This is a genomic window from Streptomyces wedmorensis (assembly GCF_000716445.1).
GTDB classification, from domain to species: Bacteria; Actinomycetota; Actinomycetes; order Streptomycetales; family Streptomycetaceae; genus Streptomyces; species Streptomyces wedmorensis.
The window spans coordinates 56772-113173 of record NZ_JNWK01000028.1 but is presented as its reverse complement, the minus strand read 5'-3'; the positions used below and the strand labels follow the sequence as shown (position 1 = coordinate 113173).

47 protein-coding genes and 1 pseudogene (2 of these 48 cut by a window edge) are annotated in these 56402 nt (G+C 72.8%); 18 read left to right on the top strand and 30 right to left on the bottom strand.

Annotated elements, in window-relative coordinates; genetic code table 11:
• A protein-coding gene (locus OO54_RS22240) for a DsbA family protein (protein ID WP_033205642.1) crosses the window boundary here: on the top strand, window positions 1–596 show its 3' portion. 22 nt of this gene lie to the left of the window's left edge; only the last 596 of its 618 coding nucleotides appear in the window; its start codon lies beyond the left edge, outside the window; the stop codon is at window positions 594–596.
• Between the two features lie 20 nt (window positions 597–616).
• Here OO54_RS22240 and OO54_RS22235 read toward each other — a convergent pair whose 3' ends face one another.
• The 3 genes from OO54_RS22235 to OO54_RS22225 form a co-directional block, all read right to left on the bottom strand.
• Window positions 617–1495, bottom strand: coding sequence for an NmrA/HSCARG family protein (locus OO54_RS22235; RefSeq protein ID WP_106970072.1), 879 nt, complete (start codon window positions 1493–1495; stop codon window positions 617–619).
• A 90-nt stretch (window positions 1496–1585) separates the two neighbouring features.
• Window positions 1586–1855 carry an acyl carrier protein gene (locus tag OO54_RS22230; protein ID WP_017237251.1) on the bottom strand — a complete coding sequence of 90 codons (270 nt, stop codon included), beginning with the start codon at window positions 1853–1855 and terminating at the stop codon, window positions 1586–1588.
• Window positions 1856–1904: 49 nt separating this feature from the next.
• The gene (locus OO54_RS22225; protein ID WP_017237250.1) at window positions 1905–2633 is read right to left on the bottom strand and encodes an SDR family oxidoreductase; all 729 of its coding nucleotides are present in this window, start codon (window positions 2631–2633) and stop codon (window positions 1905–1907) included.
• Window positions 2634–2896: 263 nt separating this feature from the next.
• Here OO54_RS22225 and OO54_RS22220 point away from each other — a divergent pair, with 263 nt between their 5' ends.
• The 3 genes from OO54_RS22220 (at window position 2897) to hemG (ending at window position 7535) form a co-directional block, all read left to right on the top strand.
• Window positions 2897–4411: an FAD-dependent monooxygenase gene (locus OO54_RS22220; protein ID WP_033205639.1), complete on the top strand. Its 1515-nt coding sequence runs from the start codon at window positions 2897–2899 to the stop codon at window positions 4409–4411.
• A 29-nt stretch (window positions 4412–4440) separates the two neighbouring features.
• Window positions 4441–5925 carry an FAD-dependent monooxygenase gene (locus tag OO54_RS22215; RefSeq protein ID WP_033205637.1) on the top strand — a complete coding sequence of 495 codons (1485 nt, stop codon included), beginning with the start codon at window positions 4441–4443 and terminating at the stop codon, window positions 5923–5925.
• A 128-nt stretch (window positions 5926–6053) separates the two neighbouring features.
• Complete coding sequence (gene hemG, locus OO54_RS22210) at window positions 6054–7535, top strand: protoporphyrinogen oxidase (protein WP_033205634.1); 1482 nt, start codon at window positions 6054–6056, stop codon at window positions 7533–7535.
• An 83-nt stretch (window positions 7536–7618) separates the two neighbouring features.
• On the opposite strand, the gene OO54_RS22205 is transcribed toward hemG, so the two are convergent.
• The 9 genes from OO54_RS22205 to OO54_RS22165 all read right to left on the bottom strand — a co-directional run bounded on the left by OO54_RS22205 (window position 7619) and on the right by OO54_RS22165 (window position 19259).
• Entirely contained in the window at window positions 7619–9370 is a 1752-nt protein-coding gene (locus tag OO54_RS22205; RefSeq protein WP_033205631.1) for an FAD-dependent monooxygenase, read from the bottom strand.
• 158 nt (window positions 9371–9528) lie between these two features.
• Window positions 9529–9984: a pyridoxamine 5'-phosphate oxidase family protein gene (locus tag OO54_RS22200; RefSeq protein ID WP_033205628.1), complete on the bottom strand. Its 456-nt coding sequence runs from the start codon at window positions 9982–9984 to the stop codon at window positions 9529–9531.
• Entirely contained in the window at window positions 9981–11108 is a 1128-nt protein-coding gene (locus OO54_RS22195; protein WP_051787095.1) for a threonine aldolase family protein, read from the bottom strand. Before OO54_RS22195 ends, OO54_RS22200 begins: the two co-directional genes overlap by 4 nt.
• Before the next feature lie 6 nt (window positions 11109–11114).
• Window positions 11115–12518, bottom strand: a complete 1404-nt coding sequence (locus OO54_RS22190) for an aldehyde dehydrogenase family protein (RefSeq protein ID WP_051787094.1) — start codon at window positions 12516–12518, stop codon at window positions 11115–11117.
• Window positions 12515–13615, bottom strand: a complete 1101-nt coding sequence (locus tag OO54_RS22185; protein WP_033205626.1) for a hypothetical protein — start codon at window positions 13613–13615, stop codon at window positions 12515–12517. The genes OO54_RS22190 and OO54_RS22185 overlap by 4 nt, the downstream gene beginning before the upstream one ends.
• Window positions 13554–15401 (bottom strand): asparagine synthetase B family protein, encoded by a 1848-nt coding sequence (locus OO54_RS22180; protein WP_033205623.1) that lies wholly within the window; start codon window positions 15399–15401, stop codon window positions 13554–13556. Before OO54_RS22180 ends, OO54_RS22185 begins: the two co-directional genes overlap by 62 nt.
• Entirely contained in the window at window positions 15389–16471 is a 1083-nt protein-coding gene (locus OO54_RS22175) for an alpha/beta hydrolase-fold protein (protein WP_051787093.1), read from the bottom strand. The genes OO54_RS22180 and OO54_RS22175 overlap by 13 nt, the downstream gene beginning before the upstream one ends.
• Complete coding sequence (locus OO54_RS22170; RefSeq protein ID WP_033205621.1) at window positions 16468–17892, bottom strand: MBL fold metallo-hydrolase; 1425 nt, start codon at window positions 17890–17892, stop codon at window positions 16468–16470. The genes OO54_RS22175 and OO54_RS22170 overlap by 4 nt, the downstream gene beginning before the upstream one ends.
• Window positions 17892–19259, bottom strand: coding sequence for an SUMF1/EgtB/PvdO family nonheme iron enzyme (locus tag OO54_RS22165; RefSeq protein WP_234439378.1), 1368 nt, complete (start codon window positions 19257–19259; stop codon window positions 17892–17894). Before OO54_RS22165 ends, OO54_RS22170 begins: the two co-directional genes overlap by 1 nt.
• 323 nt (window positions 19260–19582) lie before the next feature.
• Between OO54_RS22165 and OO54_RS42475 the strand changes: the two genes are divergently transcribed.
• On the top strand, window positions 19583–20380 hold the full coding sequence (locus OO54_RS42475) for a phytanoyl-CoA dioxygenase family protein (protein ID WP_051787092.1): 798 nt from the start codon (window positions 19583–19585) through the stop codon (window positions 20378–20380).
• Window positions 20381–20453: 73 nt separating this feature from the next.
• On the opposite strand, the gene OO54_RS22155 is transcribed toward OO54_RS42475, so the two are convergent.
• The gene (locus OO54_RS22155; protein WP_106970071.1) at window positions 20454–21686 is read right to left on the bottom strand and encodes an ATP-grasp domain-containing protein; all 1233 of its coding nucleotides are present in this window, start codon (window positions 21684–21686) and stop codon (window positions 20454–20456) included.
• 113 nt (window positions 21687–21799) lie between these two features.
• Here OO54_RS22155 and OO54_RS22150 point away from each other — a divergent pair, with 113 nt between their 5' ends.
• Together OO54_RS22150 and OO54_RS22145 are read left to right on the top strand one after the other, a co-directional pair.
• Window positions 21800–22996, top strand: a complete 1197-nt coding sequence (locus OO54_RS22150) for an MFS transporter (RefSeq protein ID WP_324611670.1) — start codon at window positions 21800–21802, stop codon at window positions 22994–22996.
• A 72-nt stretch (window positions 22997–23068) separates the two neighbouring features.
• Entirely contained in the window at window positions 23069–24406 is a 1338-nt protein-coding gene (locus tag OO54_RS22145; RefSeq protein WP_033205611.1) for a nucleotide disphospho-sugar-binding domain-containing protein, read from the top strand.
• A 144-nt stretch (window positions 24407–24550) separates the two neighbouring features.
• On the opposite strand, the gene OO54_RS22140 is transcribed toward OO54_RS22145, so the two are convergent.
• A complete protein-coding gene (locus tag OO54_RS22140) occupies window positions 24551–26092 on the bottom strand; it encodes an alpha/beta fold hydrolase (RefSeq protein ID WP_033205609.1) in 1542 nt (513 codons plus the stop codon).
• A gap of 162 nt (window positions 26093–26254) precedes the next feature.
• Between OO54_RS22140 and OO54_RS22135 the strand changes: the two genes are divergently transcribed.
• The 4 genes and pseudogenes from OO54_RS22135 to OO54_RS22120 all read left to right on the top strand — a co-directional run bounded on the left by OO54_RS22135 (window position 26255) and on the right by OO54_RS22120 (window position 31564).
• The gene (locus OO54_RS22135; protein ID WP_017237233.1) at window positions 26255–26611 is read left to right on the top strand and encodes a VOC family protein; all 357 of its coding nucleotides are present in this window, start codon (window positions 26255–26257) and stop codon (window positions 26609–26611) included.
• A gap of 202 nt (window positions 26612–26813) precedes the next feature.
• Window positions 26814–28996, top strand: a pseudogene (locus OO54_RS41645) (ATP-binding cassette domain-containing protein).
• Window positions 28997–29198: 202 nt separating this feature from the next.
• Window positions 29199–30179 carry a dTDP-glucose 4,6-dehydratase gene (rfbB, locus tag OO54_RS22125; protein ID WP_033205607.1) on the top strand — a complete coding sequence of 327 codons (981 nt, stop codon included), beginning with the start codon at window positions 29199–29201 and terminating at the stop codon, window positions 30177–30179.
• Window positions 30176–31564, top strand: a complete 1389-nt coding sequence (locus tag OO54_RS22120) for an NDP-hexose 2,3-dehydratase family protein (protein WP_051787091.1) — start codon at window positions 30176–30178, stop codon at window positions 31562–31564. Before rfbB ends, OO54_RS22120 begins: the two co-directional genes overlap by 4 nt.
• Window positions 31565–31668: 104 nt before the next feature.
• Here the strand turns inward: OO54_RS22120 and OO54_RS22115 are convergent, their stop codons facing one another.
• Window positions 31669–32202 carry a carboxymuconolactone decarboxylase family protein gene (locus tag OO54_RS22115; protein ID WP_033205605.1) on the bottom strand — a complete coding sequence of 178 codons (534 nt, stop codon included), beginning with the start codon at window positions 32200–32202 and terminating at the stop codon, window positions 31669–31671.
• Window positions 32203–32283: 81 nt separating this feature from the next.
• Window positions 32284–33027 (bottom strand): gamma-glutamyl-gamma-aminobutyrate hydrolase family protein, encoded by a 744-nt coding sequence (locus tag OO54_RS22110; protein ID WP_033205603.1) that lies wholly within the window; start codon window positions 33025–33027, stop codon window positions 32284–32286.
• Between the two features lie 236 nt (window positions 33028–33263).
• Here OO54_RS22110 and OO54_RS22105 point away from each other — a divergent pair, with 236 nt between their 5' ends.
• The 3 genes from OO54_RS22105 to OO54_RS22095 all read left to right on the top strand — a co-directional run bounded on the left by OO54_RS22105 (window position 33264) and on the right by OO54_RS22095 (window position 36405).
• A complete protein-coding gene (locus tag OO54_RS22105) occupies window positions 33264–34190 on the top strand; it encodes an ABC transporter ATP-binding protein (RefSeq protein ID WP_017237227.1) in 927 nt (308 codons plus the stop codon).
• The gene (locus OO54_RS22100; protein ID WP_033205601.1) at window positions 34187–35026 is read left to right on the top strand and encodes an ABC transporter permease; all 840 of its coding nucleotides are present in this window, start codon (window positions 34187–34189) and stop codon (window positions 35024–35026) included. Before OO54_RS22105 ends, OO54_RS22100 begins: the two co-directional genes overlap by 4 nt.
• 146 nt (window positions 35027–35172) lie before the next feature.
• Window positions 35173–36405, top strand: a complete 1233-nt coding sequence (locus tag OO54_RS22095) for a ParB/RepB/Spo0J family partition protein (RefSeq protein ID WP_026057851.1) — start codon at window positions 35173–35175, stop codon at window positions 36403–36405.
• A 10-nt stretch (window positions 36406–36415) separates the two neighbouring features.
• On the opposite strand, the gene OO54_RS22090 is transcribed toward OO54_RS22095, so the two are convergent.
• The 3 genes from OO54_RS22090 to OO54_RS22080 form a co-directional block, all read right to left on the bottom strand.
• Window positions 36416–37273 (bottom strand): helix-turn-helix domain-containing protein, encoded by an 858-nt coding sequence (locus OO54_RS22090; protein ID WP_033205598.1) that lies wholly within the window; start codon window positions 37271–37273, stop codon window positions 36416–36418.
• A 216-nt stretch (window positions 37274–37489) separates the two neighbouring features.
• Complete coding sequence (locus OO54_RS22085) at window positions 37490–38833, bottom strand: esterase-like activity of phytase family protein (RefSeq protein WP_033205595.1); 1344 nt, start codon at window positions 38831–38833, stop codon at window positions 37490–37492.
• 120 nt (window positions 38834–38953) lie between these two features.
• Window positions 38954–39826 carry a hypothetical protein gene (locus OO54_RS22080; RefSeq protein WP_033205593.1) on the bottom strand — a complete coding sequence of 291 codons (873 nt, stop codon included), beginning with the start codon at window positions 39824–39826 and terminating at the stop codon, window positions 38954–38956.
• A 185-nt stretch (window positions 39827–40011) separates the two neighbouring features.
• On the opposite strand from OO54_RS22080, the gene OO54_RS22075 reads away from it, so the two are divergent.
• Window positions 40012–41160: a winged helix DNA-binding domain-containing protein gene (locus OO54_RS22075; protein ID WP_033205590.1), complete on the top strand. Its 1149-nt coding sequence runs from the start codon at window positions 40012–40014 to the stop codon at window positions 41158–41160.
• Between the two features lie 26 nt (window positions 41161–41186).
• Here OO54_RS22075 and crcB (OO54_RS22070) read toward each other — a convergent pair whose 3' ends face one another.
• Genes crcB (OO54_RS22070) through crcB (OO54_RS22060) form a run of 3 tightly spaced genes read right to left on the bottom strand, consistent with a single transcriptional unit; the run spans window position 41187 to window position 42312 of the window.
• Complete coding sequence (gene crcB, locus OO54_RS22070; RefSeq protein ID WP_033205587.1) at window positions 41187–41543, bottom strand: fluoride efflux transporter CrcB; 357 nt, start codon at window positions 41541–41543, stop codon at window positions 41187–41189.
• Window positions 41540–41887, bottom strand: a complete 348-nt coding sequence (locus tag OO54_RS22065; RefSeq protein ID WP_033205585.1) for a DUF190 domain-containing protein — start codon at window positions 41885–41887, stop codon at window positions 41540–41542. Before OO54_RS22065 ends, crcB (OO54_RS22070) begins: the two co-directional genes overlap by 4 nt.
• Before the next feature lie 2 nt (window positions 41888–41889).
• Window positions 41890–42312 (bottom strand): fluoride efflux transporter CrcB, encoded by a 423-nt coding sequence (gene crcB, locus OO54_RS22060; protein ID WP_033205582.1) that lies wholly within the window; start codon window positions 42310–42312, stop codon window positions 41890–41892.
• 387 nt (window positions 42313–42699) lie between these two features.
• Here crcB (OO54_RS22060) and OO54_RS22055 point away from each other — a divergent pair, with 387 nt between their 5' ends.
• Window positions 42700–43959, top strand: a complete 1260-nt coding sequence (locus OO54_RS22055; RefSeq protein WP_017237218.1) for an IS701 family transposase — start codon at window positions 42700–42702, stop codon at window positions 43957–43959.
• A 189-nt stretch (window positions 43960–44148) separates the two neighbouring features.
• Here OO54_RS22055 and OO54_RS22045 read toward each other — a convergent pair whose 3' ends face one another.
• From OO54_RS22045 to OO54_RS22030, 4 genes are all read right to left on the bottom strand, one after another.
• Window positions 44149–46182 carry a helix-turn-helix domain-containing protein gene (locus OO54_RS22045; protein ID WP_051787090.1) on the bottom strand — a complete coding sequence of 678 codons (2034 nt, stop codon included), beginning with the start codon at window positions 46180–46182 and terminating at the stop codon, window positions 44149–44151.
• Window positions 46183–46361: 179 nt separating this feature from the next.
• Entirely contained in the window at window positions 46362–47243 is an 882-nt protein-coding gene (locus tag OO54_RS22040; RefSeq protein ID WP_033205576.1) for an AfsR/SARP family transcriptional regulator, read from the bottom strand.
• A gap of 319 nt (window positions 47244–47562) precedes the next feature.
• Window positions 47563–48033: an anthrone oxygenase family protein gene (locus OO54_RS22035; RefSeq protein ID WP_033205573.1), complete on the bottom strand. Its 471-nt coding sequence runs from the start codon at window positions 48031–48033 to the stop codon at window positions 47563–47565.
• Window positions 48034–48081: 48 nt separating this feature from the next.
• Window positions 48082–49689: a vWA domain-containing protein gene (locus OO54_RS22030; RefSeq protein WP_033205570.1), complete on the bottom strand. Its 1608-nt coding sequence runs from the start codon at window positions 49687–49689 to the stop codon at window positions 48082–48084.
• A 215-nt stretch (window positions 49690–49904) separates the two neighbouring features.
• Between OO54_RS22030 and OO54_RS22025 the strand changes: the two genes are divergently transcribed.
• Complete coding sequence (locus tag OO54_RS22025) at window positions 49905–50624, top strand: helix-turn-helix domain-containing protein (RefSeq protein WP_033205567.1); 720 nt, start codon at window positions 49905–49907, stop codon at window positions 50622–50624.
• Between the two features lie 17 nt (window positions 50625–50641).
• Here the strand turns inward: OO54_RS22025 and OO54_RS22020 are convergent, their stop codons facing one another.
• A complete protein-coding gene (locus OO54_RS22020; RefSeq protein ID WP_033205564.1) occupies window positions 50642–51517 on the bottom strand; it encodes an ABC transporter permease in 876 nt (291 codons plus the stop codon).
• Window positions 51514–54153 carry an alpha/beta fold hydrolase gene (locus OO54_RS22015; protein WP_033205561.1) on the bottom strand — a complete coding sequence of 880 codons (2640 nt, stop codon included), beginning with the start codon at window positions 54151–54153 and terminating at the stop codon, window positions 51514–51516. The genes OO54_RS22020 and OO54_RS22015 overlap by 4 nt, the downstream gene beginning before the upstream one ends.
• Window positions 54154–54295: 142 nt before the next feature.
• Here OO54_RS22015 and OO54_RS22010 point away from each other — a divergent pair, with 142 nt between their 5' ends.
• Window positions 54296–54715 (top strand): GNAT family N-acetyltransferase, encoded by a 420-nt coding sequence (locus OO54_RS22010; RefSeq protein ID WP_033205559.1) that lies wholly within the window; start codon window positions 54296–54298, stop codon window positions 54713–54715.
• 79 nt (window positions 54716–54794) lie between these two features.
• On the opposite strand, the gene mmsA is transcribed toward OO54_RS22010, so the two are convergent.
• Both mmsA and iolD read right to left on the bottom strand, forming a co-directional pair.
• A complete protein-coding gene (gene mmsA, locus OO54_RS22005; protein ID WP_033205556.1) occupies window positions 54795–56297 on the bottom strand; it encodes a CoA-acylating methylmalonate-semialdehyde dehydrogenase in 1503 nt (500 codons plus the stop codon).
• Between the two features lie 14 nt (window positions 56298–56311).
• On the bottom strand, window positions 56312–56402 hold the 3' portion of the coding sequence (gene iolD / locus OO54_RS22000; protein ID WP_033205553.1) for a 3D-(3,5/4)-trihydroxycyclohexane-1,2-dione acylhydrolase (decyclizing). Its footprint extends 1781 nt past the window's final position; only the last 91 of its 1872 coding nucleotides appear in the window; its start codon lies off the right edge, out of view; its stop codon occupies window positions 56312–56314.

Sequence of the window (56402 nt, the reverse complement as noted above, 5' to 3'; positions counted from 1 at the left end):
CGGTCGACTTCTGGTTCGACCCGACCTGCCCCTGGGCGTGGCTGACCTCCCGCTGGATCCACGAGGTCGCGCGGCACCGGCCCCTCGACGTGCGCTGGCACATCATGAGCCTGACCGTGCTCAACGAGGGCCGCCCCGACCTGCCGGAGCGCTGGCACCGGGACCTGGCGCTGCGCATGGAGCCGGTGCGGGTCCTGGCCGCCGCCGAGAAGGAGTACGGCTCCGAGGTGCTCGGCGCGCTGTACACCGAGCTCGGCACCCGGTTCCACCTCGGGAAGGCGCCCAAGGAGCGGGCCACCTACGCGGCGGCGCTGGCCGCCGCGGGCCTCGACCCGGCCCTCGCGGAGGCGGCCGGGTCCGACGCGTACGACGCCTCGGTGCGGGCCTCGCACCAGGACGGCATCGGCCGCGTCGGCACCGACGTGGGGACCCCCGTCGTCGCGGTGGGGGACGTGGCGTTCTTCGGCCCCGTGGTGACCCCGACTCCGCGCGGCGAGGCCGCCGTACGGCTCTGGGACGGGGTGCTCGCGGTGGCGGGGACCGACGGGTTCTTCGAGCTCAAGCGCACCCGTACCCGCGATCCGATCTTCTCCTGAGAGCTCCGCGAGCCATGTCGTCAGCGTCGGGCCCCCACGAGGGGAGCGGTCCAGTTGTCGCTCAGCCATGCCTCGAGGGAGACGAGGTTCGGCCTGATCCGGCGCAGTTCCGGCAGGTCGGCGTGGTAGCCGTCGCGCTCGAACCAGTCGAACATGTTGGCGAGGTCCTCGCGGTGGGCGCGCAGCGGCTCGATGGGCAGCTGCTGGTAGCGGGTCGGCACCCCGGACGCGGCCTCGAACGCGGCCGCCATCTGCGGTCCGGTCAGGTCCTCGCCGGCGATCTCGACGACCCTGCCGAGCCAGGCCTCCGGGTTCTCGAAGGCCTCCGCGGCGAAGACGCCGATGTCGCTGGTGGCGATGAGCTGCACGGACGTGTCCGGGTCCAGCCACATGGACAGCACGAGCTCGCCCTCCACCGGACGCGGGGCGATGTCGAGGAGGATGTCGTGGAACATGACGGGCCGCAGCACCGTCGTCGGCAGGTCGAGCGTCCGCAGGTACTCCTCGACCTCCAGCTTGCTCTCGAAGTGCGGGACCCGGGTGTCCCGGTCCGCGCCGCCGACCGAGCTGTAGACGAAGTGCCGCACCCCGGCCAGGACCGCCGCGTCCGCGACCGCCCTGCCCTGCCGCACCTCCGCCTCGCACCCGCCGGGGCCGCGGAACGTCTGGACGCTGAACACTCCGTCGACGCCCTCCATCGCCGCCGCCAGCGACGCCGGGTCGTCCAGGTCGCCCCGGACGAGGACGGCACCCGCCTCCGCCAGGGCCCGTGCCTCCTCCTTGCCCGGGTCGCGGACCAGGGCGTGCACGGTGGCGCCGCGCCGCAGCAACTCGCGGGCCACCGCCCCGCCCTGCCGGCCCGTACCGCCGAGCACGAGGATCGTTCCTTCAACCGCCACTGTCTTCCTCCGTGTGTGTCGCCCGCCGGGTCCCCGCCCCGCGTGGCGTTCCGATGTGGTGGCCGCGAGCGGCCGCGATCCCCCGCGGGATCAGGCCGCCGACATGACCTTCAGCTGGAGCAGCGAGTTCACGAACTCGACGAGCTCCCCGGCGGTGTTGATCAGGCCGATCTCGTCCTCGTTGAGCTCGATGCCGAAGTCCCGCTCGATCCGGCTGTACGTCTCCAGGAGCGCGAGGGAGTCGTAACCCAGCTCGTCGAAGGGGCTGTCGGGCGCCTGGTCGAGGGGCAGCGCGTCCTCGGCCTCGCCGGCGCACTGGCGCATGATGGTCTGGAGGTCGCCGATCGTTATCTGCAGCACAGCCGTTCCTCTTTCTCTGTGGGTGACTCTCGGTCGGAGCCGCGCCGCGCTACCACGGCACGGTTCCGTCGTCCGCCAGGCAGGCGCCCGACGGTCCGGTCTCGTCGAGCAGGGCGAGCCGGACCGCGATCCCCGCTCCCTCGGCGGGTGTGCGGTGACCGCGGTGATGGTTGATGTCCGTCGCCACCACTCCGGGAAGGGCGGCGTTGACCTTGATCGGAGTGCCGCGCAGCGCCTTCGCGTAGGCCACCGTCAGCGCGTTCAGCGCGGTCTTCGAGGACTGGTAGGCGATCATGTCGAGACCCGCGAGCGGCGAGCCCGGAGCGGAGTTCAGGGTCAGCGAGCCGACGTGGCTGGACAGGTTGACGACACGGCCGGCCTCGGAGCGGCGCAGCAGCGGCAGCAGCGCGCGGGTCACGGTGACCACCCCGAAGACGTTGGTCTCGTAGACCTCCCGCAGGTCGTCCGCGGTCGCCTCGTCCGCCGTGCCGGTGAAGCCGCCCGCGACACCGGCGTTGTTGACCAGGATGTCGAGGCGTCCGTACCGCCGCTCGATCTCGCCGGCGGCCTCGGCCACGGAGGCCGGGTCCGTCACGTCGAGGCGCAGCGGCACCGCGGTGATCCCGTCGGCGGCGAGCGCGTCGGCGGCCTGCTTGCCCCGCACCTCGTCCCGGGCGCCGACGAGGACGGTGACGCCCTGCTCGCCGAGCTGCCGCGCGACGGCGAACCCGATGCCCTTGTTGGCGCCCGTGATGAGCGCGACCTTCCCGTCCGGCACGTCATTTCCTTTCCTGAGGGGCGTTCCTCACGAGGCGCGCCGAATTGCTGATGACTCGACGTTAGTAAGAGGCAAAAGCCGGGAGCACCTCCGACATTGCCATTCGGCTCCCGCGTTCAAGCGTTCAATAGCGGCGTTCAAGCACGCCTATTCCTCGGTTGAACGCCGCTCCGGCATGCCCGCATTCTTTTCATTGCAGACGAACACGGCGCTGAGTAGCTTCACCATGGCCAACAGTCGCCACAGCGCAGAGGGTCTCAATAATGAAAACAACCGACGTCATCGTGGTGGGTGCCGGGCCCGTCGGCCTGTTCCTCGCCGGAGAACTCCGGCTCGGCGGCGTGGACGTGGTCGTCTACGACAAGCTGCCCGCGCCCAGCGGCGAGTCCCGCGCCCTCGGGTTCAACCGGCGGGCCGCCGAGACCCTGGGGCAGCGCGGGGTGCTCGCCCGGCTCGGCGAGTTCCGGTGGGGCCCGATGGGGCACTTCGGCGGCGTCCGCTTCGACCTCGGCATGCTCGACGAGGACCACAGCGGAGTCCTCGGCCTGTCCCAGGCCAGGACCGAGGAGGCGCTGGGCGGCTGGCTGGCCGACCTCGGCGTCCCGGTCCGCCGCGGCCGCGAGGTGACCGGACTCCGCGAGACTCCCGAGGGCGTCGTGGTGACGTACGACGGTCCCGGGGGTCCCGGCGAGGAGACCGCCGCCTACGTGGTCGGCTGTGACGGCGCGGACAGCACCGTCCGGGCCCTGGCGGGCATCGCCGCCCCCGGTCACGAGGCCACCCGCGGCATGTACACCGCCGAGATCACCGGCGTCGCCCTGCGTCCGCGGCCCATCGGCGAGCGGCTGCCCGGCGGCTGCATGGTGGTGTGCACCCCGGTGGGCCCCGGCCGCCTCCGCATCGTCGTCCACGACCCCTCGCTGCCGGCCCGCCCGACGCCCGGCGCGCTGACCTTCGCCGAGGTCGCCGCCGCATGGAAGCGGCTGACCGGCGAGTCCATCGACGACGCCGAGCCGCAGTGGGTGTGGGCCACCGGCAACTCCACGGCGCACGCGGAGGAGTACCGGCGCGGCCGGGTGCTCCTGGCCGGCGACGCGGCGCACGAGATCCCGCCGCTGGCCGCCTGGGGGCTGAGTGCCGGACTCCAGGACGCCGCGAACCTCGGATGGAAGCTGGCGGCGACGGTCAGGGGCTGGGCGCCCGAGGGGCTGCTCGACACCTACCACGCCGAACGCCACCCGGTAGGAAGCGAGTTGATCCGCAACGCGCGGGCCGCGCAGAAGGTCTACCTCGGCGACGACGCCATGGACCCGATCCGCGAGGTCATGGGCGAGCTGCTCGCCCACAAGGACGCCGCGGAGCAGGCCGCCGGCATCGTGAGCGGCCTCGGCATCCGTTACGCGTTCGGCGCGGGCGACCACCCGCTGCTCGGCCTGCGCCTGCCCCCGCACCGCGAACTCGCCCTGGCGGACGGCACCCGCACCCGCGTCGGCGACCTGCTGCGCACCGGCCGCGGCCTGCTCGTCACCACCGGCGACAGCAAGGCGGGAGAACTCGCGGAGGGCTTCACCGACCGGGTCGACGTCGTCACCGGCACCTGGATCACCACCACGGAAGCCGACACCGGCACCGCCACCGACGCGTCCGCGCCCGACGCGGTCCTCGTCCGCCCCGACGGCTACGTCGCCTGGACCTCCCCCGGCAGCGCCGACGACCTCGCCGAGGTCCTCGGACGCTGGTTCGGCACCGCCCGCGTCCCCCAGCCCGCCGGCCGTTGACCGGCCCCCTCGAACCAAGGAGCTCAGGTATGCCCAGGGACACAGCCCGGGATGTCATCGTCGTCGGCGCCGGCCCGGTGGGACTGATGCTGGCGGGCGAACTCGGCCTGCGCGGCGTGGACGTCGTCGTCTACGAGCGGCTGCTCGCCCCGGCGCGCGAGTCGCGCGGCGCGAGCTTCACCCAGCGCACCGCCGAGTGCTTCGACCAGCGGGGCCTGCTCGGCTCGCTCGGCGCGACCGAGCCGGCCGACAGCCACTTCGGCGGGGTCCCGATCGACCTGTCCGCGCTGGCCGAGGACCACTACGGGCACCGGGGCGTATCCCAGTTCCGCACCGAGCGGATGCTGGAGGAGTGGGTGACCGGGCTCGGCGTGCCGATCCTGCGCGGCCACGAGGTGACCGGTTTCGAGGAGGACGCCGACGGCGTCGTGGTCGCCCTCGACGGGCCCGACGGCGCCACCGGGACCACCGCCCGGTACCTCGTCGGCTGCGACGGCGGACGGAGTTCCGTCCGCAAGCTGGCCGGCATCGACTTCCCCGGCACCCCCGGCGGGCGCGGCTTCCTCACCGCCGACGTCACCGGCATCGAGACCCGCAAGCGGCGCATCGGCGAGAACCTGCCGGGCGGCAGCATGATCATGGCGATGGACCTGGAGAACGGCGTCACCCGCGTGGTCGTCCACGAGGCCGGGACGGCGCCGCGCGACCGCGACTCGCTGACGTTCACCGATCTCGCCGACGCCTGGCAGCGGCTCACCGGCGAGTCCCTCCACCACGGCGAGTGCCGGTGGATCAGCTGCTTCACCGACGCCTCCCGGGCCGCCGCCGCGTACCGCAGCGGCCGGGTGTTCCTGGCGGGCGACTCCGCGCACATCCAGCCCCCGGCCATGGCGCAGGGGCTCAGCGTGGGCGTCCAGGACGCGGTGAACCTGGGCTGGAAGCTGGCGGCGGCGGTCAAGGGCACGGCCCCCGAGGGCCTGCTCGACACCTACCACGCCGAACGCCACCCGGTCGGAGAGCAGTTGGCCCGCAACGCCCGCGCCGCCATCGAACTGCGGCTCACCGGCGAGGACATGGACCCGGTCCGCTCCCTCATGACGGAACTCGTCGCCCACCGGGACGCCGCCGAGCACCTCGCCGGCATGCTGAGCAACCTCGGCGTCCGCTACGACCTGGGCAAGGGAGACCACCCGCTGCTCGGCCTGCGCATGCCGCCCGGCCGGGAGCTCGACCTGCCCGACGGCACCCGCGCCCGGGTCGCCGAGCTGCTGCGCACCGGGCGCGGCCTGCTCGTCACCACGGACGGCGCCCCGGTTCCGGCCGCGGCCGGCCTGACCGACCGGGTCGACGTCGTCACCGGCACCTGGGTCACCGCCCCGGAGCCCGCGCTCGACGCGGTCCTGGTCCGCCCCGACGGCTACGTCGCCTGGACCTCCCCCGGCAGCGTCGACGAACTGACGGAGGCCCTCGCGCGCTGGTTCGGCACCGGAGAGCAGCCCGCGCAGCAGCCCTAGTCAAGCCGCACTCGACCGGGGTTCTTGGAGCCCCGGTCAGACTGCCGAAGTCCGTCCCGGCGCCGACCCGTCGGCGCCGGGACGGGCCCTACGACACCGTATGCATCATTCATCAAGGAGCTGGTGGAATGGCCGGGAGCGAACGGGATCAGGCGAGCGGAAAGCCCCACGTGGTCATCGTCGGGGGTGGTATCGCGGGCCTTGCGGCAGCGTTCTACCTGCGGAACGAACCGGTCCGGGTGACGCTCCTGGAGGGATCGGACCGGATCGGCGGCAAGCTGAAGGTCTCCGAGGTGGCGGGCGTGCCGGTCGACGAGGCCGCCGAGTCGCTGTACGCCAACCGCCGCAAGACGACCGGCCTGATCAAGGACGCCGGGCTCGGCGAGCGGATCATGTCGGCGGGCGTCACCGCCTCGGCGATCCTCACCAAGAACGGCATACGCCACCAGCCGGACCGTCAGTTCATGGGCGTGCCCTGCGACATGGACGACCTGGCCCGGTCCGGCGTGCTGTCCGCCGCCGGTCTCGACCGGGCGCGCCAGGACCTGGCGCTGCCCTCGTTCGACCGGGAGGGAGACGTCTCGGTCGCGTCGTTCGTCGGCGGACGCCTCGGCCAGGAGGTCGTGGACAAGCTCGTCGACCCGTTCCTCGCCGGCGTGTTCTCCGGCCGCGCCGAGGACCTGTCGTTCGAGGCGACGCTGACGCCGCTGGCGATGGCCTCCCGCAACCACGTGTCCCTCGCGGACGCGGCGGGCTCGCTGACGCCCGTCCTCGCGGAGGGCGAGAAGCCGCCGCCGGTGAGCGTCGCCACCCTGGAGGGCGGCTTCGGTTCGCTGCCGCCCACGCTGGTGCGGGAGGTGCTGGCCGCCGCGCCGGACGCCTCGCTGCGCACCGGGGCGTCCGTGCGGGAGCTCACCCGGACCGCCGACGGCTGGCGGCTGGCCGTGGGCCCGGTCACCGCCCCGGAGTACCTCGACGCCGACGCCGTCGTCGTCGCCGTGCCGGCCGGCCCCGCGGGCCGTCTGCTGGCCGGGGTCCCCGGCGCCTCCGCGGCGGCCTCGGCGCTCACCGAGGTCCCGTACTCGAGCGTGGCGACGGTGACGCTCGCCTACCCGCACGCCGCGTTCGCCAACGGCGGCCTCCACGGCCGCGGTTACGCCGCCTACCGGGTGCCGGCGACGGAGGGGAAGCTCGTCAAGGAGGTCACCTTCACCACCGTGAAGTGGCCGCACCTGGCCGGCGAGGTGGAGATCGTCCGCTGCGCGCTCGGCCGGTTCGGCGAGGACCACCTGCTGCTGCGCGACGACGCCGACCTGGTCGCGGTGGCGGCGGCCGAGCTCGCCGAGGCCATCGGCGTGACCGGCGTCCCGGTGGCGAGCCGGGTGAGCCGATGGGAGGACGCCCTGCCGCAGTACACGGTCGGGCACCTGGACCGGGTGAAGCGGATCCGCGAGTCGGTGGCGACCCAGCCGGGCCTCGCGGTGTGCGGCGCGCTGTACGACGGCGTGGGCGTCGGCGTCTGCATGGCCACCGCACGCAAGGCCGCCGACCAGGTCCTGGGCTTCCTGAAGAAGGAGGCCGCCGACCGCTCGGTCGCGGTCGGCGTCTGACCCGGCCTCCGAGGCCCTGACGGCGACGAGAAGGGGCCGTGCCCGATCGGGCACGGCCCCTTCTCGTGTTTCCGGGAGCGGCGTCAGCGGTCGAGGACGGCCGCGAACACCTCGGTCAGGACCTGCTCCGGGTCCTCGGCGGCCTCCGTGGCGCGGTAGGCGACGTGCCCGTCGGGACGGACCACGAGCGCGCCGGCGCCGGTGATCTGCCGGACGGCCTCCCATCCGCCGTCCACGTCGTCGTAGTCGCCGCCCTCGCCGATGCGGGCCGTGACGACCGGCACGGAGTACTTCTCCGCCACGCGCTCGGCCGCCTCGGTCCACGCCGTCCCCTCGGGGCCGGTGATCAGCACGTAGCCGCTGGTGCCGGTGAGGTCGATCGTGGAGAGGAGCTCGCCGTCGCGGCTGATCCAGGCGTGCGGCACCCGGTGGCCGGGGCGGGACGTCGGCACGTGCACGTTCCGCATCGGGACGCGGGCCGGCCGCTCGGTGCCGTCGGGGACGAGCGCGCCCTCCTCGTAGCCGAAGCCCACCTCCATGTCGAGCGACTGGCAGCCGCCGCGGTGGGTGTGGAAGATCTCCAGCGCCCGGGCCCGCACGGTGTCGCCGTTCGCGGACGGGTCGAAGTACGCCTCCAGACGCTGGAGACGGCGGCCCGCGGGAATGTTGTGGCCGACGCCGATGGCATCGATGACGACCTGGTGGTGGGAGGCAGCGGACACGGCCCAGTCGACGTTCTCGCGGCCCACGGGACGGCGCTCGGCCTCGTAGGTGTCGATCAGGCTGTCGGGCGAACCGCCGTTGACGACCGCGGCCAGCTTCCACGCCAGGTTGTGGGCGTCCTGGATGCCGGTGTTGAGGCCGAGGCCGACGGCCGGCGGCTGGCGGTGCGCGGCGTCGCCGGCGATCAGCACGCGGCCGACGCGGTAGCGGTCGGCGAGGTGGGCGTGCACGATCCAGTCGGTGACCTTGTGGACCTCGATCTCCAGCTCCGGCAGGCGCAGCAGCTCGCGGATGCGCGGGATCACGGTCTCGGCGTCCCAGCGTCCGGGCGGGCCGGGGGCGAAGTGCAGGCCCCACTGCTCGCAGGCCTTGCCCCAGCTCGGCCCCATCTCGATGAGGTTGCTGGAGAGGTCGGGGTCCTCCGGGCTGAGGAAGTGGGTGATGAGCGTGCCTTCCTCCCACCACTCGGACAGGTCGGCGGAGAAGTAGGCGGTGGTGGTGTTGACGAGTCCGGGCGGGCCTTCCTGCTTGATGCCGACCTCGGGGCCGACGAACCGGCCGCCGTCGGCGCCTATCAGGTACTGCGCCTTGACCGTGGTGATCTCCCCGGTCTCGACGTTCCGCACCTCGGCCAGGACGTGGTCGCCCTCGTCGGAGAAGGTCGTCAGCTCGTGGTGGAAGAGGATCCGGCCGGGGCTGCGGTTCTCCGCGTGGCGGCGCAGGATCGGCTCCAGCCACATCTGCGGCAGCTTGGCCGGCAGGACGGGCCCGACCTTCTCGTAGCCCTCGCGCAGTTCGCCGCCGCCGAAGGCGTCCATCTCGTGGATCAGACGGCGGTCCATCGGCCCGTCGCCCGCGAGCGTGGTCTGCCAGCGCACCTTGCCGAACATCTCCAGCGGTGCCGCCTCGGCGAGCACGTCGTCGGCGATGCCGTGCTGCCGGAAGATCTCCATCGTGCGCTGGTTGAGATAGTGCGCCTTCGGAATCCTCGACGTGTCCGGGTGCCGTTCCACCAGCAGATGGTCGACGCCCTGGTCGGCCAGGAAGACGGAGGCGGACAGACCGCATCCGCCACCGCCCACGATCAGGACCGGAACCTCGATTGTCCCCATGTTCGCCCTTCCAGAAATATCGACGGATGCATTGCCGTCGCAGCCTGGCAAAGGGCTCTTCAGATCCGGTCAAGAACGGCTGGACCGGGCCGGCCCGTACGACCGCCGGTCGGTCACGGGGGTGACCGGCCGGCGGTGGGGGTGCGGACGCGCGAGGGTCAGCCGAGCCAGACCCCGTCGCGCATCAGGCCGCGGCCGGCCAGCTCGTTCGCCTCGCGCCAGGCCTGGGTGCGCTGCGGGCGGATGCGGAAGTACTGGTAGGGCTGCTCGAGTTCGCGCGGGTCGAAACCGGTCTTCGCGGCGAAGGCGTCCCCGGCCTCCTGGCCGAGCTCGGCGACGTCCAGCGGCTCGGCGACGCCGTCGACGATCACCACGTCGCGGGTCGGGCCGAGGCCGAGGCGCACCCGGCCGTCGGCGAGGAGGTTGCGGCCGGTGACCGAGGCGCGCGGCGTGGAGATCAGGAACGCGGCGCCGTCCCAGAGGTACGAGAGGGGGATGAGGTGGACCCCGCCCTCGGCGCCGGACGTGGCGACCCAGAGGTCGATGTCGTTCTCCAGCCTGGCACGCGTGTCCTTGAGCCGCTCCTCCAGTCCACGCGGTGGCATGTCGGTCATGCTTCCTCCATCGATGTCGCGGAGCCCTCCCCGGCCGGGGACGGCTCGTTCGGTTGTCGGCCGGGCCTCGCGGGCAGCGTCGCCGCCACGGCCGCCACCGCCCTGACGGCCGCGTGCACACTGATCATGTCGTGTGACCGGTGCGCGACGAAGCGGACATGGCCGTTCGGCAGCGGAAGGACGCGAACTCCGTGTTCGGCGAGGCGCGTTGCGCAGTCGTCGGCGGCGAGTCCGGCGAGTCGGGCCATGACCATGTTGGTCGGTCGCGGCGGGCGCATCACCTCGGCGCCGGGCACCGAGGCGAGCCCGTCGGCGAGGGCGGCGGCCTTCTCGTGGTCGGCGGCGAGTTCGGGCAGGCGCCCGAGCGCGACCAGGGCGGGTGCCGCGACGATGCCCGCCTGGTGCAGGGAGCCGCCGAGCCAGGTCCTCGACTCCCGGGCGTGCGCGAGGTACTCGCGCGTGCCGCAGAGGAGTCCGCCGACCGGGCCGCCGAGTCCCTTGGAGACGGAGAAGGACACGCTGTCGGCGGGGCCGGCGAGTTCGGCGGGCGGGACGCCGAGCGCCACGGCCGCGTTCGCGAGGCGGGCGCCGTCGAGGTGGAAGTGCGCGCCGTACCGGTGGGCCAGGTCGGCCACGGCGCGGGTGGCGGCGGCGTCGAGGGCGTTGCCCGAGCGCATCATGCTGGTGTTCTCCAGGCACACCACGGTCGGGCGTCCTTCCGCGCCGGCGGCGAGCAGCGCGGTCAGGGCGTCCGGGTCGGGCAGCCCGTCGGGGCGCTGTGGCACCGCCACGAGCTCGACCCCGCCGAAGCGGCGCAGCCCGTCCGCTTCGAGGAACGCCATGTGGGTGTCGGCTCCGGCGATCACGCGGGGCGGCGGCGACCCGGGCGGGCCGGCCGCGGCGAGCGGGGCGACGAGGTTCGCCATGGTGCCGCTGGGCATGAGCAACGCGGCCTCGGTGCCCAGGAGTCCGGCGACCGTCTCCTCCAGGAGGGCGACGGTGGGGTCGTCGCCGTACACGTCGTCGCCGACCCTGGCCCCGGCCATCGCCGCGCGCATCCGGGCGTCGGGCAGGGTGCGGGTGTCGCTGCGGAAGTCGAGCCGCGGCGGGGTGGCGGTCGCCATCGCCGGCTACCTTCCCGGCCGGTGGGCGACCCAGACGGCCCGGGGCCGGGTGTAGCCCTCCACCGCGTGGAGGCCCAGCTCGCGGCCGTACCCGGACTGCCCCATGCCGGAGACGCTGACGGTCTCCTCGGTGTCGCCCCAGGTGTTGACCCAGACCATGCCGGCGCGCAGGTTCCGGCCGAAGTGCTCGGCCCGGTCGGCGTCCGACGTCCAGACGGAGGCCGACAGGCCGTACGCGGTGTCGTGCGCGAGGGCCAGTGCCTCGGCGTCGGTGTCGAACGCGGCGACGGACAGCACCGGGCCGAAGATCTCCTCGCGCCAGGCTCGGCTGTCGGACGGCGCTTCGTCCAGGATCACGGGGTGGACGTGGAACCCGCCGTCGAGGTCGTGCCGGACGCCGGTGGCGTCGGGCGGCAGGACGACGCGCGCGCCCTTCGCCGCCGCCTCCTCGACCACCTCGGCCGCGCGGTCGGCGGCGGCGCGGCTGATCAGGGGGCCGAGGTCGGTGGCGGGGTCCGCCGGCCGGCCGACCCGCAGGCCGGCGGCCAGTTTGGCCACGCGGTCGACGAACTCGACGTGCACGGCCCGGTCGACGACGAGGCGGGAGGCGGCCACGCACATCTGGCCGGTGTTGCCGGTGAATCCGGTGACGACGGCCCGGGCGGCCGCGTCGAGGTCGGCGTCGCGGAAGACCACCACGGGGCTCTTGCCGCCGAGTTCGAGCGAGACGGGCTTGAGGCCGTCGGCGCAGCGGCGTGCGACGTCGCGTCCGGCGGCCGTCGAGCCGGTGAACGACACCATGCCGACGGCCGGGTGCCCGCACAGCAGCCGGCCGGTGCCGGCGCCGCCGTACACGCCGGTGAGCACGCCCTCGGGGAGCAGTCCGCCGGCGCGGTCGACGAGGCGGCGCAGCGAGAGCGGTGTCTCGGGCGCCGGCTTGACCACGACGGTGTTGCCGTACGCGAGGGCCGCGGCGATCTTCCACACGGCGAGGAGCAGGGGGTAGTTGTTCGGCGCGACGGCCGCGACGACGCCGACGGGCACGCGGTCGGTGTACGCGCGCATGCCGGGGCCCGAGGGGTGGGTCTCCCCCACCGGGTGGCGGGCCGCCGCCGCGAACCAGTCGAGTACCCGGGCGGCGAAGTCGACCTCGCCGAGTGCCCGTGCCGTGGGCTTGCCGGCGTTGCTCCGCTCCAGTTCCGCGAACACCTCGCGCTCGGCGCGCAGCAGGTCCCCGAGGTTCCGGAGCAGGTCGCCGCGCCGGCTCGGCGAGGTGTCGGCCCACTCGCCGCGGAAGGCCGTGTCCGCGCGGGCCACGGCGTCGTCGACGCCGGACTCGTCTGTGTCCTTCAGGCGGGCGAGGAGGCGCCCGGTGGCGGGGTCGAGGACGGCCCGTCCCGTCCCGCTCATCCCAGCACCTCGGCGTTCCCGGCGAGGCGGAGGTCGGCGTCGATGCCGGCGACCAGGCCGAGGAAGGCCTCGCGGCCCAGGCCCGTGCCGGCGCTGCCCAGCAGGCGGAGGTCGTAGCCGTCGGGGTGCTGCCACCAGGCGTCGCAGGCGCCGTACTCGGCGTCGACGTGGCCGAGGTGGAGGGGGCGGCCGTCGAGGTCGTGGAGCTCCTCGGTGGCGGGGTGCTTCTCTCGGACGGGCGGAAACTCCAGGCGCCCGCCGCCGGTGCGCTGGGCCGTGAGGCGCAGTTCGGCGCCGTCCGGCGAGGCGTAGACGACCTCCAGTTCGCGGACGGCGGCGCCGTCCCCGAAGGTCGCGGCGCTCTCCGCGCGGAACCCGCCGGCGGTCACCGGAACGCCCTGGGCGGCGAGGAAGGCGGCGACGTCGGCGGAGGGGATCCAGTCGCCCTCGTGCTTCTTGTCGCGCCGGTGGAAGGAGAAGACGCCGGTGGGGACGGACACCATGTCGGCCCGGTGCCTGGCCCAGTAGCTCAGCTCGGCGAACGGGGTGGCGAGGATCCGCTCCGCGGCCTCGGGCACGGCGGGGCGCAGCGCCGCGAACAGCGCTACGAGCTCCTCGTCGGTGAACTCGCCTTCGAGCACCGAGAGTTCGACCGTGGTACGGGCCATCCGGGCGCTGCCGGCCCGGTGCCCCAGGTAGTCGGTGCCGAGCCAGGCGACCCGGCCCTCGCCGATCTCGTACGGCCTGGTCTCACTGCCCCACAGGCACGGGTGGTCCGCGGCGGGAAAGGCCCAGTCGTAGTGGAACTGCTTGAGGCGCAGCCGGCGCCCACCGCCGGAGATCTCCGTGCGGTATCCGGCCGGGTTGGCATCGCTCCAGGGGGTGCGGCCCTCGGCCTCCACCCGCCCGGGAGGAGCCTCCCTGCGGAGCGTGCCGACGCTGCTGTCGCAGCCCGCGGGCAGCACGGTCGGCCGCCACACCGTGAAGTTGCACCCGTCCTGTGCCGCCGCCTCGCTGAGCACCGGCGGCACCGGGTCAAGGTCGGCGGCGCGCTCCAGGATCTGCCAGCGCCACTGGGGTACGGGACGGTTCGCCATGACTCTGACTCCTCGGTTCGGTTCTGAACTCCGCGAGGTGGTCGAGCCAGGCGGAGGAGGACGCGAGAAACATCCATTCGCCGACGCCCAGTTCGGCGCGGAGCGCGTCCGGCAGCGGTGGCAGCCCGAAGGGGGTGCCGAGTCCGTCGGCGAGTTCGGTCAGCCGCTGCACGTAGCGGGGGTCGGTGGGGGTGGGGAAGCCCTGTTTGCGGCGGTGGCGTACCGACTCGGGCATGAGGTCGGCGAGCGCCGCTTTGAGCAGGCTCTTGTGGCTGCCGGGCTTGTTGGTGTCCTTGAGGTGTTCGGGGCAGCGGAAGGCGAGTTCGGTGAGGGTGACGTCCTGGAAGACGGGCCGGTCCTCCAGGGTGAAGGTCGACGAGGTGGCGTCGACCATGTCGTTGACGTAGACGAGGAAGCGCCGCATCAGGTGGTGCCGGCCGCGTTTGAGGGGCGAGGCCGTCTTGAGCGCCCGGTACTCGTCCATGGTGCGTTCCCACACCCGGTCGGTGACGACGTCCATGTCGACGTCGAGTCCGTGCGCCATCCAGCCGACGAGCTTCGCCCAGACGGGCCGTTCGTCGGCGTGCAGCCGGTGGGTGAGGTAGTGCCGGCCGTGGATGTACGTGGGGGCGAGGGGGTCGACGACGGGGAAGTAGCGGCCGTCCTGGTACCCCCAGAGCTCGTCGGCGCCGTGGCCCGAGTAGACGACCACCTTCCGGTCGCCGGCGATGGTCCCGTAGAGGTGGTGCATGGCGAGTTCGGCGCCGTGCAGGAGCGGCCGCATCAGCCGGGTGGGCAGGACGGGGACGAGGTCGGCGGCGGCGTGCCGGTCCAGGTCGCAGACGGTCAGCCCCACCCCGAGGCGCTCGGCGACCTCGGTGGCGTAGGCGACGTCGTCGCCCGAGCCGCCGATGCCGTCCTGGTAGCGGAGCACGTATCCGTCGAGGGGCACTCCGGCGGCGGTCAGGCCGGCGGCGATCGCCGTGCTGTCGACGCCGCCGCTGAGCACCGCGGCCCGGGGGACGTCGGACACCGACCGCTGCTCGATCGCCCGGTCGAAGGCGGCCCTGATCTCCTCGGGCTCGACCAGGCCGTCCACGGACGCGGGCCGCCAGTAGCGGTGCGTGCGGGTGCGCCCTCCGTCCACCGCCAGGTATTCGGCGGGCTGGAGGGAGCGGACGCCGCGCAGCCAGGTGTGGTCGTCGGCCGCGTCCATCCGGATCCACGAGCGCAGCAGGTACTCCTCGGCGTCGACCTCGGGGGTGATCAGGCCGGTGCGGAGCAGGACCTGCTGCTCGGAGGCGAACAGCAGCCCGCCTTCGGTGAAGGCGTAGAAGAGCGGTTTGACGCCGAAGTGGTCGCGGGCCAGTACGACCCGGCCCGTCGTGGTGTCGTGCCAGGCGAGCGCGAACATGCCGTCGAGGGGCCGCAGCGCGTCGGCGGGGTCGTCCTCGCGGCAGACCTGCTGGAGGGCGAACTCGGTGTCGCAGCTGGTGCGGCGCGGCCACAGCGGCGGCGCGGGCGAACGGGAGCCGTAGACCTCGCCGTTGTGGACGAGCACGACCCGGCCGGTGGGGTCGGTCATCGGCTGGTCGCCCGCGTGGCTGCGGTCGCGGACGGCCAGCCGGGTCGCGCACAGCATGACGGTGCCGCACGCCGAGACGTACGGGGCGCGGCAGCCCTCGCCGCGGTGCGCCATGGCGTCGGTCATGGTCCGGCCGAGCGCGTCGAGCCAGGCGCGGTCCCGGCGGCCGTCGAAACTGATGAATCCCGCTATACCGCACATGTGCCACTCACCCAACCCGCCTGCCGTGTCCGGCTCTTCGGCGTCCGTGCCCGCTCCGCGGGTGCCTCCGGCTCCCGCCAGACGTGCCGGAGGCCGGCCAGGGCCTCGGTGAAGACGTGCTCGATGCCGTGGTGGCCGCCCTCGTGCTCGCGGTAGACGTGCGGGACGTGGTGGGCGCGGAGGGCGGCGTGCAGGGCGCGGACGCCCCAGTGCATGCCGTACTCGTCGCGCTGTCCGACGTCGAGGTGGAGCAGGCCGAGCCCGGCCAGCCGGCCGGCGTGCTCGGGCAGCATCCGCACCGGGTCGAGGGTGAGCCAGCGCTGCCACACGTCGTCGCGGAACAGGCCGGTCCCGGGGTCGCACGGCAGCGCGTCCGAGGCGCTGGTGTCGGGCTTCTCGGCGTAGCACATGCCCATGGCGACGATGCTCATCGCGACCATGAACGGCACGTCGTGCGGGCCCGCGGCCCTGCGGGCGAGCAGCCCGTCGACGCCGCCGGCCGCCCGGACCGTGTCGAGGGTGCCGGGCAGCAGCGGCAGGTAGCAGTGCTCGAACCCGGCGTCGGGCGAGCAGGCGACGACCGCTCCGAACAGGTCGGAGGTCATGCCGGCGATCAACGCCCCGTAGCCGCCGCTGGACTTGCCGCCGACGGCGCGCCAGGCCGGTTCGGGCCGGGTCGCGAACCGCCGGTCGACCTCGGCGACGACCTCGGCGAGGTAGCCGGCGTACTCCCCCGAGGCGGCGGAGTCGAGGTACTGCGAGCCGCCGTAGGCGGTGGTGCAGTCCGGCACGACGAGCAGCGCGGGCGGCACCCGGCCGTCCTCCATCGCCTGCCGCAGCCGGTCGGCGACGGAGGCGCCGAAGGCGAGTGCCCGGCCGGTCAGGCCCGGGTGGGCGCCGAACCCGGGCAGCCAGTAGACGACCGGGAAGCGGCGGACGCCGTCGTATCCGGGCGGCAGGTGCACCTCGATCCTCCGCCGGTACGGGTCTCCCAGCGGGTTGCCGCGCAGGCGGACGCTCTCGTGGTCGACCACGACGGTGGCGGGGAACGTGTCGGCGGGGCCGCTCATGAGCGGGCCTCCTGCCGCAGTTCGCGGTCCACGTGGCGGGTGTAGAACGACGGGTGGTGGAAGACCGCGGAGAGCAGCACCCCGTCGCTGGCCCACAGGCCGAAGGAGCTGCCGAACAGCAGGTCGGCGCCGAGCATGGCCTCCAGGGTGCTCGCCGCGATCTCGGTCCAGCCCTCGCCGCCGGCGACGTGGCTCCGGGCGGGGCCGGGGCCGAGGCGGGTGACGCGGCCGGCCACCGGGTCGAGCAGGAAGGCGGTCTCGGCGCCCGCTCCCCCCTCGCCGTCCCCGTCCTCGTACAGCGAGACGACGTGCCGTCCGGCGCCGTCGTCGAGCGCCCGGTACCAGTAGTCGGTCGCCACGAGCCGGTCGAGCACCTCGCGGAGGAGGTCCTCGGCGGGGCGGGTCTGGCGGCCGTACCGGTCGAGGGAGGCGTCGAACGGCGGGACCGGGGTGTCGGGGTCGAGCCGGACCTCGGCGTAGACCTCGTCGAAGTCGTACGCGTCGGGCGCGACGGGTCCGTCGGTCAGGACGGCCTTGCCGTCCGTCACCTCCATGACCTGGCCCGGGCCCCAGAGCAGGCCGTCGCGGCCCAGCTCGTCGAGGCGCGCGAGGGCCTCGGTCGGGGTGAAGGGGAACATCGTCCGGTTGCACCAGGAGTAGTCGCGCTCGCCGTCGCCGCTGACGCGCCAGCCGAACGAGGAGGGCACGGTCACGGTGGCGGGCAGCGTCCCGACGTACCGGTCGAAGTTCGCGACGGCGCGGGCGCGGACCGCGTCCGGGTCGGTCAGCGCGCGGCGCTCGGTGAGCACGCCGGGCGGCGAGACGCTGTGCGCGGGCACGAACACGGCGTCGAGGCGCGGCGCGTCGTCGCGCTGGAAGGCGGCCACGGTCGCCTCGTGCAGGAGGGCGTCCCCGCAGAGCATGACGGAGGCGTCGGCGGTCTCCACGAGCACGCTCATCTCGGGGAACGACACGGCCGAGGGGAACGTCCGCAGGGTCGCCCCGCCCAGGGTGACGGTGTCGCCCGGGGTCACCGGGTGCAGGCGCTCGAAGCCGAAGCGGCGCAGCGTCCAGGCGATCGCCTGGTGTCCGAGCCCCGAGGCGGTCAGCTGCGGCGGCACCGGTCCCGCGGGGTAGACGCAGGTGACGCCGGAGCTCTGGCGCGGGCTGTCGTCGAAGTCCACGTCGGCGCCGTCGACGAGCCGGAGCAGCGACGGGAAGTGGTGGTGGTCGTAGTGGTGGTGGCTGAGGACCACGTAGTCGACGCCCTCGTCGAGCACCTGGCGGACCAGGTCGTCGGGCAGCGGCGGATGGTGCTCCCAGAAGCGGTCGAGGCGCTGGGTGAGCCACGGGTCGAAGAGGATGCGTTCCGTCCCCGTCTCGACGAGGACGGCGGCGTGGCCGAGCGATGTCAGGCGCATCAGCCGGCCGCCTCGTACACGCAGCGGAAGCCGACCTCCATGTGCCGGTCGGTGATCAGGTCCTTGCCCCGGTAGAACGTGGTGAGACAGGCCGGGGGCGAGGTCCAGGTGCCGCCGCGCAGGACGTGGAAGGCGTCCTTGCGGTTCATGAAGTCCAGCGGGTGGCGGCCCTTGAAGAAGGGGTCCATGTCCTCGCCGGTGTAGAAGTTGGTCCGGGTCAGCTCCCAGACGTTCCCGGAGGTCTGGAGGACGCCGTACGGGCTCGCGCCCTCGGGGAGGGCGTCCGCGGCCAGCACCGGGTGGGCCGGGCTCTCGCCCTGCTCGACGGTGACGAGCAGCGCCTCCAGGGAGTCGAGGTCGGCGACGTTCTCGCCGAAGGCCCGCTCGACGTAGTTCACCCGGGCCGGGTCCCACTCGTCGCCCCAGGGGAAGCGGCGGCCGTCGGTGCCGCGCGCCGCCTTCTCCCACTGGTGCTCGCTGGGCAGCGAGCCGCCGGCCCACTTCGCGAAGGCGTAGCCGTCGTACCAGTCGATGCCGACGACCGGCTGGCCCGGTGCGTTGAAGCGCGGGTCGTGCCAGTGCGCGGGGCGGTGCGAGCGCTCCTCCGGCTGGTCGGGGTGGTCGAACTCGCCGGAGTCGCCGACCTCTTCGAGGAACTCCCGGTAGCGGGCGTTGGTCACCGTCGTCCGGTCGATGTGGAAGGCGGGCACGTCCACGGCGCTCAGCGACAGGTCGTCGGTCAGCATGCGGAAGGCGTCGGACTCCTCGATCGCGCCGATGATCGCCGGGCCGCCGGGCACCAGGACGACGTCGGCGTTGCGCCGGGGCCGCGTGCGCGCGGCCTCGATCCGGGCCCGCATGTCGGAGAAGTACTCGTCCTCGAGGCGGCGGAGTTCGGCCGGGTCGCGGGTGCCGAACACGCTGATGAGGGCGCGCTTGGTGAGGGCCGCGCCGCAGCCGACGGGCTTGCGCGCCCAGCCCGGCTTCGTGAAGTTGCTGGGCCAGCCCGAGATGCGGATGAGGTCGGGGACGGCGGCCGCGATGCGGTACTCCGTGATGACCTTCAGGGCCGTGAACGCGACCCAGTCGACGGTGTCGTGCGTCGAGGCGGCGACGGCCGTGTCGGCCGCGGGGTCGCCGGCGTGGTGCTCGGCGAGCAGCCGTACGGCGCCGGCGCGCACCGGCCATTCCGGGTGGGTGATGGCGAGGGTCGCGAGCAGCGGCACCCCGTCGGCGGCCCGGCCCTTCTCGCGCGCGAGGTCGACGACGCGTTCCACCGACGCCCAGTAGCGGTCGTCGGTGGAGTCGTCGATCACCAGCATGTCGGCGGGAATGTCGATGACCTGCGAAACGCGATTACCTACCATCTCAACCTCTCTCTCGGGACGATGGACGACGAGCCGCCCGTACGGAATGCGAATCCGTACGGGCGGCGCAATTCGCTGGTCAGCGGATTACCACTTGCTGGTCTCCTGCTGCGCGTCACGGGTCTCCATGAAGGTACCGTCGCTCATTGTGAACTCCCTCCGGTATTCCGTTTCATGCGGTCGGTCGACCTCATGCCGAGAAGATTAGACAGGGCCCACAGGGCGCTACAACGGAAAGGGCCGCGAACGCCGAAAGAGAGCATTCTGCGATATATCCGGGGTAGGTTCGCGCCCATCCGACACCAGGAGAGAGGACCCGAAGAATGGTCGACACCGAATCCCGTGACCTGCGGGAGAACGGATTCACCCGGCTCCCCGCGCTCGCGACCGGCGACGCGCTCGACCGGCTCCGGCGGGCGGTCGGCCGGCTGGAGGAGCTCGCCCGCGACCGCACGGTCTCCACCGGGGACTTCGTCCTCGAAGCGCCCGGCATCGGCGGCTGGGCGGCCTGGCAGCAGGGGTCGGGGGCGCTGGCCGGGGTGCTCCGCTCGGCGGACCGCATCCACGAGCACGTGCCGGAGTTCGACGCGGTGCAGCGGTCCCTCGGCCTGGCCGACGGGCCGGTCGCCCGGGCCGCCGGCGGGCACCCGGGCACCCTGGTGAACGCCTTCCTGTGGGCGAAGCCGCCGGTGGTGGGCTCCGCGAAGCCCTGGCACCAGGACCTGGCGTTCGCGCCGCCCGGTTTCGGCGCGGACGAGCACGGCATCGTGACGATCTGGATCGCGCTGGAACCCGCCACCCCGCGCAACGGCTGCCTGGAGTTCCTGCCCGGCTCGCACGTGCTCGGGCTGCTCCCCCACACCGGTGACCGCGAGCGGCTGCCGGGCGAGGCCCCGCGGGCGGCGGCGGTCGAGCCGCACATCGCGGACGCGGACCTGCCGGGGACGGAGCCGGTGGCCGTGCCCCTCTCACCCGGCTCGGCCGTCCTCTTCGACGGCATGGTGGTGCACCGCTCGGCGCCCAACACGACGGCGGCGGAGCCCCGTACGGCCGTCAGTTTCGTCTACCGGGTGCCGCGCCCGTCCTGGACGCGACGCGAACCGGCCGCCGCCCGCGCATGATGTTCGACCGCGGATCGGCAGCGGTCGAACGGTGGCGCGGTCGGCGGCCGGTCGGTTCCCGGTCGAGACGCGGTCAGGAGCCTTCGAGGGCGTAGAACCCGACGCCGTCGAGGTGCCGGATGGTGTTCAGGTCGCGCTGCACGACCTCGTCGAGGTCGTGCAGCAGGGTCACGACCACCGGGTACGTGAGGTCGTCGACCGTCCTGCGGATCTCCTGGCCCGGCTTCACCAGGGTCGCCAGGGCGTGGCAGCCCTCCAGCCGTTCGATCTCCTCGATGCCCCGGTACTCGCGGAGCACGCCCTCCACCGGCGAGACCATGCCGGCGATCGCGGCGTACCGCTTCACCTCGTACGGGGTCCCCGCGCGCGCGTGGAACCGCTCGGGCCGCAGATAGGCGTCGACGGTCCAGTCGAGCTGCGAGGCGCCGATGCCGAGGCCGGCGGCCGCCGGGATGCCGCCGCCCGCGATCCGGGCCCCGACCTCGACCAGGCACGGCCCGTCCGGGGTCATCCTGATCTCCAGGTGCGCGGGGCCGTGCCGGATGCCGAGGGCGTCGAGGACCTGGAAGCCGTACTCGGTGAGCGGCCGCACGACCCTGCTGCCGGAGTCGATGAGGGAGAGGGCGTCGCAGAGGTCGACGACGCCGTTCGCGCTGACCCGGCCGGTGCGCCAGACGTCGCACACGTGGTGGCGGCCGTCCCGGCTCACGGTGTTGACCATGTACTCGGTGCCCGCCAGGTACTCCTGTGCCACGGCCCCCCGGTTGGGCTGGGAGAAGACGTCGTCCGCGCCGGCGAGGGAGCGGTAGGCGGCGACCGACTCCTCCGGGGTGTCGCAGAAGGAGACGCCCTGGCTGCCGGCGCTGCGCGGCGGCTTCACGACGACCCGGCCGCCGAGCTCGCGGTGCCAGGCCGCGAGTTCGTCCGCGTCGGTGGCCCACAGCTGTCGCGCGGCGCGGAGTCCGGCGGCGCGCAGGGTCTCGATCATGAGGTGCTTGTCGCGGCGCGCGGCGCTCAGGGCGGTTCCGTTGCCAGGCAGGCCGAGGAGCTCCGCGAGCAGGTCCGCGAGCTCCACCCCGCTCTCGCCGCCCGAGATCACCGCGATCGGCGAGAAGGCCGCGACCGCGTCCGCGGTGGCCGCCGGGTCGCCGTCGTGGACGAGGTCCAGGACGAAGTCGTCGGGAACGTGCGGCGCCGACCGGTAGACGAACGGCACCTCGCGCGTGCTCTGCACACGGACGACGGAACACCCCTGATCACGGAATTCCAGAACGAGTCCACGGACCGCGGCATAGGCATCGACCATCACGACGCACGGGCCGCCTTTTATGGCTGCTGTCATGTGTTCAAGATAGACAGACTTCCCCTTGGCCGAAATCCGTTCAGCTCTGCCATCCTCCAGCCCTGGAGGGATGCTTCATGACGTTATTTCCCGCGACATTACGGTCGCCTCACTTCACTCCCGCGCTGCTGTTCGTCAACACGTGCGGGAGTTTTCTGGTTCTCGTGAGCCTGTCCACGCACGTCGGTTCGGTGACCGGTTCCGGCCTGCTCGCCGGCGCCGTGCTGAGCGCCCCGTGGCTGCCCGCGCTGCTGCTCGCCGCACCGCTCAACCGGCTGCTCGCCCGGCGCGCTCCGGAGCGGCTCGTCCGGCTCGCCGAGGCCGCGAGCCTGCTGCTCACCGCCGCCGCGCTCGCCGCGCCGGGCTCCGCGCTGCTCGCGGTCGCCACCGGACTCGTCCTGACCCGCGGCTTCTTCGAGGCGGTCACCCGCTCGGCCACCTCGGTCGTGCTGCGCGGCGCGGTGCCCGCGGAGCGGCTCGACCGGGCGAACACCGTCGCCGAGATCGGCAAGCTCACCGGCCTCAGCGTCGGCGCCGCGCTGGCGGGCCCGGCCGGCTCCGTCCTGTCCCTGCGGGGGCTGATCGCGGTGAACGTGGCGACCCTCGCGCTCTCCGCGCTCCTCGCCTGGGCGCTGCCGACCGCCGCGGGCGGGGCCGCCGGGGAGAAGGGCGGCGAGGAGACCGCGGCCGCCACCCGGCTGCGGATCGAGGACCCGGTACTGCGCCGGCTCTTCGCCCGGTTCCTGCTGGTGGCGTTCTGGCAGGGCTTCCACACGGTGGCCGTCACCGTCATCCCGCTGACCCTGCTGGGCGGCGGGACCCGCCTGGTGGGCGTCTTCGTCGCGATGTCGGCGGTCGCGATCTTCGCGGGTTCGCTCGCCGCCCTCCCCGCGCAGCAGTACCTCGACCGGGTCCCGTCGGCGGTCTGGGCGGTGCTGCCCATGCCGCCGCTGCTGGCCGCGGTGCTCGTCGGCCGTACGGCGCCGACGCTCGTGCTGTACGCGGTGTTCCTGGTCCTGTTCGAGGTTGCCTTCGTCCACTTCAACAACCGTCTGCTCGCCGCCGCCTCCGTCGAGGAGCTGTCGTCGGTGGTGACGCTCCGGGCGACGCTGCTCCCGTCGGGCGTGGCGGTGTCGATCCTGGTCCTGGGCGCGCTGTGCGATCTGGCGGGCGCGGTTCCGGCGGCCCTCGTGGTCGCCGCCGTCACGTTCCTGGTCACCGCGGCAACCGGCGGTACCCGGCAAATCTGGAGAAGAACCGTGCCGGAGGCGTGAGCAAGATGATCGGGACCGGCAAGGACGGAGTACCCCCAGACTCCCCCGGCCCCGACGCGAAGGCGGTCCTTCATGCGTGTGCTCATCGTGCCGTTTCCCTTTAAGACACACCTGTTCAACCTGATTCCACTGGCCTGGTCGCTGCAGACCGCCGGTCACGAGGTGCGCGTGGCCGGCTGGCCCGACCTGCTCGACGACGTCACCGGAGCCGGACTCACCGGCATCAGCGTCGGTCCGGGCGAGACCGCGGAGGTACGCAAGGAACGCGACCGGCGGGACCAGCGGAAGAAGGCCGCCGCGCCCGCCGCGGGCGGCGCCGGCCAGGGCCCGCAGCAAGGGGGCGGCCTCGACCCGCTGTTCGACGTGCGGCCGGACCGCGACCGGCTCAGCTGGGAGCAGGCGACCCGGGTCTTCGAGAGCCTGGTGCTCCCCCAGGCCCGGCGGTCCAACGACTCGATGATGGAGGACGTCGTCGGGTTCGCCCTCGAATGGAAGCCCGACCTGGTGCTCTGGGGCGCGAAGGCGTTCGCGGGAGCGGTGGCCGCGGCCGCGGTCGGCGCGGCGCACGCCCGGGTGCTGTATTCGGTCGACGTCTACAGCCGCATGCGCGAGGACTTCCTCCACGCGCAGGAGCGGCAGCCTCCCGAGGACCGCGCCGACGGGCTGCGCGACTGGTTGTCCGGCTGGGCGGGGAAGTACGGCGTCGCGTTCTCCGAGGACCTGGTGAACGGGCAGTTCACCATCGACCCCCTTCCCGGGGACTTCCGTCCCGACCACCGGCCGACGACGCTGCCGATGCAGTTCGTGCCCTACAACGGGCCCACCGTGGTGCCCCGTTGGCTGGCCGAGCCGCCCAGGGCGCCGCGGGTCCTGATGACCTTCGGCGACGCGGTGAACGACGGTCCTGTGCGGCAGCTGCTGCCCGTCGAGAAGATCCAGGAGATCCTCGACTCGGTGGGCGACCTGGAGATGGAGCTGGTCCTCACCCTGCCGCGGGAGTCCCAGGAGAAGCTGCGCCGGGTGCCGGACAACACCCGCCTGGTGGAGTCCGTGCCCCTCGCCGACGTCCTGCCGACCTGCACGGCCATGGTCCACCACGGCGGCACCTGGTCGTTCGGCTGCGCGCTGCGCTACGGCGTCCCCCAGCTGCTGGTCAGCCGGGCCTTCGACGTACCGCTGAAGCTCCAGTGCCTGGAGCGGTCCGGGGCGGGCATCGCCATGAAGCCCGCCGAGGTGGACGGTCCGGGCGTCCGCGCGGCGATCGTCCGGCTCATCGAGGACGAGGCCCTCCGGGCCAGTGCCCGGCGGCTGCGCCTGGAGGTCCTCACGATGCCCGCACCCAACGAACTCGCGCGCACCCTGGCGCAGTTGGTCGACGCCCATCGGGCCGGCGCGGTCTCGGCACGCTGACCCGGAGCGGCGCCCGCCGGGCGAAGCCTTCCCGGTGGGCGCCGCTCCCTGTCGCCGCGGAGGTACGGGCCCCGCATGTCTCGCTCATGCGGGGCCCGTCCGCGTCCCGCATGTCTCGCTCATGCGGGACGCGTCCGCGTCCGGTCAGGCGCCGGCCGGCACCGGGTCCGGGGCCGCCGTGCAGGTGGCGTCGACGCCCCACTTGGAGGCGGGCCGGGTGCCGTCCCTCAGGTAGTCGCTGAGGTAGGCGTTGAGGCAGGTGTTGCCGTTGGCCGACAGGGCCGCGCCGACGCTGTGGCCGCCCTTCTCCAGGATGAAGCGGGAGTTCGGGAAGCGCAGGTGGGTGTCGTAGGCGCCGATGACGCCGTGCGCGGTGTCGAACTCGGGCTGCACGATCAGGACGTCCACCGAGGAGTTGCCGACCTGCACGGGCGTCTGGGAGGCCGCCGGCCAGAAGGCGCACGGAGCGGTGTACCAGGCGTTGTTCCAGGTCAGGAACGTGGTGCCGGTGGCGTACTGGGCGGAGTAGGCCGCGCTGTACGGGTTCCAGTCCCGCGGCCACGGGCCGTCGGTGCAGTTGACCGCGTTGGTCATGGTGTGGCGGTTCTGGTGCGGGAAGCCCGGGTCGGAGAAGTTGGCCTTCAGCGACGTCGGGTCGTTGTTGACGACGAAGTCCGAGAGGATCTTCGCGCGGTTCAGCCAGATCCAGTGGCGGTAGACGACCGGCTCGAAGACGTCGGCCCACTCCGCCGGGCCTATCTTGCCGTCGACGGGCGCGGTACGGAGGCTGTTCTGGGCCGCGTAGTACTTCGCCTCGACCTGGGCGGCGGTGGTGCCCAGGTGGTAGACCGAGTCGTACTTGGCGACCCAGGCGAAGAAGATGCCGGCGTTCTGCTCGGTCGTGAAGTTCTTCCCGAGCTGGTTCAGGAAGCCGACGCCGCTCGGGCTCGGCACGCTGTCGACGATCAGCCGCTGGACCCGGTTCGGGTACAGGGTGGCGTAGACGGAACCGAGGTAGCCGCCCCAGTCGGTGCCGAAGTAGGTGATCTTCTCCTGGCCGAGCGCGATGCGCATCTGCTCCAGGTCGCGCGCGGAGTCCTTGGTGGTGAGGTGGTTGAGGATGTCGCCGTACTGCTGGCCGCAGCTCTGCGCGTACGAACGTGCCCGGTCGACCAGGGCCTGCTCGGCGGCGGGCGAGTTCGGCACCGGGTCGGGCAGGGCGTGGCCCGGGTTGATGTAGGTCGGGTCGCAGACGATCGCCGGCTCGCTGGCCCCGACGCCGCGCGGGTCGAAGCCGATGAAGTCGTAGGCGGCGCCGACGTCCTGCGCGAGACCGGTGGTGCCCTTGGCGTACCGGGTGGGCAGGTCCCGCGCGATGGGGCCGGGCCACTGGCCGCGGTGCAGGATCACGACACCCTTGTAGTCCGCCTCGGCGACGGTGTGCTTGGCCCGGGTCAGTGCCAGACTGATCTTCTGGCCGTCGGGCTGGGAGTAGTCGAGCGGCACCTGGACCGTGCCGCACTCGAGGCCCTTGAGCATGGCTCCGAGGGTCGGGTCGTTTTCCGGACACGGCGACCAGGCCACGCTTGCGGCCGGCGTGACCGCCTCCACCGCCGCCACCGGGGTGACGGACGGACCCACCAGGCCGGTCACGATCACCGTCGTGACCAATGCGAGCTTCTTCACGTGATTCCCCTTCTGGATGCAACGCGCTCGCAGCCTGACAAGGCCCTCTGTAATTCGAGTCAAAGATGGCTGGAATCCCACTTGAGTGAGCAAGAACGGAGAAGCATCCGGAGGGGCGTTCTCCCTAGCATGCGGAAACACGATCCCGACCTAGGAGTGATCATGTCCCACCCCGCCACCCAGGGAATCAAGACGGTGCTCCACCCCGTCAAGGACCTGGCGACGGCCAAGACCGTGTACACCGCGCTGCTCGGCGTCGAGCCGCAGACCGACGAGGACTTCTACGTGGGCTTCGACGTCGCGGGGCAGCACATCGGCCTGGTCCCGGGCGCGGGCACGCAGGGCATGGCGACCCCGGTGGCGTACTGGCACGTGCCGGACATCGAGGCGAAGTTGGCCGAGGTCGTCGCGGCCGGCGCCGTCGTGCAGAACCCCGCCGCCGAGGTCGGCGGCGGCCGTCTGGTCGCCACCGTCACCGACGTCGACGGCAACGTCCTCGGCCTCCTCCAGGAGCGCTGACGCCCAGGCCCCCACCCGCAGCGCCCCCGCGGCCGCCACATCCCCCATACGGCTCGAATCCCCCTGGATTCCCGCTCGAATTCTCCTCAAGCCCCCCGCGAGGAGAATTCGAGCGGGATTCGAGGGGGATTCGAGCGTGTCCGCCTAAGCTCGCCCGATGGGGCCGGGCAAGGGCGGTCCCGTCCGGAGAGATGGAGAGACCATGAGCAAGGACACCGGGACGGACGCGCACTCCTCGGAGTCGCACGTCGCCGACCGTCACGACCTGATCCGCGTGCACGGGGCACGGGTGAACAACCTCAAGGACGTCAGCGTCGAGCTCCCCAAGCGCAGACTGACGGTGTTCACCGGGGTGTCCGGCTCGGGCAAGAGCTCGCTGGTGTTCGGCACGATCGCCGCCGAGTCGCAGCGGATGATCAACGAGACCTACAGCGCCTTCGTCCAGGGCTTCATGCCGACGATCGCGCGCCCCGATGTCGACGTACTGGAAGGCCTGACGACCGCGATCGTCGTCGACCAGCAGCGGCTCGGCGCCGACCCCCGCTCCACCGTCGGCACCGCCACCGACACCAACGCGATGCTCCGCATCCTCTTCAGCCGGCTCGGCACGCCCTACATCGGCCCGCCCAGCGCCTTCGCCTTCAACGTCCCCAAGCGGGTCGCCAGCGGTGCCATGAGCATCGACAAGGGCAAGGGCGAGAAGGTCGTCGTCACCAAGGCCGTCTACCACGGCGGCATGTGCGCGCGCTGCGAGGGCCGCGGCACCGCCTCCGACATCGACCTGACGCAGCTGTACGACGACTCGAAGGCGCTCGGCGACGGCGCGTTCACCATCCCCGGCTGGAAGCAGGACAGCTTCTGGACCACCCGGGTCTACACCGACTCGGGCATCCTCGACCCGAAGAAGCCGATCCGCGACTTCACCGCCGAGGAGATGGCGGAGTTCCTCCACGGCGAGCCGCGCAAGGTCAAGGTCGACGGCGTCAACCTCAACTACGAGGGCCTGATCCCGAAGATCCAGAAGTCCATGCTCTCCAAGGACAAGGACTCCCTCCAGCCGCACGTCCGGGCGTTCGTGGAGCGCGCGGTCGCCTTCACCTCGTGTCCCGAGTGCGGCGGGTCGCGCCTCAGCGAGGAGGCCAGGTCGTCGAAGATCGGCGGCGTCTCCATCGCCGACGCCTGCGCGATGGAGGTCAGGGACCTGGCCGCCTGGATCCGCGGCCTCGACGAGCCGTCGGTCGCGCCGCTGCTGGCCAAGCTGCTGCACACCCTGGACTCGATCGTACGGATCGGCCTCGGCTACCTCTCGCTCGACCGCCCGGCGGGCACCCTGTCCGGCGGCGAGGGCCAGCGCATCAAGATGATCCGCCACCTCGGCTCCTCGCTCACCGACACCACCTACGTCTTCGACGAGCCGACCACCGGCCTGCACCCGTACGACATCAGCCGGATGAACGACCTGCTCCTGGAGCTGCGGGACAAGGGCAACACGGTGCTCGTCGTCGAGCACAAGCCGGAGACCATCGCGATCGCCGACCACATCGTCGACATCGGCCCGCGCGCCGGCTCCGGCGGCGGCCAGGTGATGTTCGAGGGCACCCTCGACGGGCTCCGCGCCGGCGGCACCGTCACCGGACGGCACTTCGACGACCGCGCCGCCGTCAAGGACACGGTGCGGAAGCCGAACGGGCACCTGGAGATCCGCGGCGCCTCGACCCACAACCTCGCGTGAAGCCGGCGCTGTTCAGCGCCAACTCCGAGGGCGCCTGCCCCACCTGCAACGGCGCCGGCGTCATCTACACCGACCTGGCGATGATGGCCGGCGCCGCCACCACCTGCGAGGACTGCGACGGCAAGCGCTTCGAGGCGTCCGTCCTCGAGTACCGCTTCGGCGACCGGGACATCAGCGAGGTCCTCGCGATGCCGGTCGACGAGGCCAAGGACTTCTTCGGCGCCGGCGAGACCCGCGTCCCGGCCGCCCTCCGCATCCTGGAGCGCCTCTCCGACGTCGGCCTCGGCTACCTCGACATCGGCCGGCCGCTCACCACCCTGTCGGGCGGCGAGCGCCAGCGCCTCAAGCTGGCCACGCACATGGCGGAGAAGGGCGGCGTCTACGTCCTGGACGAGCCGACCACCGGCCTCCACCTCGCCGACGTGGAGAACCTGCTCGGGCTGCTCGACCGCCTCGTCGACGCCGGGAAGTCCGTCATCGTCATCGAGCACCACCAGGCCGTGATGGCGCACGCCGACTGGATCGTCGACGTCGGCCCCGGCGCCGGCCAGGAGGGCGGCCGGATCGTCTTCGAGGGCACGCCCGCCGACCTCGTCGCGAGCCGCTCGACCCGCACCGGCGAGCACCTGGCCGCCTACGTGGGCAAGCAGTAACACCGCACGAAATCAAGGGGGTTGGCGTCGGAAGCGATTCCGGCGCCAACTCCCTCTCGTTTTTCAGCGGTTGAACCCGCAATCTGAAAGATGCCCCTCACCAGGCGTTTCCTTAGCGTGAATTGCATGCCATCCGTCCCCCTCATCGAAAAGGGTTGAGACACATGCTTCGACCGTGGAATTCCGACTGCGACGTGATCTCATGAGAATCCTCGTCACCGGCGGCGCCGGATTCATCGGCTCGCACTACGTACGGACCATGCTCGACGGGGGGTACCCGGGCTACGAGGACGCGCACGTCACCGTCCTCGACCTGCTGACGTACGCGGGCAACCGCGACAACCTCCCCGCCGCCCACCCCCGGCTCACCTTCGTGCACGGCGACATCCTCGACCGCGAGCTGCTCCGCTCGGTCCTGGAAGGCCAGGACGCGGTGGTGCACTTCGCCGCCGAGAGCCACGTGGACCGCTCCATCCAGAGCGGCGCCGCGTTCGTCCGCACCAACGTCGAGGGCACGCAGGCCGTACTGGAGGCCTGCCTGGCGGCCGGCGTCGAGCGGGTCGTGCACGTCTCCACGGACGAGGTGTACGGCTCCATCGACGAGGGCCACTGGACCGAGGAGTCGCCCCTCCTGCCCAACTCCCCGTACGCCGCGTCGAAGGCCGCGTCCGACCTCGTCGCCCTCGCCTACTTCCGTACGCACCGGCTGAACCTCTCGGTCACCCGCTGCTCCAACAACTACGGGCCGTACCAGCACCCCGAGAAGTTCATCCCGCTCGCCGTCACCAACCTCCTCGAAGGCCGGCGCATCCCCGTCTACGGCGACGGGCAGCAGATCCGCGAATGGCTGCACGTCGACGACCACTGCCGCGCCATCCAGCGGGTGCTCACCGCGGGCCGGGCCGGCGAGGCGTACAACATCGGCTCCGGCTCCTCCGTGCCGAACCTGACGCTCGCCCACCGGCTCGTCGAACTCTGCGGCGTCTCCACGGACCTGATCGAGCACGTCGCCGACCGCAAGGCGCACGACCGGCGCTACGCCCTCGACCAGACCAAGATCGAGGAGGAGCTCGGCCACCGGCCGCTGACCTCCTTCGACGAGGGCCTGGCGGCGACCGTCGACTGGTACCGGAACAACCCGCAGTGGTGGAAGCCGGTCAAGGAGAGCGGTGGTCGGCCGTGACCGTCGAGACCCGTCTCGTGCCGCGCCACCGGGCCGGCACAACCGAGCGCCTCGCGCTCTCCGCGGCGACGCCCGAGGGCGCCCACATCGCGACGGCCGACGTGCCGGGCTGGCTGGACTTCCACCGGCTGACCTGCGGAACGGCGATCCGCCGCATCCCGTTCGCCGAGCTCGACCACTGGTCCTTCGCGCCCGACACCGGCGACCTGCGGCACAGCAGCGGCAAGTTCTTCACCGTCGAGGGCCTGCACGCCGTCCGGCCGGAGGGCTCGTGGCAGCAGCCGATCATCGTCCAGCCGGAGATCGGCATCCTCGGCATCCTGGCCAAGGAGTTCGACGGCGTACTCCACTTCCTCATGCAGGCCAAGATGGAGCCGGGCAACCCGAACCTGGTGCAGCTCTCCCCCACCGTGCAGGCCACCCGCAGCAACTACACGAAGGCCCACGGCGGGGCCGAGGTGAAGTACCTGGAGCACTTCCTCGACCCGGACCGGGAGCGGGTGCTCACGGACGTCCTGCAGTCCGAGCACGGCGCCTGGTTCTACCGGAAGCGCAACCGGAACATGATCGTCGAGGTGGAGGGCGAGGTCCCCGCCGACGAGGACTTCCGCTGGCTCACCCTCGGCCAGATCACCGCCATGCTCCGCATCGACAACGCGGTGAACATGGACGCGCGCACCGTCCTGGCGAGCGCCCCCATGGCCGCCGCCGAGGCCGGGGCGCTGGCGTCCGACGCCGACCTCCTCGCCTGGTTCACCGGCGAGCGGGCCCGCCAGGACATCCACGTCCGCCGCATGCCGCTGCGGGACATCTCCGGCTGGCGGCGCGACGAGCACTCCGTCCGCCGCGAGGACGACCGGTTCTTCCGGGTGGTGGCGGTCTCCGTCGAGGGCGCGGGCCGCGAGGTCGCCGGCTGGACCCAGCCCATCATCGAGCCGACGGGCCAGGGCATCGTCGCCTTCGCCCGCCGCGTGTTCGACGGCGTCCCGCACGTCCTCGCGCACGCGCGCGTCGAGGGCGGCTTCCTCGACACGGCGGAGCTCGCCCCGACGGTGCAGTACGTCCCGGAGAACTACGCGCACCTGCCGGCGGAGCAGCGGCCGCCGTTCCTGGACGCGATCCTCTCGGCGTCGCCCGACCGGGTGCGCTACTCGACGGTCCTGTCCGAGGAGGGGGGCCGGTTCCTCAACGCCGACAGTCGCTACCTGATCGTCGACACCGACGAGGACACCACGCCGGCCGAGGCGCCCCCGGGATACCACTGGGTCACCCCCGGCCAGCTGAACTGGCTCGCCGGGCACAGCCGTTACGTCAACGTGCAGGCCCGCACCCTGCTCGCCGTGCTCACCACGCACGCGGCCGGCCGCGCCCCGCTGGCCCGCTGACCCGCTGGCCCGCTGGCCCGCTGGCCCGCACCAACGCATCAGGCCCTGTTCGGTGGAATTCCACCGGACAGGGCCTGATTGCGAATGCCTGGAAACGAATCGGGTCAGTGGGAAGAGGAGGCGGCGGGCTGGGCCTGTGCCTGGGCGAGCCGGGACGTCATCGGGGTCCACTTCTTGGGGTTGATGCGCCAGTCGACCGGCTCCTGCTTGGTGGCGACGTTGACGCGGTTCCACAGGTTGACCAGACCGATGTGGAGGACGATCGCGCCGAGCTCGACCTCGTTCCAGTGCTTCGCGGCCTCCTCCCAGACCTCGTCCGAGACCGGGTCCTCCCGGTCGTTGATCCGGGTGGCGGCCTCGGCGAGGGCCAGGCAGGAACGCTCCGCGTCGGTGAAGCAGTCCTGCTCGCGCCAGGTCTCCACCACCGGCAGGCGGTGGTCCTCCTCCCCCGCGGCCTCGAACTCGGCCTGCTTCTTGGGGATCTGGACGGGACGGCCGTTGATCTGGCTCACCCGGAGGTGGATGAGCACGAGCGTCTTCAACGGCACACCGACGCTGTTGACGGCCTTGACCAGTGCGCGCATCGGCGGCAGAACATCGGGAACGACCAGCGACGGGTTAGGCATCCGCGGCGACATCTGTAATTCTCCTTCGGATCGGGATCGGTAACAGCTTGCCCACCGGGCAGCCTTTTCTCAAGTATTCCGAATTTCGACGGATCAGTTGCTTTTCCGGCTTGCAGCGGCTTGTACGAGTGCTTCGTGGAGTCGGGTGTCCGGAGTGTGTCCGGCCTCCCATTGCACGCCTATCGCAAAGGGGTGGCCTTCGACTTCCACGGCCTCGACGGTGTCGTCCTCGGCCCGGCCGGTGACGGTGAGGCCGGCGCCGAGCCGGTTCACCGCCTGGTGGTGGTGACAGGCCGACTGCGGCTCGGCCTCGTCGAGGACTCCGGCGACCAGGCTGCCGGGCGCGAGCTTCAGCGGGTGGCGGCCCAGCGTGAACGAGGGCGTCCGCGGCTGGTGCTCGTCGTGGCCCGTGATCTCCGGCAGGTGCTGGTGCAGGCTGCCGCCGTGCAGCACGTTGAGCAGCTGCATCCCGCGGCAGATGGCGAGCACCGGCAGTTCGGCATCAAGTGCCGCCCGCACCAAGGCGAGTTCGACGCGGTCGGCGTCGGGGCTCATGGGTCGGGTGACCGGGTGCGCGGCTTCACCGTACAGCGCCGGATCGAGGTCGGGACCGCCCGGGACGAGCAGGCCGTCGAGCCGGTCGACGAGGCTCTCGACGCCGGGCAGGAGCGGGAGCAGCAGGGGTGTGGCGCCCGCCGCGGACAGGAAGGCCACGTGCGCCTGGAGGGCCAGGCTGACCAGCATGTCGCTGCCCTGGAGCGTGACCGGCGCGGTCCGCGCGCAGATCCCGATGACCGGCCGGCCGGTGCCCGCCGGGCCGTTCGCGTCTGAATTCATGACCACCCTCATGGGTTCCGTGGGGTTCGCGTTCAACTGAGGAAATCGAGCAGATGGAACAACCGCCGGAACGGGCGGTCGGCACCGTAAAAATAGCCACGGACCCGAAACGGAGGCCATCGTTCAAAGGTGCCCCGTAGGGGACTACTGAACAGAATGCAAGCCTGGTACCAAGGTGGGTGGGGAGTATTGCGTCCCCGGTTAATCTCTCGCAGCCCATTCAACCGAGGTAACCCATGATCGAAGCCAAGAACCTCACGAAACGCTACGGCGACAAGACCGCCGTGAACGGTCTCTCCTTCACTGTCGAGCCCGGTCGCGTCACCGGCTTCCTGGGCCCCAACGGCGCGGGCAAGTCCACGACCATGAGACTCCTGCTCGGCCTCGACCGGCCCGACGGCGGCGAGGCCACCGTCAACGGCGTGCGCTACAGCGACCTTCCGCAGCCCATGCGGGTGGTCGGCGCGCTCCTGGAGGCCCGCGCCGTCCACACCGGCCGCAGCGCCTACGACCACCTGCTCTGCCTCGCCCAGACCCAGGGCTTCGGCAAGCGCCGGGTCGAGGAGGTCATCGACCAGGTCGGCCTGACGCCGGTGGCCCGCAAGCGGGCCGGCGGCTTCTCGCTCGGCATGGGGCAGCGGCTCGGCATCGCGGCCGCGCTGCTCGGCGACCCCGCCGCCCTCGTCCTGGACGAGCCGGTCAACGGCCTGGACCCGGAGGGCATCCTCTGGATCCGGAACCTGATGAAGTCACTCGCGGCCGAGGGCCGTGCCGTCTTCGTCTCCAGCCACCTGATGAACGAGATGGCCGTCACCGCCGACCACCTCATCGTCATCGGGCGCGGCCGGCTCGTCGCCGACTGCTCCACCCAGGAGTTCATCGAGCGCAGCACCGAACAGTCCGTCCTCATCAAGACCCCGGACCGGGAACGGCTCTCCGCGCTCCTCAGGAGCCACGGCGGCACCGTCACCGACACCGAGGAGGGCGACCTGGACGTGGTCGGCATCGAGGCCCCGCGCATCGCCGAACTGGCCGCCGGCGGCGGCCTGGTGCTGCACGAGCTCTCGACCCGGCGCGGCTCCCTCGAGGAAGCCTTCATGGAACTGACCAAGGACGCCGTCGAGTACGACGCCGGCGTGCCCACCGCCGGAGGTGTGAAGTGACCGCCGCGACCGCGTCCGCGCCCGCGACCGTCCCCGTCGCGGACGCCCACAAGCCGACCTTCGGGCGGCTGATGCTGTCGGAGTGGACGAAGATCCGCTCCGTCCGCTCCACGGTCTGGTCGCTCGCGATCCTGATCGTCGCGACCCTGGTCTTCACCGCGCTCTTCATCCAGATGGGCGTGGCGAACTGGGACAAGACCGACCCGTCGCAACAGGCCGCCATGCGGCTCGACCCGACCGGCACCATCCTCGGCAGCGGCATCCTGATCGGCCAGCTCGCGGTCCTGGTGCTGGGCGCGATGGTCATCGCCTCCGAGTACTCCACCGGCATGATCCGGGCCAGCCTGCTCGCGGTGCCCAAGCGGGTGCCGGTGCTCCTGGCGAAGGCCGCCGTCTTCGGACTGCTCGTCCTGGCGGTCGGCGAGGTGACCGCGTTCGGCTCGTTCCTGATCGGCGCGCCGATGCTGAACGGCAAGGCCCCCGTCGCGCTCGGCGACCCGGGCGTCCTGCGGGCCGTCGTCGGGTGCGGGTTCTACCTGTCGCTCCTCGGTCTGTTCGCGCTCGCCGTCGGCGCGATCATCCGGCACACGGCGGCGAGCATCACCGGTGTCATCGCCTTCGTCCTGGTGCTCGCCCCGATGGCCAGGCTGCTGCCCGGCACGGTCGGCGAGCACGTCCACGCCTACCTCCCCACCGAGGCCGGGTTCCTGATCACCCAGCAGCACCCCCGGGTGGACGACCTGCTGGGGCCGTGGCAGGGCCTCGGCGTGCTGGCGCTGTGGACCGCCGCACTGCTGGCGGTCGCGGCGGTGCTGCTGAAGCGCAGGGACGCCTGACCCCTCCCCGAACACCGCGGGTGCCCGCCGATCCGGCGGGCACCCGCGGTGTCGTGCTTCCAGGCGCTGTCCAGCTTTCCTCGACTGCGCCTGAAGACCCTGCTGCGACGCTCGACGGGAGCGGCAGCAGAAAGGGAGTGAAGGGAATGGCTCAGAGCAGTGGGCAAGCCGTCTTGATCACGAGTGCGTTCAGCCCCGTCAGATCGGAGAGCACCGAAGCAGCGACCCGCAGCGAATTCGATCTCAAGAACTTCGAGAAACTGCCGGCACGCGACGTACCCGTCAGCGCGCTGTCGCCCGGCGTCTCCCTGCGCCAGAGCGGTACGGACGCCGCTCACATCCAGCTTCTCGTCGACGCGGCGGGATCGGCGGAACTGCCGCCCATTCTGGTCCAGATGGACGGCTACCGCATCATCGACGGCCTGCACCGCCTGGAGGCCGCGAGGCTCCGCGGCGACGTCAGCATCAAGGCGCGCTTCCTCGACTGTTCGAATTCCGAGGCGCTCGTCATCGCCATGAAGGCGAACGGCTCGCACGGTCTCCCGCTGTCGAAGGCCGACCGGGTGTCCGGAGCGCAGCGCGTGCTGAGTTCGCACCCCGACTGGTCCGACCGGGCCATCGCCGGCATCACCGGGCTGAGCGCCAAGACGATCGCGTCGCTGCGCGACCGGACGTCGGAGGGGGCGCCGCTCGACGGCAAGCGCATCGGGCGGGACGGCAGGCGGCGTCCGGTGGACGCGGGCGAGGGCAGGCGGCGTGCCGCCGAGTACATCACGGCCCACCCGAACGCCCCGCTGCGTCAGGTCGCCCGGGAGACGGACGTGTCGCTGGGCACGGTCCACGACGTCAGCGCCCGGCTCCGCCGCGGCGACAGCCCCGAGCGGGACGGGCGCCAGACGCAGGCCGCCCGGCCGGAGCCGGTACAGCCCGTGCGGTCGGTGCAGTCCGTACGGCCCGTGCAGGCCGTCCCCGCGGTGCAGTCGGTGCCGACCGTACGGCAGCAGGTGCGGCTCCCGGGCGAGGCGGCGCGGCCCGCGGGCGCGGCGGCGTGCGGCACCGCCCGCGGACCGCTGCGGGTGGCGCCGCACCCCGACGCCGCGCCGGCGCCGCGCCGGAACCACACGGAGGCGCCGCCCGCGTGGGCGACGGTGGCGGCCAAGATGGCCACCGATCCCGCCATCCGGTACAACGCGGGAGGCCGTGAGTTCCTGCGCTGGATGCAGCTGCACGCCACCGACCCCGACGAGGACTGGCGCGAGCTGGTCGACGCGGTCCCGCCGCACTGGCTCGGTGTCATCGCGCCGATCGCCGAGCGCATCAGCAGGGAGTGGAGCCTCCTCGCCGAGCAGCTCAAGACCAAGCAGGACATGGTGCCTTGAGTTCCCGTCCTCACGACGCCGTCGGCGCCGGCGCCACGGAAGCCACCCTGAGGTGGCCCGCGGCCTGGCGCCGTCCGCCGTTCTCCTGGGGCGGGTTGACGGAGGCGCACCCCGGGTGCGGGACGACGACGGCCGGGGGTTCGAGTTCCGGCAGCGCGAGCAGGACCGGCGGGTCGGCGGGCCGGGCCGGGCGCAGCCGTACGGCCGCGCTCGTGACGGTGTCGGCGGTGACGGTCACGGACTTCGGACCGTCGCCGACGAGCGGGGTGCGCCCGCCGGCCGGGTCGGGCCCGAGGCCGTCGGCGACCGCCACCGCGAGCAGGTACCAGCTGCCCTCGGGCACGTTCTTGAGCGAGTAGCAGGAGGGCCGGCCGCTCGGCACGTCGATGACGCCCGAGGCGACCGACGGGTGCTGGACGACGGGCGTGCCGAAGGCGCCGAGGAACACCCGTGCGTTGCCGTGCCCGGTGGGCAGGCTGATGGTGCCCGCGATCGTCCCGAGGCCCGTCCACTCCGTCGGTTCGGGGCCCGGGAGCCCGTCACCGCCGTCCCGCGTCAGCCTGCGGAACCGGCTGGGCGAGACGCCGACACTGGCCGTGAAGGAATTGGTGAAGGAGCCCAGGCTGTTGTATCCGACCGCATAGGAGATGTCGGTGATGCTCATCGAGGTGGTCTCGATGAGACGCTTCGCCTGGTGAATACGGATCGCGGCCAGGAATCTTCCCGGCGTGAGCCCGGTCTCCTCTTTGAACAGCCGCGTGAAATAGAAACGGCTGAGCAGAGCGCTTTCGGCGATCTCCGTGAGGGTCAGCGGTTCGCCGTAACGCTCCCGGATGCACTCGATCGCCCTTTCCACTGCTGTATCCATATGCACCTCACTACGTGTCGACCCACGCAGCAGTGTGACCCGCGAATATCGCGCTGGGCTCGCGCGACGCTAGAGGACCGGTCGAGAATTGTTCACCGGATTTGCGGCGGACCCGTCGCTTCCTGTTGGCTGGCGAGGGGACCTGCGGCCCTTTCCGGAAACACCCGTGCCCCGGCCGTCACGGCCGGGGCACGGGTGTTTCCGGAATTCCGGTGATCAGCGCACGGGACGGTCGAGACGCACCCGTACGAGCGTGGTCTCCACGCCGCTGTCGACGAGCCGTCCGGCCGCGTCGAAGGCCCCGGGGCCGTCGGTCATCCCGAAGTCGTTGTCGTTGAGCAGCGCGAGGGTCGACGGGCCGTCGAGGGCGATGCCCTCGATCTTCCCGGGCACGCCCGGGACCGTGTTGAGGTCCACGACGAGCCGCTTGGCGAGGACCGGGACTCCGGCCGCGCCCCGGTCGTCGAGCTGCTCCAGGGTGGGCGTCGCGGCGGTGTCCCAGGCGGAGCCGAGGATGTCGGCGCCGCGGCGCAGGCGCACCTCGTACACGCGGGCGGCCTTGTCGGTGCGCTCCTGGACGAGGAGGCGGTCGCCGCCGATCGCGACGAGCGCGGAGACCTTCAGCTCGGAGGTCTTGGTCTGGCCGGGCTCGACGTCGCCGACGGCGTCGAAGCGGTAGGCGTACTCGGCCGTCACCCGGTTCTTCCGGGGCGAGAAGCGCAGCAGCCGCGTGGTGCGGGAGTTCTCGCCCGCGACCTTGTCGGGGTTGAGCAGCGGGCTCTGCAGCGCCATCACCAGGTCGCCGTCGGGCAGCAGCGCCAGGCCCTCGAAGCCGCGGTTGACCTTGCGCTGGAGGTAGATCGACGGCAGCGACTCGACGACCGGGTAGTCGGCGCCCGTCAGGTTCAGCCCCTCGGGCACGTGCCGGGCGAGCACCCGCCCGCCGGCCGAGACGTGCACGAGCGACGGCCCGTACTCGTCGACCAGCCAGAAGCTGCCGTCCCCGTCCCGTACGAGGCCCTCGGTGTCGAGGCCGTTCGGGTCGTACGCGAGCGGGGTCGAGGCGTCGTACGTGTACGGCGCCTCGTCGCGGCCGGCCTGGTTCGGCAGTCCGGTCACGGGCGCGCCCGACGCCGTGGTCAGCGGGATCGCCTTCAGGACCTGGATCCGGCCGCCGACCGCGCGGATCCTCACGATGGCCGGGTCGAAGCCGGGCACCGGGAACGTGCGCCGCTTGTCCTTGCCGACGGCTATCTGCCCGTTCGGGCCCCGGTCGGTCACCGTCCAGTACTCCCCGCGCCGCTCGGCCGGGTACAGGTCGCTGCCGATGCCCCCGAGGTCGACGCCGCGGTCGTCCGTGACGCTGCCCGGCACCAGCGCGTCGGAGAACGCGGCCAGCGGGATGTCGGGCAGCGTCGCCGTGGAGACGACCCGGGCGGCCGTGTCGTGGTGGTGCCCCGCCGGCGTCGCGTCGGCCGTCCCCACGACCACCGAGAGCGCGAGCGCGGCGGACAGCGGCAGGACCACGGCGGCGGGCCGGCGCAGGAGGCGCGGATTCATCAGAACTCCCTGGAACACGTGAAAGTCGCGGGTGACGGCGGCCTCATGGTCCGGTCCTGCGCACAACTCCCGGCGACGCGCCGCCGACACCGGGGCGAGCCCTGGGTGAACGCGCGTGTCTCAGTAGCGGTCGAGGATCAGCTGCGTCTTCAGGATGTCGCCGTGGTACAGCCAGCCGTTGGCCTCGGCGACGGCGATGGCGTCCGCGTGCAGGTCGGCCGCGTCGGCGTACGAGTCGGTCTTGAAGGAGAGCTCGATGACGTACTCCGTCCCGGTCCCGCCGGCTCCGACGACCGGCAGCACCTCGATGCTCGCGTCGTCGGAGGGGCCCCAGGCGCCGCCGTACACCTTCGAGGCGACGGGCCCGTGCGCGCGGGACGCCTGGAGCGTGGTCCTGCCCCAGTCGGCGCTGCCCCAGTCCTCCAGCTTGCCGGGGATGTCGTTGACGAGCCAGGTGCGGCCGGTCGTGCTCGTCGGCATCGCGGTGCCGGAGTAGCCACTGGCGCTGTGGCTCTTCTCGTTGGAGAAGCTGAGGGTCTGCTTGGCGTAGCCCCAGTCGACCTCGGCGTCGTAGTTGGTGTCGCCGCTGTCGAAGCCGGCCGCGTTGGCGGTGTTCAGGGCCGCGGTGATGTCGCCGTTCGTGACGGGGAACCGCTTCTTGTAGGTCTCCTCGAACGACGACCCGCTCTTGTGCCGCAGCCGCACGCTCCACCCCTGAGCGTCCAGCGCCCCGCCGTCGGTGTCGTAGTAGCTGTACGACCGCGCCTTGGCCGATCCCGTGATCCCGAACGCCGACCTCACCGCGGCGCTCGGCGCGTACGCCGGGTCCAGGGCCGCCGTCGTGAGGTTGATCTTCACCTCGTACGTCGGCACGGCGTTGCCGGCGGCGTACGCCGGGGAGGTCGGGGCGAGGAGCGCGACAGCGGCGGCGAGGGCCACCGCGGAAGCCGCGGCGGCCGGGCGCGAGGCCCTGGAACTGGAAACGGAGGTCATGCGCCCGATCCTCACGACCCCGGGTGAGGACCGCGTGTCCCCGGAACGTGCCCCCGGTGAACCGGCGGCGTCCGGCACCGGTCGCGGCCGCCCGCCGCGCCGGCCCCCGGGCCCGGGCAGCCGCCGCCCCCGGGCGCGGGCACCTCCGCCGCGGGCCTGTCGGACCCTCCGGGCAGAATCGGCGCATGGTGATCACCGCGCGCGCCCTCAACCGCTCCACCCTGGCCCGGCAGCTGCTCCTGGACCGGGAGCCGGTCGGCGTCGGGGACGCCGTGCGGCGGGTGGTGGCGATCCAGGCGCAGCAACCGGGTTCGCCGTACGTGGCGTTGTGGAACCGGGTGGCGGGCTTCGATCCGGAGGTGCTCGACGCGGCGGTGGGCGGCTTCGAGCTGGTGAGGTCGACGCTGATGCGGCTCACGCTGCACCTGGTGCACGTCGAGGACTACCGGGCCTTCCGCGAGGGCATGGAGCCGACGATACGGGGCTCGCGGCTGCACGACCCGCGGTTCAAGGCGGCGGGGTTCACGGCCGCCGACGCCGACGCGCTCCTGCCCGACCTCCTCGCGTACGCCGCCGAGGCGCGGACCGGGGCCGAGATGAGGGCGCGCCTGGAGGCGGGCCGCGGCGAGCCGGTGGAGGCGGTGGTCTGGCGCATGGTCCGGCAGTACGCGCCGCTGTGGCACGCGCCGACGGGCCTCCCGTGGTCCTTCGGCACCGCCCAGTCCTTCGTGACGGCGACCCACCGCCCGGCCCTCGCCGACCCGGAGGCCTCCGCCGCCGGCCTGGCCGTCCTGATCCGCCGCTACCTGGAGGGCTTCGGACCGGCCTCGGTCGCCGACATGGCGCAGTTCACCATGGCGCCGAAGGGCCTGGTCCGGGAGGCCGTTCGGACCCTCGAAGGCGCACTCGCCCGCTTCGGGGGCGAGGACGGCACGGTCCTGTACGACGTGCCCGGGGCTCCGCTGCCCGACGAGGACGTGCCCGCCCCGCCGCGCCTCATGGCGATGTGGGACAGCGTCCTCCTCGCCTACGCGGACCGCAGCCGCGTCATCCCGCCCGCCTACCGCAAGCACGTCATCCGCGTGAACGGCGACTGCCTCCCGACGCTCCTCGTCGACGGCCACGTCGCCGGCGTCTGGCGCCCCGTCCCCGAGGGCGTCGAGGCCTCCGCCTTCCATCCGCTCCCGGCCGCCGTCTGGGACGCCCTCGCCGCCGAGGCCGCCTCCCTCGGCCGGCTCCTCGCCGACCGCGACCCGCACGTCTACCGCCGCTACGACCACTGGTGGGCCAAGGGTCTCCCGGCCGCGGAGACCCGCGTCCTGCCGGGCGCCTGACGGACGCTCGGCCCCCGGGCCCCGGGTCACCCGAACGCTGCCGCCGTCTCCACTCCCAGCCATACGGCTCCGAGTCCGGCGGCCAGGCTGCCCGCCACGTTCAGGAGGGCGTACCCCTTCGCCCCGTCCTCGTACAGCTTCAGCGTCTCGTACGAGAAGGTCGAGTACGTGGTCAGCGCCCCGCACAGGCCCGTGCCGAGCAGCGGCGACGCCCGCCCGGGCGCGACGCCGGCGAGCAGACCGAGGGCGAACGAGCCGACGACGTTCACGACGAGGGTGCCCCACGGGAAGACGGAGTCGTGCCGGGCCCTGACCGCCAGGTCCGTCAGATACCGCAGGGGCGCGCCGACCGCGGCTCCGACCATGACGAGCAGCCAGTTCAATCCCGGTTCTCCCGGCCCGTGTAGCGGACGACCTCGCAGTCGTCGAGGAGCACCAGCCCTTCCGTCACCAGCTCGTCGAGCTGGGGCAGGAAGTCCCGGATGCGCTGTTCCGTATCCACGATGAGGATCGCGACCGGCAGGTCCTCGCCGAGCGAGAGGAGGCGGGTCGTGTGGATGCGGGAGGAGGCGCCGAACCCCTCGACGCCCGTGAAGACGGAGGCGCCGGCGAGGCCGGCGGCGTGCGCCCGGTGCACGATCTCGGTGAAGAGCGGCCGGTGGTGCCAGGTGTCGTTCTCGCCGACGAGGATCGTCAGGCGCAGGGCCCGGCCCGTGAGTCGTGTCATCGTCATCCCCTCGCCCTCGCCTGTGCCCTGGCCCGTACCGTCCGGCTCGCGGTGACCCCGGCCCACACGGCGGCGAGGGCGGTGATCGCGGTCGCCGCGAGGTAGAGCAGTCCGCGCGTCGGGTCGCCGGCGGCGAGCAGCCGCTGGGTGTCGAGGGCGTACGTCGAGAAGGTGGTGAAGCCGCCGCAGAAGCCGGTGCCGAGGAAGGGGCGCAGCAGGGGGTGCGGGGCGGTGGCGGTCTCGGTGGTGAGGACCATGAGGGCGCCGAGCGCGGCGCAGCCCGCCGCGTTGACGGTGAACGTCGTCCAGGGGAAGGCGTGGGCCGGGGTCGGCCAGAGGAGCGCCGCCCCGTAGCGGGCGGATGCTCCGAGGACACCGCCGACGGCCACCGCCCCGACGACGGGCAGCTGTCCGCGCGGTTCCATGCCCACAGGATACGTGCCGAGGCGAGGCGCACAGGCGCGGATCCCGGCCTGGGGCATTAACCGGGACCCGGCCCGTGCAGCCTCGCTCTGCGATGGTCCGGCCACTGAGTGCTACGGGTCAAAGCGGGGCCGGTGAGTCTGTCAGATCCTCCGAGGGGTGCTCGCGCCACGCCCGAGGGGTCCCGGAAACCGTTCCGGACCGCCTCGACCGGCCCTCCGGAAGGGGCCGCGGAGACGTCTCCGACCTGCGACGACGCCGGGGGAGGTGGTCCGGCCACCATCCGGCGGCCGATTCGGGTGCCGGGTACACCTCGTGCCCGGGGGCGGTGACGCGCGACGGTGGTGGGGCAGCGGGAGGGAGCTGCGCAACCGTCGGGCAGGAGTGTCGTGAGTACATCCGTCGCAATCAAGCGCAGGGCCACCACCGGGGCCGCTGTTCCGGCAGCGTCCCTCGGCCTCGTCCGGCCCGTGGGGGCGGCCGGCTCGAACGGGGACGTCCACGCCGAGCTGTGCAGCACGCTGTTCGCCGGCTTCGCACGCCGCGATCAGCGCCTGAAGGCCGAGCAGTACCTGCACGGTCTGCTGACCGCGCAGGGCCGCAAGTCGATACGCAACATCGCCGCGCAGATAGGCGGCCCCGCCGCCGAGCAGAGCCTGCACCACTTCGTCTCCAGCTCCACCTGGGACTGGCAGCCCATGCGGGCCGCGCTCGCCCGGTACCTGGAGCGGAACAGCTGCCCGCAGGCCTGGGTGGTGCGGCCGATGCCGATCCCGAAGGCCGGGGAGCACTCGGTGGGCGTGGACCGGCGCTTCGACCCGGAGCGAGGGCAGGTCTTCCACGGCCAGCAGGCGTTCGGGGTGTGGTTCGCCAGCGACGAGCTGAGCGTCCCGGTCAACTGGCGGCTCTTCCTGCCGGACCCCTGGGTGAACGACCGCACGCGGCGCGACCGCGCGGAGGTTCCCCAGGAGGCCGGCGAGGAGACCCTGGAGGAGTGCGCGGTGGCCGCGGCGCTCGACACGGCCCGCTGGTCCGACGTCACCCGCAAGCCGGTGCTCCTCGACATCCGCGGCGGCGCGGGGCGGCCGGCCCTGACCCGGCTCGCGGCGGCCGGCGTGCCGGTCGTCGCCCGCATCGGTCCGGGGGCGCGGCTCGCGATCGCCGACCGGTCGCTGCCGGGCTTCGGGGCGGGTCCGCTGTCCGCCCTGCAGATCCTGGAGTCCCTCAAGGGGCTGCGGAGGCCGGTGAGCTGGGTGGACACCGTCGCCGGCGCGCGGACCTCGCGTACCTCGCTCGCCACGGCGGTCCGGGTGGCGCTGCCCACGCCGGGCGGCGAGCGGATGCGTCCGCTGGTGCTGCTCGGCGAGTGGGACGACCCGCGGCGGCCCGCGACCCGGGTGTGGATCAGCGACCTGACCAACTCCCCGGTCGGCTCGCTGCTGCGGCTGACGAAGCTCGCGCGCCGGGTGGAGCGGGACTTCGTCGAGGTCGGGGAGGGGGCGGGGCTGCGGGACTTCGTGGGCCGTTCGTTCCGCGGCTGGCACCGGCACATCACGCTGGCCTCCGCGGCGCACGCGGCGACCGTCCTGTCCACCGGCTGGGAGGCGGCGTACGACGCCGGCTACGCCTCGGGGCGCACGGCCAGCTGACCGACCGCGGCCGGTCCCGCTCCCCCGGGTACCGGCCGCGCTCTCCCTGTCCAGGCCGTGGTCTCGCCGGCACCGGTCGCGGTCTCGCCGGTACCGACCGGGTTCTCCGTGCCGTCCGGGCTCCCCGTACCGACCACGCGACCGCCCCGGCCCGCCCCAACGGGCCGGGCGGCGGTCACCCGGCCTTCGTCACGGGGTGCGGTCCTGCGGGGGCTGCGGGCGGGACGGGTCGGCGGCGGCGCGGCCCTGGGCGAGGACCTCGCGGGTGCGCTGGAGGCGCAGCGCCAGCTGGACTTCGAGGACCTGGCCCGGCTTCTGCCATTCGGGGCCGAGGAGTTCACCGATGCGTTCCAGCCGGCGGGAGACGGTGTTCGGGTGGACGTGGAGCGCCTCGGCCGCGTTCGTGGGGCTGCCGCCGGAGGCGAAGTACGCCTCCAGGGTGCGGGTGAGGTCGGTGAACCGCTCGGCGTCGTAGTCGAGCACGGGCCCGATCGCCGACTCGACGAAGCCCTCCACGTCGTGGTCGTCGGAGAGCAGCAGCCCCAGGAAGCCCAGGTCCTGCACGGAGGCCGCCGAACCGGTGCCGCCGAGGGCGCTCATGGCGTCCAGGCAGCGCCCGGCCTCCTGGTACATGCGCCCGACGCCGTCCGGGCTCCAGCCGGGTCCGGCGGCGGCGACGGATACGGGGTGGCCGAGCAGCGGGGAGAGTTCGGCGGCGACGGCCTTGGCGGCGGCCGAGGCGTCGATGCCGGGGAGCAGCAGCACGATGCAGCCGCCCTGCACGGTCTTGAGGCCGGAGAGGCGGTAGGCGTACGAGGACGCCCACACCACCGCCCGGCCCTGCTCGCCGCCCTCGGGCCTCGCGACCACGAGGACGTGCGGTTTGCGCAGGTCGACGCCGAGTCGGCGGGTCCGCTGGGCGATCTGCTGGGGCGCGTGCGGCGGGTCGGCGATGAGGTCGTCGAGGAGTTCGTCGCGGACGGGCCCTTCGGCGACGGCCGTGGAGCGCCGCATGAGGAGGAGGAAGGCGACGGCCTGGGCGGCGAGTTCGAGGAGTCGCTCGTCCTCGCCGGTGAGCCCGCTCGCGGCGCGGACGACGAGCCCGCCGAGGTCCTCGGAGCCGGCGATGACGGGGGCGACCCAGGTGTCGTCGTCGGCGAGGACGGGGCGGCGGCGGGCGTGCGCGTCGAGGGAGGCCTTGGCGACGGCCTCCTCGTCGAGGTCGGGGATGTCGCCCGCGGTGGCGAGGCAGCGGCCGCCCGGGTCGCGGATCGTCACGGTCGCGTCGAGCGCGTCGGCGGCCGCCTTCGCCACGTTGCACAGGTCGCCGCCGGACAGGACGAGGTTCATGATGCGGCCGTGGGTCTCGCTGACGTGCCGCATGCGGGTCAGGCTGGTGCGGACCCGGGAGCTGTCCCGTTCGAGTTCGGAGACCTCGGCGCGGGTCCGGTCGAGGAGCCCGGCCTTGTCGACCGCGAGCGCGGCGAGGTCGGCGAGCGCGGCGAGGAGCCCGACCTCCTCCGGGGTGTGGTCGCGGACCCGCCGGTCCGCGCCGTGCAGGGCGCCGATCACGGTGTCGCCGCTGCGCAGCGGCGCGGCCATCATCGCGTGCACCCCCTCGGCACGCAGGGCCGCTTCGGCGGCCTCGTCGAAGGCGGGTGCGTGGACTCCGGCGTCGAGGGAGCCGGAGGGCGCGAAGCGTTCGTCGGCGAGGTAGTCGGGGGTCCAGACGGGCTCGCCGTGGAGCTGGACGGCGCCGCCGAGCCCGTACCCCTCGACGATCTTGAGGCCGGGGGCGAGGCGCGGGCCGCCGGCGCGGTCGGCACCGACGCGGGAACCCTCGGTGCTGTGCACGTAGCAGGCGCCGTGCGGGGCGCGCAGCGTCACGTACACGAGGTCGAGGCCGAGCAGCCGGCGGGCGCGGCGGGTGATGACGCGCAGCAGGCTGTCGAGGTCGTACGAGAAGGTCAGGTCGCGGGCGGTGTCGGTGAGGGTGGTGAGGGCGGCCTCGCGGCGGGCGTCCTGCTCGCGTCCGGCGTGGACGCGTCCGGCGAGTTCGACGGCCCGCTCCAGGCGGACGAGGCCGTCGCCGTCGAGGCCGGCGAGCCGGGCGTCGTCGAGGACGGCCTCGAAGTGGGCGGGCGGTGCCTGCCGGGCGATCAGTTCGAGGACCGTGAGCAGCGCGTCGGCACCACCGGCTCCGTCCGCGCCGTGCAAGGTCATGGCCCCTACCCCCGTAGTCGAGCGAAATCGGGCACCTCGGAGGAAACCCGTACTGCTCGCCGAAAATAATTCGGCTTCGGGAGTCGGTCAACGGTGACCTGCCGCACTTCATTCCCCGGTGCGTCCCCCGGCCCCGAACGGCCGGACGCCCCCGGCCGCCAGGCTGCTCTGCCGTTCCGTCAGCCGACCGATCCGGCCGGGACGAGGCGGGCGCGCCCCGGGGTGTACTGGGCGGGGATGCGGGCGCCGTAGACGGGCCGGCCCGTGGTGTGCCGGACGGCGAGGACCGAGCGGTGGAGTCGGCGCAGCCGCGCCGAGGGTTCCATGCCGCTCTCCCCCATGAGTGCCCCGCGCAGCCGTTCGTAGGTGGCGAGGGCCTCCTCGTGGTGGCCGCAGCGGAGCAGGGCGACCATGAGGTGGGCGTGCAGCGGTTCGTTGGTGCGGTAGCGGGCGACGAGTCCGGAGAGTTCGGAGAGGAGTTCGGCGTGCCTGCCGAGGCCGAGCTGTGCTTCGATCCACTGGTCGAGGACGCTCAGCCGGGAGGTTTCGAGGCGCTCGATCTCCCTGCGGATGCGGGGTCCGGCGGCCACCCCCGCGTAGGGGTCACCGCGCCAGAGGGCGAGCGCCTCGCCGAGGCGGAGGGCCGCGCGCGGGAGGTCGCCGGCCTCCATGGCGCGGTAGCCGGCGCCGGCGGCCCGCTCGAACTGCCAGACGTCGTGGACGCCGCCGCCGGTGTCGAGCCGGTAGCCGCCGGGCTGGGCGACGAGGATCGCGTCGGCGGTGCGCCGGTCCGACCAGCCGGGCCTGGGCTCCGCCGGTTCGGCGCCGCGCAGGGCGCTCGCGATGAGGGAGCGCAATTCGACTATGTGTCCCTGGAGTTCGGCGCGTGCGGCGCGTGGCGCGCCGGACGGCCACAGCTCCTCGGTGAGGACCGTGACGGGCACGACCTGGTCGGCGCTGGCCGTGAGCAGGGCGAGGAGCTGCCGGGGCGCGGCCGCCGTCGGGGTGATCGACACCCCGTTCTCACGTACCGACAGTCCCCCCAGGATCCGGACGTCCACCTTGCCCCCTCAGTGCCTGTGCGGTGTCTACGCGCGCCATGACCTCTCGATGATTAGAAAAGACCCCCGTAGGCATGTCAATAAGAAACCGGGTGGTACGGAATACCGAACTCGGATATCGGGGTGATTCACCCCTTTTATGGGGGTATGGAAGCGTCACGTTTTGGTCATTGGCGCAGACCTGCACCCCCTGACAGACTGTTTCCGGACTCGGGGGTACGCTTTACCGGGGTCCACACAGGGGGTGAAGGCACCCTGAACCGCGAGTTCCGGCCAGAAACCGACACGGGGGTTCGGTTTCTGGGCGGAGCTCGTGCGTCTAGAGGACCGCGGCCGCGGTGAGCAGGCCGAACGACACGGTGATCAGCACCGTGCGGACGCGGTGGAAACCGTTCCACCGCTTCTCGAAGGCGGCCCGCACCGACGCCGGGTCGTCACCGGGGGTGCCCTCGGCCGCGGCCAGCGCCACGTTGAGCGGGACGTTGCCGGCGACGGTGACCACGTGATTGAGGACCGCGCCCGCCAGTCCCGCGAGGACCAGCCACTTCTGGGTGTCCGTACGCCCGTCGACGGGCACGAGGAACGCGGCGAGGGGGAAGGCGACCACTCCGAAGAAGACCAGGAGGAACGCCGGCTTCGGCACCCACTCGTTGATCCGGCGCATCGCCGGGACGAACTCCGCGTCCGTCAGGCGGGCGAGCGCGGGCATGATCCCGGTCAGGAAGATCACCATGAATCCCGCGTAGAGACCGGTGCATCCGACGGCGAGGGCGAGCAGCAGCGTGGCCATGAGGCCATTCTGGCCCGCCACCCGCCCCGGACGCGAGGACGGTGCGACTCAGCTGTACGGGTCGCCCGACCGCAACTCGCCTTCCCCGGAAGGACCTTCCCCCTCGCCCTCGCGCGGGCCGAGCAGCCCGCCGGCCTGCCGGAGGGCGTCGGTCAGCTCGCTGACCACCGCCGAACCCGACCGGTCGGCGATCGCCCCGGCCCGGTTCGTGAGCGCGGTGAGACCCGGAGCACCCGGCAGGTCGCCACCGCGCAGGGCGTCCGCGAAGTAGGCCGTGATCGCCGTCAGTTGCAGGCTGTCGTGCCCCTCGCCCCAGATGTCGGCGGTCAGCGCGCCCGTGGCGACCGAGCCGGACCGCTCGCGCGGCGCCCGGGTCTGCGGGTCGAGCCAGCGGACGGTGGCGGTGGCGACCTGGCCCGTCACGCCGGGCCGGGTCTTGACCGCGTACAGCGCGGTGACGGTGTGCCCGGCCCCGATCTCGCCGCCGTCCACCCGGTCGTCACGGAAGTCCTCGTCGGCTACCTCCCGGTTCTCGTACCCGACGAGCCGGAACTTCTCGACCGTCCGCCGGTCGAAGGCGACCTGCGCCTTGGCGTCGCGGGCGCGCAGCTCGACGTGGGCGGGCAGCTGGTCGACGAAGACCTTCCGGGCCTGCGCCGAGTTGGCGACGTACGTCGTCTGGCCGTCGCCCTTGTCGGCGAGCTTCTCCATGAACGCGTCGCCGTACTCGCTGCCGACGCCGACACCGAAGAGGGTGATCCCGTACGCCCTGCGCTCCTCCTCGATCCGGGCGAGGATCGTCTCCGCCTCGGTGGCGCCCGTGTTGGCGAGCGCGTCGGAGAGCAGCACGACCCGGTTGGTGGCCCCCTCGCGGCGGCCGGCGACGGCCACGTCGTATCCGGTGCGGACACCCGCCTCCACGTTGGTGGACGAGCTCGTCCCCAGCGACTTCACCACCTCCTCGATCCGGGTCCGGTCCGCCCCGACCCGGGTCATCGGCAGCAGGGTCTCGGCCTCGGCGCTGAAGGTGACGAGCGCGATCGAGTCGTCGTCGCGGAGCCGGGAGGTGAGCAGCCCGAGGGACTCCTTGACGAGGTCGAGCCGCCCCGGCTCGTCCATCGAGCCGGAGACGTCGACGACGAAGGTGAGGGCGGCCGGCGGGCGTTCGGCGGCCCGGTCCGCGCCCCGGGTGGCGAGCCCGACCCTGACCAGGGACCAGCCGTCCCGCCCGGTGCGGGCCCCGTCGACGGTCACGCTGAAGCCGTTGTCCGCCGGACGCGGGTAGTCCGGCCGGAAACTGTTGACGAACTCCTCGGGGCGCACGGTCGCCGGCTCGGGCAGCCGCCCCTCGGCGAGCGCGCGGCGCGCGTAGCCGTACGAAGCGGTGTCGACGTCCAGCGCGAAGGTGGACAGGTAGTCGGGGGCGGGCACCGGCGAGCGCTGCTCGCCCTCCCCGGGCGCCGCGGTCCCGGCGCGCCCGCCGTCGGGGGCCGCCGGGGCGGTCCTGCCGCCGCCGCTCACCCCCCGGTCGGCGCTCGTGTGCTCGCCGTTCGCGCCACAGCCGGTGACGGCCAGTCCGGCCGCGAGCAGCGCGGCGATCGCGGCCGGGAACCGGGCCCCGCGGCGCCGGGCCGCCGTCGTGTTCGGTCGCTCCATGACATCTCCCCCTCTTCGTAAGGCACTTGTGAATGTGACGAACGAGAGGACCGGATGGAGCAGTCGAAGGAGTTGCGGATGGATCTCGATGCGGCAACGGCGACGGAAGCGCACCCGGGTGGCATGGATTCGCCATCCTTCTCAACAGGGGTTGTCACCGTGTGCAGTCACATGCGTACATGGAGTGGACATCGATCGGGCGGGGGTGGTCAGCGGTGGCAGAGAGCGCGGGCTCCGTGATGCTCGCCCGTTCGGCGATGAACCGGGCCGCGACCGAGGGACAGCGGCCCGCGGGGCGCCCGGTCCGGGGTGCGCGGAGCATCAGCGCCGCGCTCGCCGGGCTGGCCGCTTCCACCCGGTACGAGCTGCTGACCTTCGACGACCCCGTCGCCTCCGCGGGCTGCGCCATCCCCGGGCCGTTCCTGGAGCTGGCGGGAGCGTGCATGCGGGCCGCGGCGGAACGGGCCGACGAGGTCAGACGGATCGTCCCGAAGCACGCCCTGCCCCGGCTCGAAGGGGGGCTCCGGATCCCCGGCCGGGCCCGCCTGGCGGACGCGATCCCGTTCAAGATGATCGTCGTCGACCGTACGGTGGCCGCGGTCCCGCTCGACCTGGAGCTGCTCTACAACGGGCTGCTGCTGATCCGGGACCCGGTGGTGGTGCAGGCCCTCGTCCGCGCCCATCACACCTGCTGGGCGGCGGCCGAGGAGCTGACGTACAGACCGCCGCCCCCGCCCCCGCCGAGCGGTCTGCCGCCCCAGCTGCGGCCGGTCCTCGACGCCCTCCTGTCCGGGCTCACCGACGAGACGGCCGCGGCCCGGCTCGGCATGTCGGCGCGGACCTACAGCCGCCGGGTCGGCGAGCTGATGGCCGCCCTCGGCACGACGAGCCGCTTCCGCGCGGGTGCGGAAGCGGCTCGAAGGGGGTGGGTGTGAGGCCGGAGTAGCGGTTGCTACGACACGATGTCCTTGCGGGCGAAGCCGCGGAAGGCGAGCGCGAACAGGACCACGGCGTACGTCACCGAGATCGCCGTGCCCTTCACCATGCCGCCCCATTCCAGCTGGGGCTGGAGCGCGTCGATCCAGGCGAACTGCCAGTGCGCGGGCAGGAAGTCGCGCCAGTCGCCGAGGGCCGTGACGGCGTCGAGGACGTTGCCGACGATGGTCAGGCCGACGGCGCCGCCCACGGCGCCGAGCGGGGCGTCGGTGCGGGTGGAGAGCCAGAAGGCGAGCCCCGCCGTGACCAGTTGGGAGGCGAAGACGAACGCCACGGCGATGCCGAGCCTCAGCAGCGAGTCCCCGGCCGGCACCGCGCCGCCGGTCGGCAGGCTCAGCGGCCCCCAGCCGTAGGCGACCGTGCCGACCGCCAGGGCCACGAGCGGCAGCAGGAGCATCGCGGCCGCGCTGTACCCGAGCGCGACCGCCAGTTTGGAGGCGAGGAGCCGGGAGCGCGGGACGGGCGCGGCGAGCAGGTACCGCAGCGAGGACCAGCTCGCCTCCGAGGCGACGGTGTCCCCGCAGAACAGCGCCACGGGAATGACGAGGAGGAAACCGGCCGAGACGAACAGACAGGTCGCGGCGAAGTTGGCGCCGGACGTCGTCGCCGTGTCCATCAGGGTGATCCGGCCGTTGCCGGCGCCGTCCGCCGGGCCGCCGATCGCGAACGCGGCGACCAGGATGAACGGCAGGGCGACGAGGATGCCGCCCATCACCAGGGTGCGCCGCCGCTTCCACTGGCGCAGCGCCTCGACGCGCAGGGGCAGGGTGTGTCCCGCCCGGTAGCCGGGGGCGGACTCCGCCGCGCCCGTGAGGGTGCCGGTGCTGCTCATGCGGATCCTCCTCCGATCAGGGTCAGGAACGCGTCCTCCAGGCGCCGGTGCGGTCCGACCCCGGTCAGCGGCACGTCCAGGCGGACGAGTTCGCCGATGAGGGCCGTCGCGTCGGTGCCGTCGAGGCGGACCAGGAGTCCGCCGTCGGCGCGGGTGGCCGAGCCGACGCCGGGCAGGGCGGCGGTCTTCTCGACGAGGGCGTCGTCGATCTCCCCGGCGAGGGTGACGAGGAGGGTGTCGCCGGAGCCGGTGATCTCGGCGACCGGCCCGGCCTGCACCAGCTGCCCCCGGTCCATGACGACGAGATGGGTGCAGGACTGCTCGACCTCGGCGAGGAGGTGGCTGGAGACGATGACGGTGCGGCCGCCCGCCGCGTACCGGATCATCACCTCCCGCATCTCGCGGATCTGCGGCGGGTCGAGTCCGTTGGTGGGCTCGTCGAGGATCAGCAGGTCCGGCAGGCCGAGCATGGCCTGGGCGAGGGCGAGGCGCTGCCGCATGCCCTGCGAGTAGGTCCGCACGGCGCGTTCGAGTGCGCCGCCCAGGTTCGCGATCCGCAGCGCCTCGTCGACGTGGGCGTCCTCGGCGGGGCGGCCGGTGGCCTTCCAGTACAGGTCCAGGTTCTCCCGGCCCGACAGGTGCGGCAGGAATCCGGCGCCCTCGACGAACGCGCCGACCCGGGAGAGGACCGGGGCGCCGGGCCGGATCGCCTGCCCGAAGACCCTGATCTCCCCCTCGTCGGGGGTGATGAGGCCCATCAGCATGCGCAGGGTGGTGGTCTTGCCCGCTCCGTTCGGCCCGAGCAGACCGAGGACCTGGCCCTGTTCGACCCGGAAGGACAGGTCGCGGACGCTGTACCGGTCGCCGCCCTTGTACTTCTTGGACAGGCCGGTGATCTGGAGCGGTACGGCGGTGAGTTCCGGGTCGGGCGCCGGGGCGGCCGTCCTGCGGCGGGCGGTCAGCAGCAGGGCGGCCGCGGCGGCCAGCCCCAGCAGCGGCAGGCCCCACACCCACCAGGCCAGGGCGGCGGCCTGGGTGGACAGGCCGGGAGCGGTGGGGACGGTGAGCGGGCCCTCGACGGCGACGGTGTACGTGGCCGGGACCGTCGGCGAGGCGTAGCCGAGATCGGTGGCGGCGAGGACGAGCCGGAGCCGGTGCCCGGCCTCCACCTCGTGGTCGATCGCGGGCAGGGTCAGCGTCAGGGCGCGGCCGGCCCGGGCGTCGTCGACGCGGTAGGGGGCCACGAGCTGTGCGGGCAGCACCTGCTGCCGCCCGTCGGGCCCGACGTCGTACACCTTGGCGAAGAGGACGGCCGAGCCGTCGGTGGCGGCGGAGGTGACCTTGACGCGGACGGTCGGCGTTCCGGTGATCCGTACGGCCGCGGTCTGCGGCGTGGCGTCGAACCGGGCGTACTGGCCGGGGAAGTCGAGGGAGAGCCCGACGCCCAGCGAGGACAGACCGGAGATCCCGCCGCCGAGGCCGGGGACCGCCGAGACGGCGGGCGGTGCGGCGCCGGCCGGGTTGGCGAAGGTCTGCGGAGGGCCCGCGAGGGGGACGGTGACGGCGCCGTCGGTGAGGCCGGGGTAGCGGTCGGCGGTGGCGGCGCGCAGAGTGGCCCGCCCATCGGTGGAGTCGACGCCTCCGGTGCGGCTGACCCGGAAGGCCGGGCCGGTGTCGACCGAGGTGTCGTGCTTCAGCCAGCGGTCGAACCAGGCGCCGATCCGTCGTTCGACGCGCTCGGTCTCCCGGTCCCCGCCGTCGTGGCCGCCGGCGATCCAGTCGACGGCGACGGGGGCGCCGTTGGCGGTGAGGGTACGGGCCATGGCGTCGGACTGCGCCAGGGTGAAGAGGGAGTCCGACTGGCCCTGGACGAGGAGCGCGGGCACCTTGACGCGGTCGCCGACGGCGGACGGGCTGCGGGCTTCGAGGAGGGCGCGGGCGGTGGCGTCGGGCTTCCCCGAGACGGCGACGCGCTGGTAGAGGGCGCAGACCTCGGCGGTGAAGCGGCCACAGCCGTCGGCGCTGCCGGCCCCCGGTCGCTCGCCGGCGGAGAAGAAGATCCCGGCCCAGAGCTTCTTGAAGACGCCGTCGGGGAAGAGGGCGTCGGCGAGGTTCCAGTAGGTGATCTGGGGGGCGATCGCGTCGACGCGGGCGTCGTGTCCGGCGGCGAGCAGCGAGATCGCGCCGCCGTAGGAGGCGCCGGTGACGCCGACGCGCGGGTCGCCGGGCTTGTCGAGGAGGACCTCGGGGCGGTTCGCGAGCCAGTCGATCAGCTTCCGCACGTCCTCGACCTCGTGGTCGGGGTCGTTGAGTCCGATCTCGCCGGTGGAGGCGCCGAAGCCCCGTGCCGACCAGGTGAGGACGGCGTAGCCGTCGCGGGCGAGCTGTTCGGCCTGGGCGCGGACGTCGTCCTTGGACCCGCCGAAGCCGTGCCCGAGCAGGACGGCGGGCCGCCGGCCCTCGCCGTCGCCGGTGAAGTACGAGGTGTCGAGCCGTACCCCGTCGACGGAGAGCATCCGGTCCGCGCGGTGCACGGGCGGTGGATCGTCCGAGGCGGCGGCGGTCCAGGTGCCGGCACCCGCGAGGACGGCGAGCGCGGCGGTGACCGCGGCCCACCGGGGAAGTCGGAGTCGCATGGTGACGAGCCTAGGCGGGGTGCCTGTGCGGGCGCGGCGCTCCGGAGGCGGAATTCGGCGGCCTCCTGGAGTCGTACGCGCTACGGTCCGCGTACAGCAGGCGCGGTATGCGCACCGGGGTGCGCGCATCGGGAGGTGTGGGATGGACGTCCGGCGGGCGACGACGGTGGCCGAGCTGATCGCCGCGCAGCACTTGTACGACGGTCCGGCCCGGCACGCGTGGGCCGAGCGGTTCCTTGCGGCGCCGGGCCATCTGATGCTGATCGGGTACGCGGACGACGGCTTCCCGGCCGGGTTCGTGACCGGGATCGAGATGGTCCACCCGGACAAGGGGGTGGAGATGTGCCTGTACGAGCTGTCCGTGGACGAGGGTCACCGGCGGCGCGGCCTGGGCCGGGCCCTCACGGAGGCGCTGGTGGCGCACGCGCGGGAGCTCGGCTGCCGGGGTGCGTGGGTGCCGGTGGACACCGACAACGAGCCCGCGCTGGCCACGTACCGGGCGGCGGGCGCGGTGGACGAGGGTGTGTTCGCGATGCTGGGCTGGACGTTCGACGAGGGGTGACGCGGGGCGCGTCCGGGACGGGGGAAGGCCCCCGGGGTGTGCTGTCCGCACCCTGGGGGCCTTCGTCGGGTGCCGCCCGTCAGTGGTTGCGCGGGAAGCCCAGGTCGACGCCGGTCGGGCCGTCGGCCGGGTCGGGCCAGCGGGTGGTGACGACCTTGCCGCGCGTGTAGAAGTGCACGCCGTCGTTGCCGTAGATGTGGTGGTCGCCGAAGAGCGAGTCCTTCCAGCCGCCGAAGGAGTGGTAGCCGACCGGCACCGGGATCGGCACGTTGACGCCGACCATGCCGGCCTGGACCTCCATCTGGAAGCGGCGGGCGGCGCCGCCGTCGCGGGTGAAGATCGCGGTGCCGTTGCCGAACGGCGAGGCGTTGATGAGGGCGAGGCCCTCCTCGTAGGTCTCGGCGCGCAGCACGCAGAGGACCGGGCCGAAGATCTCGTCCTGGTAGGCCTTGGCCGTGGTCGGGACGTGGTCCAGGAGGGAGAGGCCGATCCAGTGGCCGTTCTCGTGGCCCTCGACGGTGTAGCCGGTGCCGTCGAGGACGACCTCGCAGCCCTCGTCGGAGGCGCCGGTGACGTAGGAGGCGACCTTGTCGCGGTGGACGGCCGTGATGAGCGGGCCCATCTCGGAGGTGGGGTCGGTGCCGGGGCCGATCTTGATCTTCTCGGCGCGCTCGCGGATCTTCTGGACCAGCTCGTCGCCGATGGCGCCGACGGCGACGACGGCGGAGATCGCCATGCAGCGCTCGCCGGCGGAGCCGTAGGCCGCCGAGACGGCCGCGTCGGCGGCGGCGTCGAGGTCGGCGTCCGGGAGGACCAGCATGTGGTTCTTCGCGCCGCCGAGCGCCTGGACGCGCTTGCCGTTGGCGGAGGCGGTGGTGTGGATGTGGCGGGCGATCGGGGTCGAGCCCACGAAGGAGACCGCGGAGACGTCCGGGTGCTCCAGGAGGCGGTCCACGGAGACCTTGTCGCCGTTGAGGACGTTGAAGACGCCGTCCGGGAGGCCCGCCTCGGCGAGCAGCTCGGCGATCTTCAGGGCCGGCGACGGGTCCTTCTCGCTCGGCTTGAGGACGAAGGTGTTGCCGGTCGCGATGGCGATGGGGAACATCCACATCGGCACCATGGCGGGGAAGTTGAAGGGCGTGATGCCCGCGACGACGCCGACGGGCTGGCGGATCGAGGCCACGTCCACCCGGTTGGAGACCTGGGTGGACAGTTCGCCCTTGAGCTGGACGGTGATGCCGCAGGCCAGGTCGACGATCTCCAGGCCGCGGGCGACCTCGCCGAGGGCGTCGGAGTGGACCTTGCCGTGCTCGGCGACGATCAGCTCGGCGATCGCGTCGCGGTTGGCGTCGAGGAGCGCGCGGAACTTGAAGAGGATGGTGGTGCGCTGGGCGAGCGAGGAGGTGCCCCAGGTCGCGAAGGCGTCCTTCGCGGCGGCGACGGCGGCGTCGACCTCCTCGACGGAGGCGAGCGCGACCTGCGTGGTGACGGCGCCGGTGGCCGGGTCGGTGACCGGGCCCCAGTTGCCCGACGTGCCCTCGACGGTCTTGCCACCGATCCAGTGGTGGACGGTCTTCGTCATGACGAGTTACTCCTTCAGAGATGGCGGCGTCGGGCGGTGACGTGCCGGTCGTACTCCTCGCGGGCCTTGACCGCCGACGGGCGGGTCGACGTCTCGGCCACGGGC

Coding starts and splice junctions, on each gene's coding strand:
- OO54_RS22220 (WP_033205639.1), top strand. CDS start 2,897: ATGAAAACAACCGACGTCATCGTGGTGGGTGCCGGGCCCGTCGGCCTG.
- OO54_RS22215 (WP_033205637.1), top strand. CDS start 4,441: ATGCCCAGGGACACAGCCCGGGATGTCATCGTCGTCGGCGCCGGCCCG.
- hemG (WP_033205634.1), top strand. CDS start 6,054: ATGGCCGGGAGCGAACGGGATCAGGCGAGCGGAAAGCCCCACGTGGTC.
- OO54_RS22205 (WP_033205631.1), bottom strand. CDS start 9,370: ATGGGGACAATCGAGGTTCCGGTCCTGATCGTGGGCGGTGGCGGATGC.
- OO54_RS22200 (WP_033205628.1), bottom strand. CDS start 9,984: ATGACCGACATGCCACCGCGTGGACTGGAGGAGCGGCTCAAGGACACG.
- OO54_RS22195 (WP_051787095.1), bottom strand. CDS start 11,108: ATGGCGACCGCCACCCCGCCGCGGCTCGACTTCCGCAGCGACACCCGC.
- OO54_RS22190 (WP_051787094.1), bottom strand. CDS start 12,518: ATGAGCGGGACGGGACGGGCCGTCCTCGACCCCGCCACCGGGCGCCTC.
- OO54_RS22185 (WP_033205626.1), bottom strand. CDS start 13,615: ATGGCGAACCGTCCCGTACCCCAGTGGCGCTGGCAGATCCTGGAGCGC.
- OO54_RS22180 (WP_033205623.1), bottom strand. CDS start 15,401: ATGTGCGGTATAGCGGGATTCATCAGTTTCGACGGCCGCCGGGACCGC.
- OO54_RS22175 (WP_051787093.1), bottom strand. CDS start 16,471: ATGAGCGGCCCCGCCGACACGTTCCCCGCCACCGTCGTGGTCGACCAC.
- OO54_RS22170 (WP_033205621.1), bottom strand. CDS start 17,892: ATGCGCCTGACATCGCTCGGCCACGCCGCCGTCCTCGTCGAGACGGGG.
- OO54_RS22165 (WP_234439378.1), bottom strand. CDS start 19,259: ATGGTAGGTAATCGCGTTTCGCAGGTCATCGACATTCCCGCCGACATG.
- OO54_RS42475 (WP_051787092.1), top strand. CDS start 19,583: ATGGTCGACACCGAATCCCGTGACCTGCGGGAGAACGGATTCACCCGG.
- OO54_RS22155 (WP_106970071.1), bottom strand. CDS start 21,686: ATGGTCGATGCCTATGCCGCGGTCCGTGGACTCGTTCTGGAATTCCGT.
- OO54_RS22150 (WP_324611670.1), top strand. CDS start 21,800: ATGACGTTATTTCCCGCGACATTACGGTCGCCTCACTTCACTCCCGCG.
- OO54_RS22145 (WP_033205611.1), top strand. CDS start 23,069: ATGCGTGTGCTCATCGTGCCGTTTCCCTTTAAGACACACCTGTTCAAC.
- OO54_RS22135 (WP_017237233.1), top strand. CDS start 26,255: ATGTCCCACCCCGCCACCCAGGGAATCAAGACGGTGCTCCACCCCGTC.
- rfbB (WP_033205607.1), top strand. CDS start 29,199: ATGAGAATCCTCGTCACCGGCGGCGCCGGATTCATCGGCTCGCACTAC.
- OO54_RS22115 (WP_033205605.1), bottom strand. CDS start 32,202: ATGTCGCCGCGGATGCCTAACCCGTCGCTGGTCGTTCCCGATGTTCTG.
- OO54_RS22110 (WP_033205603.1), bottom strand. CDS start 33,027: ATGAATTCAGACGCGAACGGCCCGGCGGGCACCGGCCGGCCGGTCATC.
- OO54_RS22105 (WP_017237227.1), top strand. CDS start 33,264: ATGATCGAAGCCAAGAACCTCACGAAACGCTACGGCGACAAGACCGCC.
- OO54_RS22095 (WP_026057851.1), top strand. CDS start 35,173: ATGGCTCAGAGCAGTGGGCAAGCCGTCTTGATCACGAGTGCGTTCAGC.
- OO54_RS22090 (WP_033205598.1), bottom strand. CDS start 37,273: ATGGATACAGCAGTGGAAAGGGCGATCGAGTGCATCCGGGAGCGTTAC.
- OO54_RS22085 (WP_033205595.1), bottom strand. CDS start 38,833: ATGAATCCGCGCCTCCTGCGCCGGCCCGCCGCCGTGGTCCTGCCGCTG.
- OO54_RS22080 (WP_033205593.1), bottom strand. CDS start 39,826: ATGACCTCCGTTTCCAGTTCCAGGGCCTCGCGCCCGGCCGCCGCGGCT.
- OO54_RS22075 (WP_033205590.1), top strand. CDS start 40,012: ATGGTGATCACCGCGCGCGCCCTCAACCGCTCCACCCTGGCCCGGCAG.
- OO54_RS22065 (WP_033205585.1), bottom strand. CDS start 41,887: ATGACACGACTCACGGGCCGGGCCCTGCGCCTGACGATCCTCGTCGGC.
- crcB (WP_033205582.1), bottom strand. CDS start 42,312: ATGGAACCGCGCGGACAGCTGCCCGTCGTCGGGGCGGTGGCCGTCGGC.
- OO54_RS22045 (WP_051787090.1), bottom strand. CDS start 46,182: ATGACCTTGCACGGCGCGGACGGAGCCGGTGGTGCCGACGCGCTGCTC.
- OO54_RS22035 (WP_033205573.1), bottom strand. CDS start 48,033: ATGGCCACGCTGCTGCTCGCCCTCGCCGTCGGATGCACCGGTCTCTAC.
- OO54_RS22030 (WP_033205570.1), bottom strand. CDS start 49,689: ATGGAGCGACCGAACACGACGGCGGCCCGGCGCCGCGGGGCCCGGTTC.
- OO54_RS22020 (WP_033205564.1), bottom strand. CDS start 51,517: ATGAGCAGCACCGGCACCCTCACGGGCGCGGCGGAGTCCGCCCCCGGC.
- OO54_RS22015 (WP_033205561.1), bottom strand. CDS start 54,153: ATGCGACTCCGACTTCCCCGGTGGGCCGCGGTCACCGCCGCGCTCGCC.
- OO54_RS22010 (WP_033205559.1), top strand. CDS start 54,296: ATGGACGTCCGGCGGGCGACGACGGTGGCCGAGCTGATCGCCGCGCAG.
- mmsA (WP_033205556.1), bottom strand. CDS start 56,297: ATGACGAAGACCGTCCACCACTGGATCGGTGGCAAGACCGTCGAGGGC.